The following is a 56,703-nucleotide window of genomic DNA, read 5'->3' as shown; positions in this document are numbered from 1 at the left end:
GCAGACGACATGGTCGGGGTTCATCACCTTGATGTCGCCAGACACCATGATGTCGCCCGCCTTGACGACGGCGGGGCCGGTCGCCGAAAGCTGCAGCCGCTTCGGGCCTTCGCCTTCCATCCTGAGCGCGATCTGCTTCACGTTGAGGACGATGTCGGTGACGTCCTCGCGCACGCCGGCAAGGCTCGAGAATTCGTGCAGGACGTTCTCGATCTTGATCGACGTGATCGCCGCGCCCTGGAGCGACGACAGCAGCACGCGGCGCAGCGCGTTGCCCAGCGTCAGGCCGAAGCCGCGCTCGAGCGGCTCGGCGACGAAGGTCGCCTTGCTCTTGCCGTCGCTGCCGGCCTTGATTTCCAGGTTGCTGGGCTTCTTCAATTCCTGCCAGTTCCGGATATTGACAGTCATGGACTTCCCTTTGCTTTTGCGGGACGGGTCGGGGTCGCGGCCTGCCCTCGCGTGAATGGTGTGACGGCGCGGCGGCGGGGGTGCCGCCGATCCGGAAGCGTCAGACGCGGCGGCGCTTGGCCGGGCGCACGCCGTTGTGCGGGATCGGCGTCACGTCGCGGATCGACGTGATGTGGAAACCGACCGCCTGCAACGCGCGCAGCGCCGATTCGCGACCGGCGCCGGGGCCCTTCACTTCGACTTCCAGCGTGCGCACGCCGTGTTCGGCGGCCTTCTTGCCGGCATCCTCGGCGCAGACCTGCGCGGCGTAGGGGGTCGACTTGCGGCTGCCCTTGAAACCCATCATGCCGGCGCTCGACCAGGCAATGGCGTTGCCCTGCGCGTCGGTGATGGTGATCATCGTGTTGTTGAAGGTCGCGTTGACGTGGGCGACCCCCGAAGAGATATTCTTGCGTTCGCGCCGACGAAGGCGCTGCGGTTCACGAGCCATGATGAAATCCTGTCCTAGATCCTGAAGCTGGCCGGCGAGGGACGGGTGGTCCCGGTCGCGGCCGCGAAGCAGGGAAGCGCGCCCGGTGGACGCGCCGCGACCTTACTTCTTCTTGCCGGCGATCGGCTTCGCCTTGCCCTTGCGGGTGCGCGCATTGGTGTGCGTGCGCTGGCCGCGGACCGGCAGGCCCTTGCGGTGGCGCAGACCACGGTAGCAGGCGAGGTCCATCAGTCGCTTGATGTTCATCGCCGTCTCGCGGCGCAGGTCGCCCTCGACCGTCAGGTCGGCGTCGATCGCTTCGCGGATCTGCAGCACCTCGGCGTCGCTGAGGTCCTGGATGCGGCGGCTGTGGTCGATCCCCAGCTTGTCGGCGATGCCGACGGCGGTCTTGCGGCCGATGCCGTGGATATAGGTGAGCGCGATGATCACGCGCTTGTTGGTGGGCAGGTTGACGCCCGCGATACGTGCCATGTAATCTTTCTCCTGCTCCACAGGGCACGCTGGCAAACGAGCCCTATCTCAAAGCGTCTGATTTCCAACGCAAAAAGCGGACCACGAAGCCGCGTCCCGCGTTTCGCCGTCCGGTCGGTATGTTGGAATAGGCCGCAACTAGGGCGAGTCGCCCCGATTGTCAAGCAAAGCGCCGGTCCGGCGGCTCGCCGATCCGTACCTCTCTGCCGTCTAGGACGTTGCCGCCACCGCCCGGTCGTGCAGCCGGTCGACGACGGCCGCGTGGATGCCCGGGGCACAGGCGATGACGCCGAAGGCCTGCGCGCTCGGCGTGTTGAAGGCGAGCGGCTGGCCGAAGGCGTCGGTCACGGTCGCGCCCGCCTCCGCCGCGATCAGCGCCGCCGCGGCGACGTCCCATTCGAACCCCCAGCGCAGCGTCGCGACCAGGTCGGCGCGGTCGTCGGCGACCAGCGCCATGCGCAGCGCGATGCTGTTCGGCTTGGTCACCATCACCAGATCGCGGTCGACCTTCGGCAGGCTGTCGGCGGGGACGCGCGCGCCGTCGAAGGCGACGCGGCGGCTGGCGCGCAGCGTTTCGCCGTTCAGCGTCGCGCCCTGCCCCTTGCGCGCGACCCACAGTTCGTCGAGTGCCGGGGCATAAAGGACCCCGACCTGTGGGGCGCCGTCGATGACGAGCGCGACCGAGACCGCCCAGCCGGGGCGGCCGCGGATGAAATCGCGCGTGCCGTCGATCGGATCGACGCACCACAGCGCGCGCCGCGACAGCCGGTCGGCATTGTCGGCGGTCTCTTCCGACAGCCAGCCGGCCTCGGGAACCATCGCGCCGAGCACCGCCTTGAGCCGCGCATCGACCGCGAGATCGACGTCGCTGACCGGATTGTCGTGCGACTTGTGCCAGACGTCGATCGCCTTTCCCTCGCCGCGCCAGCGCGCCATCGCCATGTCGCCGACCTCGCGCGTGGCGGCGATCACGGCTTCGATGTTGCGGGCGGGCATCGGGTAGCGAGGCTTAGCTGCTGGCCACCGTCATGCCGTCGATGCGGAGCGTCGGCACATTGGTTGCGTGGCGGAAGACGAGGTCGCTGGCGGGAACCAGCGCCGCGAACATGTCGATCAGGTTCCCGGCGATGGTGAATTCGGCGATCGGCCCCGCGATCGCGCCGTCGCGGATCGCGAAGCCCGACGCGCCGCGACTGTAGTCGCCGGTCACGGCGTTGACGCCCTGGCCGATCAGCTCGGTCACATAGACGCCTTCGCCGATATCGGCGATCAGCGCTTCGGGGGACAGCGCGCCGGGGGCGAGGTGCAGGTTGCTGGCGGTCACGCCCGCCGCGCCGCCGCCGCGACTGGCATGGCCGGTCGGCGCCAGGCCGAGCTGGCGCGCCGATGCGGTATCGAGCAGCCAGCCGGTGATCCGCCCGTTCGCCACGATGTCGCGCGCGCCGGTCGGCAGGCCTTCGCCGTCGAAGGCGCGGCTGCGCAGGCCGCGCGGCCGGTGCGGTTCGTCGCGGACGACGATGCCGCTGTCGAACAGCGCCCGGTCCTCCTTGCCGAGCAGGAAGCTGGTGCCGCGCGCGACGGCGGGGCCGGCCATCGCGCCGAGCAGATGGCCGAGGATGCTGCCGCCGACGCGCGGATCGAGCACCACCGGGACCTTGCCGACCGGCGCCTTGCCCGGATTCAGCCGCGCGACGGCGCGGGTGCCCGCGCGCGCGCCGATCTCCGCCGCGCTTTCGAGGTCCGACAGATGGTGCGCGCTGTGCCAGCCGTAATCGCGCTGCATCGCGGCGCCTTCGCCGGCGATCACGCTCGCCGACAGGCTGTGCCCGCTCGATCCGTAGCCGCCGGCGAAGCCGTGGCTGGTGGCGAGGGCAAAGCGGGTGCGGCTGTGGCTCGCGGTGCCGCCCTCGCTGTTGGTCACGCCCGCGACGGCGCGCGCGGCTTCCTCGACCGCCAGCGCCGCGGCGCGTAGCGCCTGCGGATCGGCCTCGCTGCCGTCGTCGAGATCGAGGTCGGGCACCGGGCCCTTGTAGAGCAGTTCTTCCGGCGCGAGGCCCGCATAGGGGTCCTCGGGCGCTTCGCGCGCCATCGCGACGCAGCGCTCGACCAGCTTCGCCAGTTCGCCCGCGTCCATGTCGGCGGTCGAAACGCTCGCGCTGCGTCGCCCGACGAAGACGCGCAGCGAGATATCCTGCCCCTCGGACCGCTCGACATCCTCGAGCTGGCCGAGCCGCATCGACACTCCGGTCGCGGCGTTGCAGTAATAAAGGGCGTCGGCGGCGTCGGCGCCCGCCTTGGTCGCGGCGTCGCAGAGCATCTGCGCGCGGTCGAGGGCTTCGGAAACACTCAGCATGGCCGCGCCCTATACGGCGCGGGACCGGTCGTCAAAATCAAAGTCGGCAGCGCCGTCCTAGAGGGTGATGGCGGCGAAACCCTGCGTTGCCGCCATCGCGCCGCTGACCCACAGGAAGGGCAGGGCGAGCGCGGCGGCCCACAGACGGCGGACGTCGCGGCGGAAGCGCGCGTGCAGTCCCCAGCTCGCGAGGGCCTGGCGGCTCAGATGATACCAGCGCCGCTCGGTCAGCCGCGCGGCGGGAAGGGCGAGCGCGACCAGCATGACGAGCGCGACGATGATGAAGGCGGACGGCGCGCCGGCGGCGATCGCGCTCGACACCAGCCAGATCTGCAGCGCGGCGAAAACGAGCAGCGCGGCGGCCGCGTGCAGGGTCATCCGGCGGCCGAGGCTGCGTGCCGCGGGCACGCTCGGCGGCAAGCGCTTCCACAGGCGCGGTCCGAATGCTGATGCCATGTTTTCAGCCTCCCCGGCTGGCGATTCCCAGAAACCCCAGGTTTTCAGCCGTTAATCCCCAAGTCAAGCCACGATGCCAGCGATTCGTTAATTTTTTCGTCATTTCATCGCAGATTCCGAACGATTTCGCGGCGCGCCGTTGCTCCATGGCGACCATCGAGCCGCAGAGGCCGTTGGTCGAAACCCGGCACCGGCGAAAGCGCGCGTCGGGCATCGGGCCCGAAACGCGGCCCTCTCTTCCGCTCGACACGAACGGCGAGATGGGCCAGATTTAGGGCGCGATGCCTTCATCGGGCGACCGCCATCCATCGCGCAACATGGGGAAATCATCATGCGTCATCTGTCTTTTCTGGCCGCGCTGGCCCTGCCGCTGGCGTCCGTTCGGGCTGCCGGGCAGGAGGCGCCCGCCGACGTGCAGCCGAAGCCCGCGGCGCTGGTCGCCGACGGCATGCCCGACGTCCCCGCGGCGCTCGCGGCGGCGACGCGGCCCTATATGGAATATCGCGGCGCGTCCTTCGTCGGCTGGAACCCCGGCGACAAGACGATGCTGATCGCTACGCGCTTCGGCAACACGACCCAGCTTCACCGCGTCGCGGCACCGATGGGCGCGCGCGAGCAGCTGACTTTCGAGGCGGAGCCTGTCGGCCGGGGCGTGTGGGCGCCCGCGACCGGCGACCTGATGCTGGTCCAGAAGGATATCGGCGGCAACGAATTCTATCAGATCTACACGATGAAGGATGGGCGCCTGACGCTGCTGACCGACGGCAAGAGCCGCAACGCGCTCAATGCCTGGAGCAAGGACGGCAGCCTCATCGCCTTCACCTCGACGCGGCGGAACGGCCGCGACAGCGACATCTATGTCATGAACCCGCGCGACCCCGCGTCAGCGCGCCTCGTCGCGCAGGTCGACAGCAACGGCTGGGCGGTCGCCGGCTTCGCGCCCGACAAGAGCTGGGCGCTCGTCGCCAGATATGCCTCGGTCGAAAAGACCGACCTGTTCCGCCTCGATCTGAGCAGCGGCGCGATGACGCCGATCGGCGACCATGGCAAGACGGTGGCCTATGGCGAGGCGGCCTTCGCGCCCGACGGAACCATCTGGGTGACGAGCGACGAGGGCAGCGACTTTCAGCGTCTCGGCACGCTCGACCCCGCGACCGGCGTCTTTACGCCACGCGGGCCGGCGGAATCGTGGGACGTCGAGGCATTCGACCTGTCGGATGACGGGCGCTTCGTCGCCTATGCGATCAACGAGGCGGGGGCGAGCCGCCTGCGCGTGCTCGACGTCGCGAGCGGCCGGGCGCGCACGGTCGACGGCCTGCCCGCGGGCGTGATCGGCCATGTCGAGGTCGCGCCGTGGGGCGCGATCGGCATCGGCTTCACCTCGGCGCGCAGCGCCGCCGACGCCTATAGCGTCGATCCCGAAACGCTCGCGGTAACGCGCTGGACCAAAAGCGAGACCGGCGGGCTCGACGCGGCGCGCAACATCGAACCCGAACTGGTCAGGGTGAAGAGCTTCGACGGGCTGGAGATGTCGGGCTTCCTCTATCGTCCCGACCCCGCGAAATTCCCGGGCAAGCGACCGCTGATCATGCACGTCCACGGCGGGCCCGAAAGCCAGTGGCGCCCCGAATTCCTGGGCAGCACCAATTATCTGATCAACGAACTGGGCGTCGCCTATTTCTATCCCAACGTCCGCGGTTCGACCGGCTATGGCAAGCGCTTCGTCGGGCTCGACAACGGGCCGTTCAAGCGCGAGGACAGCGTTCGCGACATGGGCGTCTTCCTCGACGCGCTGGCGAAGGACAAGGGACTCGACGCGGCGCGCTTCGGCCTGACCGGGCGCAGCTACGGCGGCTATATGTGCTACGCCGCCGCGACCCATTTCGCCGACAAGCTGCGCGCGAACCTGTGTGTCGTCGCGATCTCGAACTTCGTGACCTTTCTCGAGAACACGCAGGAATATCGGCGCGACCTGCGCCGTGTCGAATATGGCGACGAGCGCGATCCGGCGCAGCGCAAGAAGCTGATGGAAATCTCTCCGCTGACGCGCGTTTCCGACATCCGCAAACCGCTGTTCGTCGTCACCGGCGCCAACGATCCGCGCGTGCCGGCGTCGGAGGCGGACCAGATCGTCGCCGCGGTGCGCGGCAACGGCGGTACGGCCTGGAGCCTTGTGGCGACCAACGAGGGGCACCAGTGGGGTAAGAAGGAGAATGTCGATTACACCTTCTGGACCTCGCTGCTGTTCTGGCAGCATTATCTGCTGAACTGATCAGCTCGGGTCGAAATCGGCGATCAGGTCGTGGCGGTCGCCGGGAAAGAGCTGGCGGACATAGGTGACATAGTCGCGCGCCCGCCACGTCCAGCGTTCGAGGCTCAGGCAGGCGGTTCCCGGCCGGATCGCCAGCCGCCGCGCCTCGGTCGCCGACGCGGCGACCGCGCGGATGCGGTGGCGCGCGTGGGTCCAGGGGACATGGCCGAGTAGCCAGGTGCCGGGTGCCGTGTCGGCGAAATCCTCGTCCGCGCATCCGGGCACGGCGGCGAGCGAGATCCAGCGCTCCTCGATCGCGAACGGCAGGTCGTCGGCGAAATGCACCCCCTCGACCGCCAGCGCCGCGCCGGCGATCCCGGCGATGTCCGGCGCTTCGCCCGCGGCGAGCGTCGCGCGTCGGTTCCGCTGCCAGCGATAGGTCTCGCCCTTGGCGGCGGCGACGCTGGCGAGGTCGGGGACTTCGAGCACGGCCGACTGGCTGTGCGGGCGCGCGACGAAGCTTCCCGCCTTGCGCCGCCGTTCGATCAGGCCGGCGCGCGCCAGCGTCTCCATCGCCTTGCTCACCGTCGCGCGCGCGCAGCCGTAATGCGCGGCAAGCTCGGTCTCATAGGGAATGCGGGTCCCCGGCGGCCATTCGCCCGAATGAATCCGCGCGCTGATGTCGCCGCGAATCCGCTGGTCGAGCGTCGCGGTCATGCGAGCAGGCGTTCCAGCGTCGCGGTATAGCGCGCCGCGATCGCCGGGGCGGCGACGTGGCGGCCGCCTTCGACGCACAGCCGGCCCCCGCGCCACACGCGGTCGATCGGGCCGGTGCGGCCCGCGAAGATCCAGCGGTCGAGCAGGGTGGCCGGATCGGCGCCGGCGAGCGTCGGGTGCGTCATGTCGAGGCTGACCATGTCCGCGGGCGCGCCGGCCGACAAGCCCCCCGTGACGCCGAGCGCCTGCGCGCCGCCCGCGAGCGCCGCGTCGAACAGCGTGCGTCCGACCGAATCCTGGCCGTTTCCGGCGAGCAGCACGCGCCGCCGGTCGCGCAGCCGCTGCGAATATTCGAGCGCGCGCAATTCGGAGGCGAGGTCGATCGCGATGTTCGAATCGGTGCCGACCCCGAAACGCCCGCCCGCCCGCAAATAGCGCGTCGCGGGAAAGATGCCGTCACCGAGGTTGGCCTCTGTCACCGGACACAGGCCCGCGACGGCGCCGCGCGCCGCGAGCGCGTCGCATTCGGCGTCGGTCAGATGGGTGGCGTGGATCAGGCACCAGCGCGCGTCGATCCCCGCTTCGTCGAGCAGCCATTCGACGGGGCGCCTGCCGCTCCATGCGAGGCAGTCGTCGACCTCGCGCTGCTGTTCGGCGGCGTGGATATGAATCGGACCGTCGGTGGCGAGCGCGGTCACCTCGGCCAGTTCGGCGGGCGTCACCGCGCGCAGCGAGTGCGGCGCGACCCCCAGCGTCGCGTCGGCGGGAAGCAGGGCGCGGCTCGCCTCGACCAGCCGCGCGAAGCCGTCGCGCGACGACAGGAAACGCTTTTGCCCCGGACTGGGCTCGGCGCCGCCGAAATTGCCGTGCGCGTAGAAGACGGGCAGCAGCGTCAGGCCGATGCCGGTCGCGTCGCACGCCGCGACGATCGCGCCCGCCATCGCGGCGGCATCGGCATAGGGCCGCCCGTCTGGATCGTGGTGAAGGTAATGGAATTCGCCGACGCGGGTGAAGCCCGACTCCAGCATCTCGGCATAGGCCTGCGCAGCGACGGCGGCGACGTCGTCGGGAGTCATCCGCGCGAGGAAGCGGTACATGACCTCGCGCCAGCTCCAGAAATCGTCGTCGCGCCCGGCGCCGCGCTCGGACAGGCCCGCCATGCCGCGCTGGAAGGCGTGGCTGTGGACGTTGCACAGGCCGGGCAGGGCGACGGCGTGGACCTCGGCCGACCCCGCCGCGCGATCGGGCTCGACCCGGGTGATCCGGCCCGCGTCGTGGGTGATCAGGACGGCGTTCCGCCATCCGTCGGGCAGCAGCGCCTGCCGGAACCAAAGCTGTTGCATTCCGATCCTCCCTTGTTATGACTAGACATAATAACGGATCAGGCGGAGGGCAATGGCCGATCGACTGTGGATCAATGCGCGGGTCGCGACGATGGGTGACGATGGTCTCGGCATCATCGAGCGCGGCGCCGTCGCGGCCGAGGGCGGGCGGATAGGCTTCGTCGGGCCGCAGGCGGACGCGCCGACAGGCGCGTGCGAGACGATGGACTGCGAGGGGCGCTGGATCACCCCCGGCCTGATCGATTGCCACACCCACCTTGTCCACGCCGGGACGCGCGCCGCCGAATGGCGGATGCGGCTGGCGGGCGCGCGTTACGAGGAGATTGCGGCGGCGGGCGGCGGCATCGTCTCGACCGTGCAGGCGGTGCGTGCGGCGAGCGAGGCCGATCTGGTCGCGGCGTCGCTGCCGCGGCTCGACGCGATGCTCGCCGACGGGGTGACGACGGTCGAGGTCAAGTCGGGCTATGGCCTGTCGCTCGACGACGAACTGCGGATGCTGCGTGCGGCGAAGGCGCTGGCGGCGGCGCGGCCGGTGCGCGTCGCGGCGACCTTCCTCGGCGCGCACAGCGTTCCGCCGGAGTATAAGGGGCGCGCCGACGACTATGTCGCGCTCGTCTGCGACGCGATGATCCCGGCGGTGGCGGGGCTTGCCGACGCGGTCGACGTCTATTGCGACACGGTCGGTTTCACCCCCGCGCAGACCGAGCGCGTGCTGGTCGCGGCGAAGGCGGCCGGGCTGCCGGTCAAGATTCACGCGGAACAGCTTTCGGACCAGCATGGCGCGGCGCTCGCGGCGCGATACGGGGCGCTGTCGGCCGACCATCTCGAACATCTGGGCGCCGACGGGATCGCCGCGATGGCGGCGGCGGGCAGCGTCGCGGTGCTGCTGCCCGGCGCCTATTATTTCCTGCGCGACGAAACGAAGCCGCCGGTCGCGGCGCTCGTGGCCGCGGGAGTGCCGCTGGCGGTCGCGACCGACTGCAATCCGGGCACGTCGCCACTCACCTCGCTACGCCTGGCGATGAACATGGCGGCGACTTTGTTCGGACTGACGGTCGAGCAATGCTGGCTCGGCGTCACGCGCCACGCGGCGCGCGCGCTGGGGCTGAGCGGGCGGGTGGGGACGCTGGAAGTCGGCAAGGATTGCGACCTCGCGATCTGGTCGGTCGAGACGCTGGCCGAGGTTCCCTATCACATGGGGATGAGCCCGCTGCACGCCCGCGTCTTTCAGGGGCATATGTTTCAGGGGAACGGGCGATGACGACGATGCTGACGCCGGGCGCGGTGACGCTTTCGCAATGGCACGCCATCTATCGCGGCGACGCGCCGCCGCTCGACCCGTCGTGCATGGCGCGCGTCGACGCGGGGGCGGCGGCGGTCGCGCGCATCCTCGCGCGCCAGCGGCCGGTCTATGGCATCAACACCGGCTTCGGAAAGCTGGCGAGCGTGCGCATCGCCGATGACGAACTGAACGCGCTTCAGCGCAACATCATTCTCAGCCATTCGGCCGGGGTGGGCGACCCCGCGCCCGCAGCCGTCGTGCGGCTGATGCTGGCGCTCAAGCTCGCCAGCCTTGCGCAGGGCGCCTCGGGCGTGCGGCGCGAGACGGTGCAGATGCTCGATGCGATGCTCGCGCGCGACTGCCTGCCCGTGGTGCCGTGCCAGGGGTCGGTCGGCGCGAGCGGTGACCTCGCGCCGCTGGCGCACATGGCGGCGGCGATGATGGGGGTGGGCGAGATCGACTGGCAAGGCCGGCGGATGCCCGCCGCCGACGCGCTGCGCGCCGCCGACCTGCCGATCCTGACACCGGGACCGAAGGAAGGGTTGGCGCTGCTCAACGGGACGCAATTCTCGTGCGCCTATGCGCTCGCCGGGCTGTTCGAGGCCGACCGGCTGTTCCGCGCAGCGCTACTCACCGGCGCGCTGTCGACCGAAGCGGCGAAGGGCACCGACGCGCCTTTCGACCCGCGCATCCACGCCCTGCGCCGCCATCGCGGGCAGGTTGAGGTCGCGGCGGCGCTGCGCGCGCTGATGACCGATTCGGGGATCCGCGCCTCGCACCGCGACGACGATCCGCGCGTGCAGGACCCCTATTGCCTGCGTTGCCAGCCGCAGGTGATGGGCGCCGCGCTCGACGTGCTGCGGCAGGCGGCGGCGACGCTGGAGGACGAGGCGAACGGCGTCTCCGACAATCCGCTGATCTTCCCCGACACCGACGAGGCGCTGTCGGGCGGCAATTTCCACGCCGAGCCCGTCGCCTTCGCCGCCGACATGATCGCGCTCGCGATCTGCGAGATCGGCTCGATCGCCGAACGCCGCGTCGCGATGCTCGTCGATCCGGCGCTGTCGGGGCTTCCCGCCTTCCTGACCGCGCATCCGGGGCTCAACTCGGGCTTCATGATCCCGCAGGTCACGGCGGCGGCGCTCGTTTCGGAGAACAAGCAGTGCGCCTATCCGGCGAGCGTCGATTCGATCCCGACCTCGGCGAACCAGGAGGATCATGTGTCGATGGCGGCGCACGGCGCGCGGCGGCTGCTCGCGATGGCGGCGAACGCGCAGAACGTTATCGGTATCGAACTGCTCGCTGCGGCGCAGGGCTGCGACTTTCATGTCGGGCTGCGCGCGTCGGAGGCGCTCGAACGGGTGCGCGCGCGGCTGCGCCGCGACGTGCCGGGGCTCGGCGAGGATCGCTATTTCGCCAGCGACATGGCGGCCGCGACGGCGCTGGTCAGGGGCGATGCGCTGGCGGAGGCGGCGGGTGTCGCCCTGCCGGGCGTGATGCGATGAGCGGCGACTGGCTTCGCATCGCGCGCGGGGAGGCGCCACTGATCCTGTGCTTTCCGCACGGCGGCACGGCGATCCCCGAAGCGCTGGCGGCGCGGTTCGTGTCGCCGTGGCTCGCGCGCAAGGACGCCGACTGGTGGATCGAGGCGCTCTACGGTTTCGGCGCGGAACTCGGCGCGACGACGATCGCGACCGATATCTCGCGCAGCGTCATCGACATGAACCGCGACCCGAGCGGCGCCTCGCTCTATCCGGGGCAGGCGACGACCGAGCTGTGCCCGACGACGAGTTTCGACGGCGAGCCGCTCTATCGTGGCGATCCGCCCGGCGCGGACGAGATCGAGCGGCGCACGGCGACATGGTTCGCGCCCTATCACGCGGCGATCGAGGCGGAGATCGCGCGGCTGCGCGCCGTCCATCCGGCGGTCGTCGTCTATGACTGCCATTCGATCCGCAGCCATGTGCCGCGGCTGTTCGACGGCGAGCTGCCGCAGTTCAACATCGGCACCAACAGCGGGCGAAGCTGCGCGCGCGCCCTCGCCGACGCGGTCGAGGCGGTGTGCGCGGCGAGCGGCTTCGGCCATGTCCGCGACGGCCGCTTCAAGGGCGGCTGGACGACGCGGCATTACGGCCGCCCCGAAGCGGGCGTGCACGCGATCCAGATGGAGCTCGCCTGCCGCGGCTACATGACCGAGCCCGCTTCGCCCGACGAGAGCAATTGGCCCAGCCCGCTCGACGCCGATCCCGCGATCCTGCCGACGCTGCGGCAGGCGATCGCCGCCGTGCTCGATTTCGCGAAAGGATGCCCATGAACCGCCTCGACAACAGCCGCATCATCCGCCCCGCCACCGGTACCGGCCTGTCCGCGAAAAGCTGGCTGACCGAAGCGCCGCTGCGGATGCTGATGAACAATCTGCACCCCGACGTCGCCGAGCGGCCCGAGGAGCTGGTCGTCTATGGCGGCATCGGCCGCGCGGCGCGCGACTGGGAAAGCTATGACCGCATCGTCGCGGCACTGCGCCGGCTCGAGGACGACCAGACCTTGCTCGTCCAGTCGGGCAAGCCGGTCGGCATCTTCCGCACCCACGCCGACGCGCCGCGCGTGCTGATCGCGAACAGCAACCTCGTCCCGCACTGGGCGACGTGGGAGCATTTCAACGAACTCGACCGGCGCGGGCTCGCCATGTACGGACAGATGACCGCCGGGTCGTGGATCTACATCGGCAGCCAGGGCATCGTGCAGGGCACCTACGAGACGTTCGTCGAGATGGGGCGCCAGCATTATGGCGGCGACCTGTCGGGCCGCTGGCTGCTCACCGCCGGGCTCGGCGGCATGGGCGGCGCGCAGCCGCTCGCCGCGGTGATGGCGGGCGCCTCGTGCCTCGCGATCGAATGCCAGCCGAGCCGGATCGAGATGCGGCTGCGCACCGGCTATCTCGACCACCGCGCCGACACGATCGAAGAGGCGCTGGCGATCATCGAAGCAAGCTGCGCGGACCGGAAGCCGGTTTCGGTCGGCCTGCTCGGCAATGCCGCCGAAATCCTGCCCGACCTGTTCGCGCGCGGCGTGCGCCCCGACCTGCTCACCGACCAGACCTCGGCGCACGATCCGGTGAACGGCTATTGCCCCGCCGGCTGGAGCGTCGCCGAGTGGGCCAGTAAGCGCGATAGCGACCCGCAGGCGGTGGCGCGGGCGGCCAAGGCGTCGATGGCGACGCACGTCCGCGCGATGCTCGATTTCCACGCCGCGGGGGTGCCGACCACCGACTATGGCAACAATATCCGGCAGATGGCGAAGGACGAGGGCGTCGACAATGCCTTCGATTTCCCGGGCTTCGTCCCCGCCTATATCCGCCCGCTCTTCTGCCGCGGCGTCGGCCCGTTCCGCTGGGCGGCGCTGTCGGGCGATCCCGAGGACATCTATCGCACCGACGCCAGGGTGAAGGAACTGCTGCCGGACGACGCGCATCTTCACACCTGGCTCGACATGGCGCGCGAGCGGATCCAGTTTCAGGGTCTGCCGGCGCGCATCTGCTGGGTCGGACTCGGCGACCGCCACCGGCTCGGCCTCGCGTTCAACGAGATGGTCGCGAGGGGCGAGCTCAAGGCGCCGGTGGTGATCGGCCGCGATCACCTCGATTCGGGGTCGGTGGCGAGTCCCAACCGCGAGACCGAGGCGATGAATGACGGCACCGACGCGGTGTCCGACTGGCCGCTGCTCAACGCGCTGCTCAACACCGCGAGCGGGGCGACCTGGGTGTCGCTGCACCATGGCGGCGGCGTCGGCATGGGCTATTCGCAGCACGCGGGCATGGTGATCGTCGCCGACGGCAGCGAGGCGGCGGCGAAGCGGCTCGAACGCGTGCTGTGGAACGATCCCGCGACCGGCGTGATGCGCCATGCCGATGCGGGATACGAAATCGCGATCGACTGCGCGCGCGAAAAGGGCCTCGACCTGCCGTCGCTGGCCTGAGGCGACGCTTGCGCATCTGCCGATCTCTGCTGGCTTTGGTTAGAGCGACGCGCGTGAAATCTGCACCACCCTTTCTGCCGTTCGTGCTGAGCTTGTCGAAGCACCGTCCTTCTTCTTGCGGCGCCTGACAGAAAGAACGGCCCTTCGACAAGCTCAGGGCAAACGGTGCATATTTAAGGCACGATGCACTAATCCATGCCGTCCTTGCGAGCGGCGAAGCCGCGCGGCAACCCAGAGCAGGCGTAAACCGCCCTGGATTACTTCCCCCGGATCATGTCCGGGGTCGCAGTGACGCGGTCCAACTGCATCACCATGGCTAACGCGCTTCAGGCCGGGCCGCGCACGTCCCCTCCGGCGCCGCTGCGGAACCAGTCGGTCAACCGGCGGCACGCCTCTTCGACCAGTTCGGCGCTCAGCGCGTAGCTGAAGCGGATGAAGCGATGGCCGTTCACGGGGTCGAAATCGATCCCCGGCGCGGTGGCGAGCGCGGTGTCGGCGAGCAGCCGCTTGCAGAAGGCCATGCTGTCGTCGGTCAGGTGCGCGATCGACGCATAGACATAGAAGGCGCCGTCCGACGGCGCGATATCGGTGATGCCGAGACCGGCGAGGGTGGCGAGCAGCCGCTCGCGATTGCGGCGATAGACGTCGACGCGCGCGTCGAGTTCGGGCTCGCAGTCGAACGCCGCGAGCGCGGCGTGCTGGCTGAGCGCAGGGGGCGACAGGAAGAGGTTGCCGGCGCGCGCCCGCGCGGCGTCGACCAGTGCCTCGGGACAGATCACCCAGCCGAGCCGCCACCCCGGCATGCCATAATATTTGGAGAAGCTGTTGATGACGAAGGCGTCGTCGTCATGGTTCAGGATCGACTGGGTCTCGATCCCGTAGCTCAGGCGATGATAGATTTCGTCGGAGATGATGCGGACGCCGCGCTCGCGGCACGCCGCCGCGATCTCCGCCAGTTCGTGCGGCGGGATGATCGTGCCCGTCGGATTGGCGGGGCTGGCGACGATCAGCCCGTCCGGCGCGGGCGCCGCCTCGCGGATGTGGCGCGCCGCGATCTGGAAGCGGTCGTTGGCGCCGCAGGCGATCTCGATCGGCGTCATCTCCAGCGCGCGCAGCGAATTGCGATAGGCGACATAGCCGGGCCGCGCGGTCATCACCCGGCTCCCCGCGCGAAAGCCGGTGAGCAGCGCGAGGACGAGCGCGGGCGACGCGCCGCAGGTCAGGACGATGCGCCGCGGCGCGACATCGACGCCATAGGCGGCGCGATAATGGCGCGAAATGCGTTCGCGCAGCGCCGCGCTTTCCCAATAGCCGAGCATGTCGCCGCTGCTCAGCACCTGCTGCGCGGCGGCGACCGCGCCCGCCGGCGCGCCCTCCGACGGCTGGCCGAATTCCATATGGATTACGGGGGCGCCGGCGGCGCGCATCTTCTGCGCGAGTTGGCTCAGCTCGATGGCGTGGAACGGTTCGATGGCGTCGGCGGTGCGCGGCTGGGTCATGGCGAAGGCTTGTGCCGCCTTGCCGGGCGAATGGCCAGCCCCTTGTGGCGTGGACGAGCAGGGGTGGATGGCAGGGAAATGCATGTTCCCCGGCGAATGCCGGGGTCCAGATGGCGTAGCGCTACCCAGTGTGGACCCCGGCGTTCGCCGGGGAGCGGTTCCTTTCCGGAAAAAGGGTACTGCCAAACTATCTCAGGAAGACGGATGCGGATTACGGCCTGTGGGGATTCGGGATTCGGCGTGCTGCACATCCTTCGTCATGCTGAACTCGTTTCAGCATCCATGGCCGGACTTCTCCTTTTTGCGCCGTCTTTCATTCGAGGGCAGACCATGATCCGCGTCCTATTCAGCCATCGCCGCTGCGGGGCTCGATCGCATAGTGGATCGGTTTGAAGCTACCGCCGCAACTGTCGTAGGCCGAGCAGGCGGTGAGCCCGACGATCAGGTCCGCGAGCGCCCGCAGGCGGATGAAGTCGCCCGGCCGGGTCGTCGGGGGCTCGACCCGGATCCTGCCGTCGGGGGCGACCGGCACGTTCATGAAGATATTGAAGGCGGTCGGAATCGCGTCGGCCGCGACGGCAAAGGGCGCGAGCGCCTCGGCGAGATTGCCGAAACAGCCGCGATGTACCGGCTTGTCCGGATAGAAATGGCGGAAGGTCGCCTCGCTGCACGGCGTCAGCAGGAAATCATGCGTGCCGACGCTGTCCTCGACGATCTCCAGCATCGGCCGCGACCGGTTCGACCACAGGCGATGGCCGGTGGTCAGCCGGATCGTCTCCTCATAATCGAACGTCCGGCCGTTCGACAGCGCCTCGCGCGGATCGTCGGCCATGAAGGCGAGCATGTCGCTGACCTGCCCGCCCTCCGGGTCGATGACCCGAAGGCTGTCGCCGCGGGCGAGCCGGAAGGCGGTGCCGCTGCGCGGCGGGATTTCGGTTATCATGCGCCGGCCCTCGGGTCGTGGAACGGGCAGGCCCAGTCTTCCTCGACGGCGCGGCCGCTGTACTGCGCCGCTTCGCTCGCCTCGCCGTGGCGGGCGAGCATCGGGTTGATGCTGCCCGCAAGCTGCTCGTCGCGCGCGAGGATGCGCTCGCGCATCCGTTCGTAGCGCCCTTCGGCGCGCAGCCGTTCGAACTGGTCGTGGAGGTTGAAGACGAGCACCGGCCGGCGGAAGCGGCGCGCGGGGCGCGAAGCGCGCGGATGGAGGCCGATGACGAAAAAGGCCTCGCCGCCGAAGCTCAGCGAAAAATGGGGATGGTCGGGGTCGGCATGGACGCGCGGGTCGTAAGGCAGGCCTTTCCAGGCGTCCTTGTCGGCGAGCGACTGGATGCGCTCCCACAGCGCCGTCTCGAACGCCGGCTCGTCGAGATCGCCGGGGCCGTGGAAGATCACCGCGAGGCTGCGGAAACCCGCCGGGTCGTCCTTGTAGGCGCGCGCCCATTCGAGCAGCTCGCGGTGAATCTGCAGGTCGTTCCAGCCGCTGGTCAGGTCGTGCGCCTCGACGATCCGCAGCATGTCGTTCGCCAGCGCGGATTTCGCGCCGACGCAGGGGAAATCGGGGGCGCCGACGAAAGTCCGGAATCGGCGGGAAAGATCGGTTTCGGGGGGCGCCGCAATGATACTGGTTTCCATGGTGCGGAAAACGCGGCAGAAAAGAATAAGCTGCATCGGCCGATCGGCGAATCTAGGGTCAGGACCCACTAATTTCGCGATCGAGGTTTGAAGCGATTTTGCACAGGGCGAGGAGGAAAGGCGTAGGAATATGAATATATTTCAAGACTTTTCGACGAAGCCATGGGCAAAATCGGTCAAATCGCGAAGCGACGCCGAAATGGCTTCGATCTCGGGCCCGCGCGGCCTTGCGGGTAGCGATGCTACCCGCTGCATCCGCCCGAACCTGATATCTTCGCCATTTCGACGCCTCGAACGCGAAATTAGTGGGTCCTGACCCTATATCTGGATTGTCATCCGGCCGTCTGCCGCATCGCGGCGGCGGCCGTGGTTTGAACTTGATCTGCGCCCCGCGATTGGGACACCATCGGCTATGCGCCCATCCTTCATCCTCGACCGCGACGGCGACGTCACGCTGCAGGATCAGATCCGCAAGGGCGTGATCGAACTGATGCGGTCGCAGGCGTGGCCGGCGGGGCATCGCCTGCCGTCCTCGCGTACCATGGCCCGGCTGCTCGGCGTCGCCCGCAACACGGTGACGATCGCCTATCAGCAGCTGGTCGCCGACGGGCATGTGGTGGCGCGCGAGCGAAGCGGCCTGTTCGTTTCGGGCGACCTGACCGCCGGGCGCAGCGGCTTCGGCGAGATCGCGGGCATCGCCGAGCGCGCGACCCCGAACGGATTGCCCTGGTCCGAGCGTCTGCCGCGCCTGCCGGCGCTGCCCAGGCCGCGCCCCGCCAACTGGCAGCAATATCGCTATCCCTTCCTCGACGGCTGTTTCGACGACAGCCTGTTCCCCGCCGACGAGTGGCGCGAGGCGGCCAGCCTGTCGCTGAAGCGGCGGCAGATCGCTTCCTGGTCGGGAATCGCCGACGACGATGCCGCGCTGGTCGAGGAAATCCGTACCAAGATTCTGCCGCGACGCGGCATCTATGCCCGGCCCGACGAGATATTGCTCACGCTGGGAACGCAGCATGCGCGCCTGCTGGCGCTCGAACTCTTCTGCGCCGAGGGAAGCCGCGTCGCGGTCGAGGACCCCGGTCCGTTCGAACTGCGCGCGCTGATCGAGGCGCGTCGCGGCGAGGTGGTGCTCCAGCCGGTCGACGCCGACGGCATCGTCACCGACGCGCGGCTTGCAAGCTGCGACCTGGCGGTGGTGACGCCCAGCCATCAGTTGCCGACCGGCGCTACGCTGTCGCTCGACCGGCGCCGCGAGTTGCTCGCCGCCGCGGAGGCGCACGACCTGATCGTCGTCGAGGATGATTTCGAATGCGAGACCAATTATCTCGACCAGGATTTTCCCGCGATGCGCAGCATGGACGGCGGCAGCCGCGTCGTCTATATCGCCGGGCTTGCCAAGGTGCTCGATCCCGGCCTGCGGCTCGGCTTCATGGTCGCCGATCGCGAGGTCGTGGCGCATCTGCGCGAATTGCGTCGGCTGTCGGTCAAACAGCCGCCGCCGAACAATCAGCGCGCCGCCGCGCAGTTCCTGTCGCTCGGTCATTATGATTCGATGATGCGGCGCATCGGGCGCGAGTTCCGGGTGCGCCAGATGGCGCTGCGCGATGCGCTCAACCACTATCTGCCGCGCTCGATCGCGATCCAGCCGGTGCGTGGCGGGACGACGATGTGGGTGCGCGGTCCCGACGGCCTCGACGTCGCCGAGCTGGCCGCGGCGGCCGAACGCCGCGGGGTGCTGTTCGAGCGGGTCGATCCCTATTATGCCGGCAGTCCGCCGCCGGCGCTGTTCCGGCTCGGCGTCACCAGCCTGCCGGCCGACCGCATCCGGCCCGGCGTCGCGGCGCTGACCGCGGCGCTCAACGACGTGCTGGAGAAGAAGGCCGATCCGCTGCCGATCCTGACCGGCCGGGCGCTGCGCCGCAAAATGAGCGGCGCGCGGCTCGATTGCCGGACCATCTATGGCGATCCCTGCACCATATTGCTGCTGCCCGACGGCACGATGACCGGGTGCGCCGGCCATGCCGACGAAGACGTCGACACGGGGCGCTGGTGGATCGAGGGCGACCGCTGGCATCGCCAATGGCAGAGCTGGTCCTATGGCGAGGCGGCCGCCTTCCACGTCGCGGTCGAGGGCGACGTCATCCAGTGGCTGGACCCCGGCCACCGCGTTGTCGACTGGGCGGTGATCGGACGCATCGGCAATCTGGCACCATCCTGATTTCCAAACTGGACCTATCGTAAGGCGGGCCCGGGAGGCACCATGATAACCGGACGCGCCCCGATCGGCGCGCCGGGGAGGATCATGACTCATTTCGCGATCGCCGGACTGCAACTGGCCCTGCCGCGCGGCGACAATCTGGACCGCATTGCCGAGGAAATCCGCCTCGTCCGCCGCCGTTTCGGCTGGGTCGACATGGTGGTGCTGGGCGAACTGTCCTGCTTCGGCCCGGCCACCGCGCACGCGCAGCCGCTGCCCGGCCCGGCCGAGGACGCCTTCGCCGCGATGGCGCGCGAGCATGGGCTGTGGCTGGTCAACGGATCGCTGTTCGAACGCGACGGCGATGCGATCTACAACACGACCAGCGTCTTCGCCCCCGACGGCAGCATCGCGGCGCGGCACCGCAAAATCTATCCCTTCTATCCCTATGAAGAAGGGGTGACGGGCGGCGGCGAGCCGACCGTATTCGACGTTCCGGGCGTCGGGCGCTTCGGGCTCGCCATCTGCTACGACATCTGGTTTCCCGAGGTCGTGCGCTCGCTGATCTGGCGCGGGGCGGAGGTGATCCTCAACCCGGTGATGACCAACACGATCGACCGCGACGTCGAACTGTCGATCGTCCGCGCCGCCGCGGCGACCAACCAGGCCTATGTCGTGTCGGTCAACGTCGCGGGCGACCTCGGCTATGGGCGCTCGTGCGTCGCGGGGCCGGGCGGCGAGATGATCCACGAGGCGGGGCAGGGGCGCGAGGTCATCGCCGTCGACCTCGACCTCGATCATGTCCGCCGCTGTCGCGAGCGCGGCTGGCACGGTCTCGGCCAGCCGCTCAAGAGCCTTCGCGACGGCCCGCAGCATTTCGAGGCCTATGACCGCGGCCCCGCCGCTTCGCCGGCTCTCCAGGCACTCGGTCCGCTCGTCCAGCCCATGTCTTCGACCGGCAAGGATGGCGCCGGCGCGTCCATAATGACACACAAGGGGGTAAAGTCATGACCAACCATATGCGACTATTGGCGACGACATCGCTCGCCTGCACGGGATTGCTGGCGGTGCTGCCGGCGCCAGCCTTCGCTCAGGAGGCAGGAGCCGCGAGCGACGACACCGACATCGTCGTCACCGCGACGCGCCGCGAGGCGCGGACGATCGACATTCCGTACAATATCTCGGCGGTCGGCGGCGAGAGGATCGACGCGAACCAGACGCGCGACCAAGCCGAACTCCTCCGCTCGATCCCCGGCGTCGCGGTCGTCGATCGCGGCCGGCGCAACGCGGGCGTCATCAACACGGTGACGATCCGCGGCGTCAACGTCGATAGCGCCGCGCTCGGCGATTATGCCGTCTCGGGCATCTCGCCGGTGTCGACCTATGTCAACGACACGCCGCTGTTCGCCGCCTATCTGCTCAAGGACCTCGACCGGGTCGAGGTGCTGCGCGGACCGCAGGGCACGCTCTATGGGTCGGGTGCGCTCGGCGGCACGGTGCGCTACATCCTGAAGAAGCCGGTGCTCGGCCGCTTCGAAGGGCGCGTCACCGGCGGCGTCAGCAGCGTCAAGGGATCGGACGGCATCGGCTACGAGGCGGACGTCGTGCTCAACGTGCCGCTGGGCGAGACCTTCGCGATCCGTGCGGTCGGCAGCCGCCAGCATTATCCGGGGCTTACCGACTATGTGAACGTCTACAAGCTCGATGGCGACGGCATCCCGACCGCGCCGGCGGGCGTGCTGGCGCCCGACGCCGAATATCGCCGCGTCAAGGATGCCGACTTCGTCCATGTCTGGTACGGCCGCATCGCCGCGCTGTGGCAGCCGAGCGACGCCGTCGACGTGACGCTGACCTATAACCATCAGGAAGACAAGGTCGGCGGTCGCCGCCAGATCACGCGCGGCCTCGACGGCTATGGCGAGGCGTATCGGGGGTATCAGAACGGTTCGGTCCAGCTCGAACCGTCGAACCGCAACGTCGATTCGGTCGCGCTCGAGGCGAATGTCGACCTGGGCTTCGCGACGCTGACCTCCAGTTCCTCATGGTACGAGCATGAGGGCGACAGTGTCAGCGAGAATACCGGCTTCTATGCCAAGGCGGGTTTCCTCGCTTTCTATTACAACTATCCGCGCCCGATGGCGTCGGCGGTGCGCGGCTATCGCGACAAGAGCTTCGTGCAGGAACTGCGGCTGGTGTCGAAGGGCGGCGGGCCGCTCGATTATGTGGTCGGCGCCTATTACCAGGACCAGAAGCTCTTTTCGTCGCAGGACAGCTATCTGCGCGGTTTCAAGCGCTGGTGGGACGCCGCGACGGGCCTGACTGCCGCGGTCGCGGGCGATCAGGATTTCTTCTATCGCCGGCACGAGAATTTCAAGGATCGCGCCCTGTTCGGCGAGCTGACCTGGCATGTCACCGATACGGTCGATCTGACCGGCGGGGTGCGCTATTTCTGGAACAAGGCGCGCAACGACACCTCGATCGACATTCCGATCTTTCCCTCGCTGTCGCAGCCGACCGACGCGACCTTCCGCACCAGCGAGGACAAGGCGCTGTTCAAGGGCAATCTGTCATGGAAATTCGCCGACCGCGGTCTGCTCTATGCCACGGTGTCGCAGGGCTATCGCCGAGGCGGGTCGAACGCCGTGCCGACGATCGGCCGCTATGCCGAGGACCCGTCGTGGCAGCAGTACAAGTCGGACACGCTGATCAACTACGAGGTCGGCGTGAAGGGCGGCGTCGGCGGGCTCACCTACAACCTCGACGCCTTCTATATCGACTGGAAGGACATCCAGCTCAACACAGCGACGCCGGTCTGGGGTTTCTACGTCGTCCAGAACGGCGGCAAGGCGCGCTCGCAGGGCATCGAGGCGCAGGTCGAGGGCCGGTCGGGCGGCTTCCACTATGCGCTCGGCTACACCTATGTCGACGCGAAGCTGACGCGCGACTTCTTCTCCCCCGACCCCAGCCGCACATTGATCGGGCGCGACGGCGACCGGTTGCCCGGTTCGGCGCGCCACATCCTGACCGGCAGTGCCGATTACAGCTTCGACCTGGGCGACGACACCAGCCTGACGCTGCGCGGCGACGGCTTCTATCAGTCGTCGACGCGCAACGCGATCAGCACCTCGCCCAAGTTCAACGTGCGTCTGCCGGGCTTCTCGATCTGGAACGCCTCGGCGACTTTGCGCAAGGGCCCTTATGGGCTGACGCTGTTCGTCAAGAATCTGTTCAATGCGGACGGCGTCACGGGCATCTTCACCGAAGCCTATATGGGGACGTCGCCGGGGCAGGGCTATTACGGCAACGGATCGAAGGATATGATCACGCTACCGCGCACCGTCGGCCTGTCGGCGGACGTGCGTTTCTGACGCTCATGGCGCCGCCCGCCGCTCCTCCTTCCCGCGCTCGTCCCGGCGATTTCGACGCCGGGCTGGCGCGGGCGAGGGAGGCGGCGCTGGGCGGACGCTACCGCGAGGCGCGCACGATCCTCGCCGCCATCGAGGAACGCGCGTGGGACAACCCCCGCGACCTGCGCCGTCTTGCCGAATATCACGGTCATATGAACCGGCCGGTCGAGGCCGAGCGCTGTTGCGCCCGTGCGGTCGAACTGGCGCCGGACGATGCGCGGGCGCACTACGATCTCGCCGCGGCGTCGATCGCGATCGGCCGGATCGATGCGGCGGAGGCACATTTCGACCGGGTGATCGCGGCCGATCCGCGCGACTGGGACGCATGGGCCAACCGCTCGACGCTGCGCCGCGCGACGGCGGAGCGCAACCATGTCGCGGCGCTGGATCGCGCGATGGCGGCGGCGGGGCGCGACGCGGAAGCGCGCATCGCGCTCGGCCATGCGCTGGCGAAGGAACTCGAGGACCTTGGCGACCATGACCGGGCGTTCTCGGTTCTGAAGGCGGCCGCCGATGCGCGGCGCGCGCGCCTGTCCTATCGCGTTGCAGACGATGTCGCGACGATGGCGGGAATCGCCGACGCCTTTTCGGCCGAACGCCTGCGCGGCGCACCGCCACCGGCCGCCGAGCCGGGGCCGATCTTCATTCTCGGCCTGCCGCGCAGCGGGACGACGCTGGTCGACCGCATCCTCTCGTCGCACAGCCGCGTCGCAAGCCTCGGCGAAATTCAGGATTTCGCGCTCGCGCTGGTCGAGGGGGCGGGAACGGCGCAGGGCAAGGCCGACCTCATTCGCCGCAGCGCCGCGATGGACCATGCCGCGCTCGGCCGCGCCTATCGCGCGCGCATCGCCGAGCGCGATCCGGACGCGCCGTTCGCGATCGACAAGACGCCGCTCAATTGCCTCTATATCGGGCTGATCGCGCTCGCGCTGCCCGACGCGCGCATCGTCCATGTCCGGCGCGGAGCGATGGACGGCTGCTATGCGATGTACAAGACCCTGTTCCGCATGGGCTATCCGTTCAGCTACGACCTTGGCGACCTCGCCGCCTATCGCATCGCCCACGAACGGCTGATGAACCATTGGCGGGCCGCGCTGCCCGGCCGGATGATCGAGATCGACTATGAGGCGCTGATCGCCGACCAGGAAGGCGAAAGCCGGCGTCTCGTCGCGGCGTGCGGGCTCGACTGGGAGGATGGCTGCCTCGATTTTCACCGCAATCCCGCGCCCGTCGCGACCGCGAGCGCGGTGCAGGTGCGCGCGCCGATCCACGACCGTTCGGTCGGCCTCTGGCGGCGCTATGAGGCCGGGCTCACGCCCCTCGCCGACGCATTGCGCGGCGCCGGTATTCCGCTGGATTACGGACGATGAGATATTGGCCGCTGATCCTCGTCGCGCTCGCGGCGCCCGGCAGCGCGGCGGCCGAGGAACTGCTGCGCAGCGACTTCCAGCAGGGCAGCGCCGACCCGTGGCGCGCGGCGGGCGCGGGCGACGTGCGGCTGACGAGTTTCGAGGGCAATGTCTCGATGCGCCTCACCGCCGGCGCGAGCGCGCAGGTCGCGGTGCCGGTCGAGGGCAAACGCCGCCTGTATGTGAATGCGAAGATCGCCGCCGACGCGCTCGACGACACCGCCGCCTGCATGGCCGAAGCCTCGCGCGATGATGGCGCGACATGGACGCCGATCCTTTCGGTCGGCAAGGCGCGTGCCGATGCGGTGACGCTGTGGCCGGGCGGACAAGCGCTCGCCGACGGCGGGGAAGGGCTTGGTGGCGGCCTGCTGCTTCGCCTGTCGGCGCAGGGGAAGCGCGCGACCTGCTGGTTCGACGATGTGGTGGTGACGGGCGTTGCCCGGGCCGAAACCTCCGACACGCGGCAGGCGCTGGGCCGCGACGTGTTGTTCGCAGGCACGGGGTTCGACCGTCTGGTTGATCTGTCGGCCTTTGCGCCCACCGCCGATGCCGCGCCGCCGCAGGCGAATTTTACCGGCCGCCTGCATCTGACGGGCGCGGCGATGGCGGGCTTTCGCCTGATCGCCGAGAAAAAGGGCTATGAACGCGGCGATACGATCCGCTCGCTGCCCGACCTTGCCCTCGATCTCGTCCAGCACGGCGATGCGCTGATCCCCGCGCAGCGCGGACTGATCGCCTCGAACCATCCTGACTGGAACTGGATCGTCGAGCCCGGCCGCGTCTGGTCCGAGCCCGGTGACGGCGGGCTGGCCCGCGCCGCGCTGCCCTTTGCATTGCAGGAGCGCAATGCCAACTGCACGCACAACGGGATGCTGACCTTCCTGTTCGGCGCGGACGGAACGGTGAGCAAGGCCGCCTTTGAGATCGCGAGCGAGACCTGCCGCTACCGCAAGTTCGACGCCTGGGGCTTCGTCGCGGCGCGCGCTGCGCCGGGCGCGGTCGCCGATGCCGAGGCGATCGTCCGGCGGCACGAAGCGGTCGTCGCGGCGCGGCTTCCGGTGCGGCCGGTCGAGGCACTGCCCGACGCGCTGGCGCTCGCCACCGCCGCGGGATCGGAGCCGACCGTCTATGGCGCGGTGGTGGACGGCATCCATTACCGCAGCGCCTGCGTGACGCGTCATGGCGACTATCCGGCGTGCGAGGTCATCGACCTGCCGTCCTATTCGACCGCCAAGTCGCTGTTCGGCGGCGTGGCGCTGATGCGGCTCGAAAAACTCTATCCGGGTAGCGCCGGGGCGAGTATCGCCGCCTATGTCCCCGCCTGCGCGCGCGGCTGGGCGGGCGTGACGCTCGAGCAGGCGCTCGACATGACGACCGGCCGTTATCGCTCGGCCGCCTATATGGTCGACGAAGACGACCCGTCGATCGCCGGTTTCTTCGAGCCCGCCGACCATGCGGCGAAGATCGCCTTCGCCTGTACCCATTATCCGCGCAAGGCGCCGCCGGGCGGCAAATGGGTCTATCATACCTCGGACACCTATCTGCTCGGTACCGCGATGGCCGCGATCCTGCGCGAGAAGCGCGGCGCGCAGGCCGATCTCTACGACGATCTCGTCCGGCCGCTGTGGGATGACCTCGAGCTCAGCCCGACGCTGTCGACGACGCGGCGGACCGAGGATGCGGCGGCGCAGCCCTTCGTCGGCTGGGGGCTGACCTATCAGCCCGACGACATCGCGCGGCTGTCGCGCTGGCTGATGCAGGGGGCGGGCGGGCTGCTCGATCGGCGCCTGCTCGACGCGGCGATGCAGCGCGCGCCGAAGGGCGGCGGGCTTCCGGCGGGTTTTCCCGGCTTCCGCTACCGCGCCGGCTTCTGGGCGCGCGAGATGGGCGCGAAGCAAGGTTGCGCCGCGCCGCTCTGGGTTCCCGCCATGTCGGGGTTCGGCGGCATTTCGGTCGCGATGCTGCCTGGCCGTGACGCGCTCTTCTACAGCTTCGGCGACAGCGATCATTGGGACTGGGGTCCCGCCGCCGTGGCGCTGGCCGGAAAGGATGCGCCATGCGGCTGACCGATACGCTGCCGAAGGTGGCGCCCGACGGCCTGCCCGCCGCTGTGCTGCTGTCCTTCCTCGCCACCGCCGGGCTTTTCTACGTCAACATCATGGCGGCGCTCGTCACCGGCCTGTCGGACGGGCTGGGGATCAAGCCCGCGAGCGCGGGGCTGATCGCATCGGCCAATGTCTATGGGGCTGCGGTCGGGGCGCTGGCGGCGGTGTTCCTGATCCGGCGCATCCCGTGGCGTGTTGCCGCAACGGCGGCGCTGCTCGGCCTGATCGCCATCGACCTCGTCTCGACCCGCGTCGTGTCGGTGCCGTGGCTCACAGCCTTGCGCGCCTGTCATGGGATCGTCGGCGGGCTGCTCGTCGGGGTCGCCTTCGCGGTGATCGCGCGCACCCGTTCGCCCGACCGTGTGTTCGGGATGCTGCTTGTCGTGCAGTTCGGGATTGGCGGCATCGGCCTGTGGGCATTGCCGTCGCTGGTTCCGCATTATGGCACCGCGATCCTGTTCCTCGCACTCGCCGCCTTCAGCCTCGCGACGCTGGCTATGCTGCCCTTCCTGCCCGCCTATCCCGTTGCGACGGAGAGCGGCGTGACCGCCGCGCCCGCGCCGATCGCACGGCGCCCGCTCGCCGCGACGCTCGCCGCCATCTTTCTGTTCCAGGCGGGCAATATGGGTCTCGCCGCCTTCATCATTGGGCTGGGGCGCAACGCGGGCCTGTCGCAGGATTTCATCGGGCCGACGCTTGCCGCCGCCAACTGGCTCGGCGCGCTGGGGTCGATCCTCGTTGTTGCGATGGGCGCGCGCTTCGGGCGGGCGAAGCCGATCCTCGGCTCGATCGCGGTGACCTTGCTGTTCACCGCCGCCTTCTGGCGCTCCGATCTCGCCGTCGTCTATGTCGCCGCCAACATCGGCTCGGCGATCGTGTGGGCCTTCACCATCCCCTATCTGCTCGGCCTTGCCGCCGCTTTCGACAAGGTCGGGCGGACCGCCGCGCTCGGCGGCTTCTGTTCGAAGCTCGGCCTGGCGAGCGGGCCGCTGCTGACCGGCCTGCTGCTCGATCGCGGCGGCTATCCGCTGACGATCGGGGCCGCGGTGCTGCTGTTGCTGCTGAGCGGACTTGCGGCGGCCTGGCCCGCCCGGCTGCTCGACCGCGCCGCCCCTTCCCAAGATTGATCCCAAACCAACGAGGTCCAACGATGAGCCAGAATGCCCTTCTTTTGTCGCGCCGTGTCGCCGCCGTCCCGCAGGGGGTCGCCACCGCGACGCCGCTGTTCGCGGAGCGTGCCGAAAATGCCGAGCTGTGGGATGCCGACGGCGCGCGCTACATCGACTTTGCCGGCGGCATCGCGGTGCTCAACGTCGGCCATTGCCATCCGCGCGTGATCGCGGCGGTGCGCGACCAGCTCGACCTTTATACTCACACCGCCTTTCAGGTCGTCGCCTATGAACCCTATGTCGCGCTGTGCGAGCGGCTGAACGCCCTGGCGCCCATCGCGGGGCCCGCCAAGACGATCCTGTTCACGACCGGGGCCGAAGCGGTCGAGAATGCGGTGAAGATCGCGCGCGCCGCGACCGGGCGGCCGGGCGTGATCGCCTTCGGCGGGGGCTTCCACGGCCGCACGCTGCTCACCATGGCGATGACGGGCAAGGTGCTGCCCTACAAGCGCAGCTTCGGCCCGCTGCCGGGCGAGGTGTTCCACCTGCCGTTTCCGATCGCGCACTACGGTGTCGGCGTCGAGGATAGCCTGCGCGCGCTGTCGCTGCTGTTCGCCGCCGACATCGAGCCGTCGCGCGTCGCCGCGATCATCGTCGAGCCGGTGCAGGGCGAGGGCGGCTTCCACATGGCACCGCCCGAATTGCTTCAGGCGCTGCGCCGTATCTGCGACGAGCATGGCATCCTGCTGATCGCCGACGAGGTGCAGACCGGCTTCGCGCGCACCGGGCGGATGTTCGGGATCGAGCATGGTGGGGTCGAGCCCGACCTGATGACCGTCGCCAAGTCGCTCGCCGGCGGCTTCCCACTGTCGGGCGTGATCGGCCGCGCCGACATCATGGACGCGGCGCAGCCCGGCGGGCTCGGCGGCACCTATGCGGGGTCGCCCGTCGCCTGCGCGGCGGCGCTCGCGGTGCTCGACGTGATCGAGGAGGAAGGGCTGATCGCGCGGGCGAACGCCATCGGCGACCGGTTGCGGACGACTCTGGCGGCCTTCGCGGCGCGCAACGACCTTCTGCCCATCGGCCATGTCCGCGGCCCCGGCGCGATGGTCGCCTTCGACCTGCTCGCGGCGCGCGGCGGCGACGAACCCGACGGCGCGGCGGCGAAGCGCGTGACGGCGCGCGCCCTGGAGCGGGGGCTTGTACTGCTGAGCTGCGGTATCCATGGCGAAACCATCCGCCTGCTGATGCCGCTCACCGCGTCCGACGCGGTGATCGACGAGGGCATGGCGATATTGGAAGAGGCCTTGAGCGCATTATGAGCAACGCATGGACATTGACGCGCGGCGACCTGCTGCGGACCGAGGCTTTCGTCGGCGGCCGCTGGGTGGCGGGCGAACGCCGGCTGGCCGTCACCAACCCCGCGACCGGGGCGCTGATCGCCGAGGTCGCCGATACGACCGCCGCCGACACGCGCACCGCGATCGATGCGGCGGCGGCGGCGATGCCCGCCTGGGCGGCGATGCCGGCCAAGGCGCGCGCCGCGATCCTGCGCCGCTGGTTCGATCTGATCATGGCGAATCAGGAGGATCTCGCGCGGCTGATGACCGCCGAACAGGGCAAGCCGCTCGCCGAAAGCCGGGGCGAGATCGCCTATGCGGCCTCCTTCATCGAATGGTTCGCGGAGGAAGCGAAGCGTGTCTATGGCGATGTTATCCCCGCGACCCAGAACGGCCAGCGCATCCTCGTGCTCAAGCAACCGGTCGGCGTCGTCGCGGCGATCACGCCGTGGAACTTCCCCGCCGCGATGATCACCCGCAAGGTCGGTCCGGCGCTCGCCGCGGGCTGCGGCATCGTCGTCAAGCCGGCGGCGCAGACGCCGCTGTCGGCGCTCGCGCTCGCGGTGCTGGCGGAGGAAGCCGGGCTGCCCACCGGCCTGCTGTCGATCGTCCCGACCAGCGATGCGCGCGGTGTCGGCGAAGAGATGACCGGCAACCCGCTGGTCCGCAAGCTCTCCTTCACCGGCTCGACCGAGATCGGCAAGCTGCTTTATCGCCAGTCAGCCGACACGGTGAAGAAGCTTGGTCTCGAACTCGGCGGCAACGCCCCTTTCATCGTCTTCGACGACGCCGATGTGGACGAAGCGGTGAAGGGCGCGATCGCCTCCAAATACCGCAACGCCGGGCAGACCTGCGTCTGCGCCAACCGTCTCTATGTGCAGGCGGGCATCCATGACGCATTCGTCGCGCGCCTCGCCGACGCGGTGCGGGCGCTGAAGGTCGGCGATGGCGCGGTGCCGGGGATCGAGGTCGGCCCGCTGATCGAGGAAGCGGCGGTCGAAAAGGTCGAACGGCATATCGCCGACGCGACTGCAAAGGGAGCCCGGGTCGTCTGCGGCGGCGCGCGCTCGGCGCTCGGCGGCACCTTTTTCGAACCGACGCTGCTTGTCGAGGTCACGGCGGCGATGGCGGTGGCGCAGGAGGAAACCTTCGGCCCGCTGGCGCCGGTTTTCCGTTTCGAGGACGAGGCTGACGTCGTCGCGCAGGCAAACGACACGCGCTTCGGCCTTGCCGCCTATTTCTATGCGCGCGACCTCGCGCGCGTCTGGCGCGTTGCGGAGGCGCTCGAATATGGGATCGTCGGGGTCAACACCGGTCTGATCTCCACCGAGGTCGCGCCGTTCGGCGGGATCAAGGAATCGGGCGTCGGGCGCGAGGGGTCACGCTATGGGATCGACGATTATCTCGAGATCAAATATGTCTGCATGGGCCTGAATCCGGTCTGACCCTGGGGGACGATCGGTTCCGGTAAACGGAACGGCGGTTCGCGCTCAGTCGACCTTGGCGGCGTTGCGCGCGGCTTCGATCTGCCGTTCCTTTTCCACACGCGCCGTTTCGGCGCGGATCAGCTTGTCCGCCATCGCGCGCCAGGCGGCGGCTGCGCGCAGGCTGCGGTCGCGAACCTGCACCAGCTTGGTGCCGGCCGCATCGACATCGCATTTCTCGGCCTGTGTCAGGTAGAAATCGATCGTTGCGGACATCATCTGCTCCCTTGTTCGTGTGTCAATCAACCATGTCGGCGATCAGTCGCCGCAACTCGCGGCGCGACAGCGTCGGCGAACGGCGCGGGGCCGGACGCGGTGCGATCGCCTTGCCGGCGAGGGACAGACCCGCGAGGCGCGGGAAAATATTGTTATAAATCATTCTTTACTCTTGTTTATTCTGTAAGTCAGCGGCGCTTGCGCGCGCCGCCGCCGGGACCGCCGGGGCCGCGCTCGCGATAGACGATGCGGCCCTTGGTCAGGTCGTAGGGCGTCATTTCGACGCGGACCGAGTCGCCGACCACCGACCGGATGCGAAAGCGTCGCATCCGGCCAGCGGTATAGGCGATAAGGCGGTGATCATTTTCGAGCACGACGCCGAAACGGCCGTCGGGCAGGATTTCGTCGATCACGCCTTCGAAGGTCAGAAGCTCTTCTTTCGCCAAGGATCAGGCCTGCTGAAGGTTGATGGCCGATACCTTGCCGTTGCGGCCGGTTTCCAGTTCGTAGGAAAGGCGCTGGTCCTTGTTCAGGGTCGCCATTCCGGCGCGCTCGACGGCGGTGATATGGACGAAGCTGTCGCCCGAGCCGTCTTCATTCGAAATGAAGCCGTAACCCTTGTCGGTGTTGAAGAATTTGACGGTGCCGATCGGCATGGGTGTTTTCCTTTCACGAAAACAAGATACCCACCGGCAAAAGCACCGGCGGAGCTGGTAGCGTGAGAAGGGAAGTTCAGCGCCTGGGGCGTAAATTTTCCGTCGCAGGCGACGTTAGCGCGAACAATATGGGTAGATGGGGAGAAAAAGTCAAGTTTCGCGGAAAATCCCCGCAGGATCGACGCTCGGAATTCGCTTTCTTTTCTAATGTCCGATCGCCGGATTCGTCCGGATTTTTTCATATGACGATGCGTTTGAGAATCGCGATTTCATCGATTCAGGCCGACATCCGGTTTCCGGCCCGTATCGCTTCGTCGGCGTGCGAAGGATCGGCAAACCCGGACGCGGCAACTGCCGTCTTTGCCGTGCGTTCGTCTGGAACAGGCTCGCCAGCAAAGCTGGTGCGCGACAGGATGATCCGCGACAGGAGATGACATCATGACCGACCGCCGCGACGCGTTGCTCGATGCAGCCGAAACCGCCCCTGTCGAACGGATCGCGCGCGTGCTCGCGGGCCATGCGCTCAGCCGCAATGCCGAAGGGGACATGTCGTCGGCCGGAGCGGCGGTCGACGAAAGCTGGCCCGAATACACCGATGCCGCGCTTGCAGTGCTCCGCACGCTTCGCGAACCGAGCGGGCGCATGGTCGCCGCCGGCGACGCCGCCATATGGGATCGGATGATTACCGCGGCGATTGAGGATGAGACCATTTCGGACGGCTGAAATGCCCCGAAGCCTGTCGCTGCCATCGTGGAAAGAAGATGGCTCCCCGGGCAGGATTCGAACCTGCGACCAATCGATTAACAGTCGATTGCTCTACCGCTGAGCTACCGAGGAGCAGCCCGCCAAGGCGGGCAAGGCGGCCCCTTTGCCGTTGCCCGCGCCATTTTGCAAGGGGGATTCGGTATATTTTGTACCGCTGGCCCTGCGCTGGAGCCAGCGTGCCTCAAACGATGAATTGTTCCATCGCGATCCGCTCGTCGAGCCCCTGATCGGGATCGAACAGCAGCGTCAGCGGCCGGCTGCGGTCGGTGGTGACGAGGACGGTCTTCACGTCGCGGATCTCGCGCTGGTCGGCGACGGCGCTGACCGGGCGTTTGGCTGCTTCGCGGACATTGAAGCGGATGCTTGCCGATTCGGGCAATAATGCGCCGCGCCAACGCCGCGGGCGGAAGGGGCTGATCGGGGTCAGCGCGAGCATTTCCGATTCGAGCGGCAGGATCGGTCCGTTGGCGGACAGATTATAGGCGGTCGAACCCGCGGGGGTCGCGACGAGGACGCCGTCGCACGCCAGTTCCTCCAGCATCGTGCGCTCGTTGATCACTACCTCCAGCTTCGCCGCCTGGCGCGTTTCGCGCAGCAGCGAAATTTCGTTAATCGCGGGCAGGATATGCCGTTCGCCGCTGATCGTCGTGATGTCGCCCGACAGGGGGTGGATCAGGAAGGGGCGCGCGGCGGCGATGCGTTCGAGCAGGCCTTCGACGCGGAACTCGTTCATCAGGAAGCCGATCGTCCCGCGGTTCATTCCGAAGACGGGCAGGCTACGCCGCTGGTCGAGAAGCTGGTGCAGCATGTGGAGCAGGAAGCCGTCGCCGCCGAGCGCGATCAGCAGGTCGGCCTCGGCGAGATCGACGAAGTCGTAGAGCGGACGCAGTTCGGCCTCGGCCTCCTGTCCCGCGGGCGCATTCGACGCGACGAGCGCGATCTTGCGTTGCATAACTACCCCCAGAAGGGCGCCGCGTCAGCCGCCCGTTGCACTCATGTGACGCGCGACCGCCGGCGCCGATTTCCGTTCGATACGAAAATCGTGCGCGCGCGGTTTGCCAGCCAATGCCGTGTCGATCAACCCATCGACGTCCCCGCCGTCGCGCAGCGCCGCGCGCAGGTCGACATGGTCGTCGCGTCCCAGGCACATGTAGATGCGCCCTTCGACGGTCAGGCGGATGCGGTTGCAGGTCGCACAGAAATTGTCGCTCAGCGGCGTGATCAGGCCGAGCGTCACCGGGCTGTCCTCGACCGCGAAATAGCGCGCCGGGCCGCCAGTGCGTTTGTCGACCGGCCAGATCGCGCGCTCGGCGCGCAGCGGCGCGACGAAGCGGTGGAGCGGAATGAAATGGGCGCTGCGGTCCGCCTCGACCTCGCCGAGCGGCATCGTTTCGATCAGCGTCAGGTCGCAGCCGTTCGCGGCGCAGAAATCGAGCATCGGGAGGAGCTGGTCCTCGTTGAGCCCGGCGAGCGCGACCATGTTGATCTTGACCGACAGTCCCGCCGCGCGCGCCGCCGCGATGCCGCGCAGCGCGACGGCGAGGTCGCCGACGCGGGTGATATGGCGAAAGGCCGCCGCATCGAGCGTGTCGAGGCTGACGTTGACGCGGCGCACGCCCGCCGCCGCGAGCATCGCCGCATGTTCGGCGAGCCGTATGCCGTTGGTGGTGAGGGTCAGTTCGTCGAGGCCGTCGCCGACCAGTGCGCCGAGCCGCCCAGCGAGCATGTCGATGCCGCGCCGCACCAGCGGTTCGCCGCCGGTCAGGCGGATGCGGCGGATGCCGCGCGCGACGAATCGTTCCGCGAGATCGCCCATTTCCTCGATCGTCAGCACCGCCGAGCGCGGAAGGAAGGTCATCGTCTCCGCCATGCAATAACGGCAGCGCAGATCGCAGCGGTCGGTCACCGACAGGCGCAGATAGCTGATCCGGCGGCCATGGCCGTCGGCCAGCGACGCGGCAGATGGGGCGGAATTTGCGGTCATCGTGATTATTGTGGTGCAAATGGGAAGAGATTGGCAAGCAAAGCCTGCTAGGGGGCCGGCATGAATCGATTGAACGACACGAACGCGGCAAGCGTTCGGCATCTTGAAGACCTGCATGCGCGGCACGGCGCCGACCTGGGCGTGATCCTGATCCAGCTCGACCAGCTGGCGCGAATCAATCACAGCGCGGGCACCGAAACGGGCGACGCCCTGCTCGAAGAGGTGGCGCGGCGGCTCGACACCTTCGCCAGCGATGAATTCGGCCATGGCTCGCTGGTCGCGCGGCTCGAAGGGCCGCGCTTCCTGATCGTACCGGCGGTGCCGCTGTCGCTCGGCGCGCTGCATGCGCAGGAACGGGCCCTTCACGTCGCGCTCGCCGAGCCGATGGTCGGCGACCCCAACGGGCGGCTGGCGATCCGCATCGCCGCGGCGCTGATCACGCGCGACGAGCCGATCGACGATCAGCTACGCATGGCGGCCGAGCAGCTCGCGCGGCCGGCGTCGGCGCGCGACGGCGCGATGGTCAAGGCCGCGCTGTCGCGCGGCGAGGTGGCGATCTTCTATCAGCCGCAATATGACGTCGCGAGCGGCGCGATGGTCGGGGTCGAAGCGCTGCTGCGCTGGCGGCATCCCGACCTCGGCCTGCTCGGCGCCGGGCCGCTCATCACCGCGGCGCGCGCGGCGCGGCTCGAGTGCGAGTTGACCGAACATGCGCACCGCGTCGCGCTGGCCGAGGTCGCGCGCTGGCCGAAGCCGCTCGGCAAGCTGCGCGTCTCGCTCAACATCACCGCCGCCGACCTCGGCGACCCGGCGTTTGCCGACCGGCTGGCGGCGATGATCAAGGCGGCGCGCGTCGATCCCGACCGGCTGACGCTCGAACTCACCGAACAGGCGATGCTTAGCGATCCGACGAGCGCGGCGGCACAGCTCGCGCAGATCCGCTCGCTCGGCTGCGCGATCGCGATCGACGATTTCGGCACCGGCTATTCCAGCCTGTCGCTGCTCGCGCGGCTGCCGATCGACTATCTGAAGATCGACGCCGGCTTCACGCGCACCATCGACGGCAGTGACCGCGACCGCATCGTCGTGCGCGCGATCGTCGACCTTGCCCGCGCGCTCGGCCTGTTGGTGGTTGCCGAGGGGATCGAGAGCGAGAGCCAGCTCGCGCGGCTGAAGGAGATCGGCGTGGCGACGTGGCAGGGCTTCCTGAAATCGGGGCCGGTCCCGGGCGACGAACTGCTGGCGTTGATGGAATAGGGCATCGAGCCCTAAATCCACATCCACCCGTTTCCACGAACGGGACGGTGGTCAGATCAGATACGCCACTCTATCTTCGCCGCTCGCAATGACGACGGTTTTTACGTCGCCTGCTTCGCCAGCTTTCCCAAACCTTTCGACAATTGCAGCGCGCCGTTGAGCCGGGCGCCGGCGCTGCCCCATTCGCCGCTGACCGACAGGCGGTTGTCGGGGCGGATGCGCGCGCGGCCCTTCAGCCGTTCGACATAGGCGATCAGGCCCGGCACATTCGCGAACTCGTCGCCGTGGAAGGCGACCAGCGCGCCCTTGGTGCCGACGTCGAGCTTGGCGATGCCCGCCGCCCTGGCGTTCGCCTTGATCTCCATCAGCTGGATCAGGTTCGCCGTTTCGGGCGGCAGCGGGCCGAAGCGGTCGATCATCTCGGCCGCGAACGCGTCGAGTGCCGCGCGGTCCCCGGCTTCGTTGAGGCGGCGGTAGAGCGCCATGCGCAGCGGCAGGTCGGGGACATAATCCTCGGGAATCAGAATCGGCGCGTCGATGGTGATGACTGGCGACAGCGCCTCGCGCGGCGGCGCGACGCCGGCGCCCTCCGCCTTGGCGACGAGGATCGCCTCCTCCAGCATCGACTGATAAAGTTCGAAGCCGACCTCGCGGATATGTCCCGACTGCTCATCGCCGACCAGATTGCCCGCGCCGCGGATGTCGAGATCGTGGCTCGCGAGCTGAAAGCCCGCGCCCAGCGTGTCGAGGTCACCGAGCAGCTTGAGCCGCTTTTCGGCGGTGTCGGTGATCGCGCCATGCTCGGGCGTCGTCAGATAGGCATAGGCGCGCGTCTTCGACCGCCCGACCCGCCCGCGAAGCTGATAGAGCTGCGCGAGGCCGAAGCGGTCGGCGCGGTGGACGACTAGCGTGTTGGCGCTCGGAATGTCGAGCCCGCTCTCGACGATGGTGGTCGAGACGAGCACGTCATATTTGCGGTCATAGAAGGCGCTCATCCGCTCCTCGACCTCTCCGGGCGCCATCTGGCCGTGCGCGACGACATATTTGACCTCGGGCACCCGCGTGCGCAGGAATTCCTCGATGTCGGGAAGGTCCTTGATGCGCGGGGTGACGAAGAAGCTCTGCCCGCCGCGGTCGTGCTCGCGCAGCAGCGCCTCGCGGATCACCACCGGGTCCCACGGCGCGACATAGGTCCGCACGGCGAGACGATCGACCGGCGGCGTCTGGATGACGCTCAGTTCGCGCAGCCCCGACATCGCCATCTGCAGCGTGCGCGGGATCGGCGTCGCGGTCAGCGTCAGCACATGGACGTCGGTCTTCAACTGCTTCAGCCGCTCCTTGTGGACGACGCCGAAGCGCTGTTCCTCGTCGACGACGACGAGGCCGAGGCGCTGGAACTCGACCGCTTTCGCAAAGACCGCGTGCGTGCCGACCACGATGTCGATCTGCCCGCTCGCCAGCCCGTCGCGCGTCTTCGCAGCCTCGGCCGCCGGAACCAGCCGCGACAGCCGCCCGATGTTGATCGGGAAGCCTTTGAAGCGCTCGACGAAATTGCTGTAGTGCTGCCGCGCGAGCAGCGTGGTGGGACAGACGACCGCGACCTGCACCCCCGCCATCGCCGCGACGAAGGCGGCGCGCAGCGCCACTTCGGTCTTGCCGAAGCCGACGTCGCCGCACACCAGCCGGTCCATCGGCCGCCCCGATGCCATGTCGGCGAGCACGTCGCCGATCGCGCGGTCCTGGTCGTCGGTTTCCTGATAGGGGAAGCGGTCGGCGAAGGCGGGATAGGCGGCATCCTGCGCCAGCATTTCGCCGGCGCGCAGCGCGCGCTGCGCCGCGGTGGCAAGCAGTTCGCCCGCGATCTCGCGGATGCGCTCCTTCATCCGCGCCTTGCGCCGCTGCCACGCCTCGCCGCCCAGCCTGTCGAGCGCGACCCCCTCGCTCTCGCCGCCGTAGCGCGACAGCACGTCGAGATTCTCGACCGGCACGTAAAGCTTGTCGCCGCCGGCGTAAGTGAGTGCGACGCAGTCGTGCGGGCTGTCGCCGACCGGGATCGAGGTCAGCCCCTCGTAGCGGCCGATACCATGGTCGAGGTGGACGACGAGATCGCCGACACTGAGCGTCGCCAGTTCGGCGAGGAAGGCGTCGGCGCTCTTGCGCCGCTTCTGCCGCCGGACCAGCCGTTCGCCGAGGATGTCCTGTTCGGTCAGCAGGCTGATCGCGTCGGTCGCGAAGCCGTGGTCGAGGGGGAGGACGATCAGGGCGACGGTGTCTGTCCCCGGATTATTCGCTCCCAACCCGTTCGCGTCGGGCGAAGTCGAGACGCCCCTCGGCGTGGCGCTATCCCGCGGGGTGTCTCGACTTCGCTCGACACGAACGGACGTTGAACCCAGCGCTTCCTGCCACGTATCGACCTGCGCCAGCCCGCTGACGCCATGCTCTTTGAGCAGCCCCGCCAGCCGATCCCGCGCGCCTGCCGAATAGCTGGCGATAATCGTCCGCCGCCCTCTGCGCCGTTCGTCGGACAGATGGTCGGCCACCTTGTCGTAGACATTGAGGTCGGCGGTGCGCTCGGGCGTGAAATCGCGCGCCGCGAAGCTTTCGAGGTCGAGAACCGTCGGCGCCTCGGGAACGTCGAACGGGGTGACGACATGGATAGGGCGCGCCGTCTCCGCCTCGCTCCACTCGGCCTCGGTCAGGTAGAGCGCTTCGGGCGCGAGCGGGCGATAGCTGCCCGCCTGCTCCTGCTCGGCGGCGACGCGGTTGGCATGATAGTCGCGGATCGCGTCGAAGCGCGTCTCGGCGGTCGCGTCGGTGCGGTGGCCGCGCAGCACCGGGGTCGCCGGGTCGATATGGTCGAACAAGGTCGCCAGCCGCTCCTCGAACAGCGGCAGCCAATGGTCCATTCCCGCCTGCCGCCGCCCCTCGCTCACCGCCTGATAGAGCGGGTCGCCGGTCGCCTGCGCCCCGAACATCTCGCGATAGCGGGTGCGGAAGCGCTTGATCGTCGCCTCATCGAGCAGGGTTTCAGCGGCCGGGAGCAGTTGCAGCGCCTTGGCGGGGCCCAGGCTGCGCTGGTCGGCGGGGTCGAAGCGACGGATGCTCTCGATCTCATCGCCGAAGAAATCGACGCGCAATCCGGCGTCCTCGCCCGCGGGGAACAGGTCGACGATGCCGCCGCGCACCGCGAACTCGCCCTGGTCGGTGACGGTATCGACGCGGTTGAAGCCGCTGGCGACCAGCAATTCGGCGAGCGCGTCGCGATCGATCCGCTGTCCGGCCGCGAGTGTCGTCGCGAGCTGGCGGATGCGAAACGGGGTCAGCGTGCGCTGGGTGATCGCGGCGACGGTGGTCAGGATCAGCTCGCCGCGCCTAGGGGGCGCCTGCAACGCCGACAGCGTCGCCAGCCGGTCGGCGCTGACCCGCATCGACGGCCCGGCGCGGTCATAAGGCAGGCAGTCCCACGCCGGAAAGCGGTGGACGACCAGGTCGGGCGCGAAGAAGGGTGCGGCGTCGGCGATCGCCTGCATCGCCGCATCGTCGGTCGCGACATACAGCAGCCTCTTGTCGCTCGCCCGCGCCAGATCGGCGAGCAGCAGCGGCAGGAATCCGTCGGCGGCGCGCGCCAGCGTCAGGGGCGCCGACGCCGACCCGATGGCGGCGAAGATGTCGGCGGCGGTCCGGGTCATGGCAGCGGGATATAATCCAGCCGGCGCATCGCGGCGATCCATTCGGGACGGTCGAGGTGCGCGGGCGGATGCCCGGTCCCCAGCGCCCACGCCATGATATCGACGTCGTCCTCTTCGACGACGGCCTCGAACCATTCGACCTCCGCCTCGGCCCAGCCGGGCGAATAGCGGTCGAAGAAGCCGCCGATCATATAGTCGGCCTCGCGCGTGCCGCGGTGCCAGGCGCGGAATCTCAGGCGTTTCAGGCGGTCTTGCATGGCGGGCCTTTTAATCGCGCGAGCGATGAAGCGGAAACGGGCATCGTATCCGCTCACCGTTCGCCCTGAGCTTGTCGAGGGGCTGTTCTTTCTTTGCGCCGCCGAAAAATAAGGACGGTGCTTCGACAAGCTCAGCACAAACGGAAGAGGGGCCGGCTTTCCTTCGCTCGACACGAACGGAAAGACGAGGCTAGACACGCTCTAGCCATGCGACCCGAAATCCTCAACCCGCTCTTTGCCGCGCTGACCGACCTCAAGGGCGTCGGGCCGCAGCTTGCCAAGCCGCTGGCGCGGCTCGGGCTGGAGCGCGTCGTCGATGTGCTGTTCCACCTGCCGACCGGCCTCATCTCGCGTATTCCGGTCGAACGGCTCGATCAGGCACAGGCGGGGCAGACGATCATCGTCGATCTGACCGCGCAGGACTATCGCTCCGGCCGCTCCCCGCGCGCGCCCTTCGGTGTCGAGGCCGTCGATGGCGCGGGCGATCATGTGCGGCTCGTCTATTTCGGGCGCACCTCCGGCCTCGCGCGCAAGCTGTTCCCGCTGGGGGAAAAGCGCCGCGTGTCGGGCCGGCTCGACCTCTATGGCGACATGCGCCAGATCGTGCACCCTGATCATGTCGCCGAGCTGGGGGACGAAACCGCCATCGCGGAGCATGAGCCCGTCTATCCGCTCACCGAGGGGCTGACCAACGCGCGGCTGTCGCAGCTTGCCGAGGTCGCGATCGACCGGCGGCCCGACCTCGCCGAATGGATCGACGCACCGCTGCTGGCCGGCCGGGGCTGGCCGGCATGGCGTGAGGCGCTGGCGCGCGCGCATGCCGGCCCGCGCGACGATGCGGCGCGCGACCGGCTGGCCTATGACGAGATTTTCGCGAGCCAGGTCGCGCTGATGCTGATCCGGCAGGGGCTGCGCAACCGCAAGGGCCGGTCGATTGCCGGCGACGGGCGGCTGACCGGGGCGCTGAAGCTGCCCTTCGGTCTGACCGGCGCGCAGGAGCGAGTCGGGCGCGAGATTGCGGGCGACATGGCGCAGGACGTGCCGATGCTGCGGATGCTGCAGGGCGACGTCGGGTCGGGCAAGACGCTGGTGGCGCTGCGCGCGATGCTGACGGCAGTCGAGGCGGGGACGCAGGCGGCGTTGCTCGCGCCGACCGAGATATTGGCTCGCCAGCATCATGCGACCTTGCAACAGATGCTCGCGGGCCTGCCGGTCAACCTCGCGATCCTGACCGGGCGCGACAAGGGCAAGGTGCGCGAATCGACGCTGATGGGGCTGGCGGACGGCAGCATCGATATCCTTGTCGGCACGCACGCCATTTTTCAGCAGCATGTCGCATACAAGGATCTGGCGCTGGTCGTCGTCGACGAACAGCATCGCTTCGGCGTCGCACAGCGGCTGATGCTGACCGACAAGGGCGCGCGGCCGCCGCACCTGCTGGTGATGACTGCGACGCCGATCCCGCGCACGCTGCTGCTCGCCAATCATGGCGAGATGGACGTGTCGCGGCTCGACGAGATGCCCCCGGGGCGCACGCCCGTCGACACGCGCGTTGTCTCGGTCGACCGGCTGGACGAGGTGATCGACGGGCTCGGGCGCCATCTGGCGAGCGGGGCGCAGGCCTATTGGGTCTGCCCGTTGGTTGCGGAGAGCGAGGCGAGCGAACTCGCGGCGGCAGAGGATCGCGCGGCGCTGCTGCGCGAACGCTTCGGCGCCGCCGCGGTCGGCCTCGTCCACGGACGGATGAAGGGGCCCGACAAGGATGCGGTGATGGCGCGCTTCGAAGCGGGCGAGATCGGCGTCCTCGTTGCGACGACGGTGATCGAGGTCGGCGTCAACGTCCCCGCGGCGAGCCTGATGATCGTCGAGCACGCCGACCGCTTCGGCCTCGCACAGCTCCATCAGCTTCGCGGGCGCGTCGGGCGCGGGACGGCGAAATCGGTCTGCCTGCTGCTGCGTTCGCAGAATCTGTCGGAGACGGCGCGTGAGCGGCTCGCGTTGATGCGCGAGACGAACGACGGCTTCGTGATCGCCGAGCGCGATCTGGAACTGCGCGGCGGGGGCGAACTGCTCGGGCTCAAGCAGTCGGGCGACGCCGACTATCGCCTTGCGACACCCGAGCAACTGGTGCGCCTGCTCCCCGTCGCGCACGACGATGCGCGCCTGTTCGTCGAACGCGACGGCGGCATGGACGGCCCGCGCGGCGAGGCGGTGCGCCTGTGCCTCTATCTGTTCGAGCGCGACGCGGCGGTGCCGCTCCTGCGCAGCGGCTGATCGACTCCCCGCCCATTGGCTGGAGCGGAAATACTTTGTATCCTAACCATCTGATGAGCGAAGATGGAGGAACTGCAGTGCAACTGTCGTCGGGCGAAGTGACCTTCACCGAAACGAAGCGCATCGTTTTCGGGCGACCGGCGGGAGAAGCGCTCCGCGAGCAGGCGGAGGCGATGGGCGCGCGGCGGGTGCTGCTGATCGCCTCGACCTCGCTTCGCAAACAGACCGACGCCGTGGCGCGGATCGAGAGCGCGCTCGGCGACCGGCATGCGGCGACCTTCGACGGCATCGCACCGCACGCACCGCGCTCGGACGTGCTGCGCGCGGTCGAAGCGGCGCGCGCAGCACGGGCCGACCTGATCGTGTCGGTCGGCGGCGGATCGGTGACCGACGCGACCAAGATCGTCGCGCTGGCGCTCAGGCATGGGGTGCGGCGTGTCGAGGATTTCGAGCCGCTGCGCACGCGCGTCGACGACCAGGGCCGCGCGGTGAATCCGCTCACCGAAGGGCCCGACGTTCGCGTCATCTGCGTGCCGACGACGCTGTCGGGCGGCGAATTCAACCCGCGTTCGGGCGCCACCGACGAGGCGACGCGGCACAAGCAGGGCTATGGCCATCCGGCGATGGTCCCGGTCGCGATCGTCCTCGACCCGGCGCTGACCGTCCACACGCCCGAGTGGGTCTGGCTTTCGACTGGGGTGCGCGCGGTCGACCATTGTGTCGAGACGCTCGCCTCCTTCCAGTCGAACGATTATGCCGACGGGCTCGCCGACAGCGCGCTGCGGCTGCTCGTCGAGGGGCTGCGCCGGGCCAAGGCCGACGCGCGCGATCTCGAAGGGCGGCTGAAGTGCCAGATCGGCGCGTGGCAGGCGATGATGCCGGTGCTCGCCGGTGTCCCGATGGGGGCGAGCCATGCGATCGGTCATGTCCTCGGCGGGACCTGCGGGGTGCCGCACGGCTATACCTCGTGCATCCTGTCGCCTGTCGTGTTGGCCTGGAACGCCCAGGATGACGCGAGCAGGCAGCGCCGCATCCTGCAATGCCTGGGCGGCGGCCATGCCACGGCTTCGGCGGCGCTCGACGCCTTCGTCCGCGGGCTCGGCATGCCGCGCACGCTGGCGGAGGTGGGCGTCGGCGAGGACCAGTTCGGCGCCGTCGCCCGCTATGCGATGCATGACCTTTGGCTGCGGTCGAACCCGCGGCCGATCGAATCGCAGGACGATGTGCTGGAGATATTGCGGATGGCGGCGTAACGTCGCGCGTGTCGACCTTAGTTGACGTCGCCGCGGGCACCCATGGCGCGCAGCATCGGCAGATAATCCTCCGCCACGATCGACTTTTCGAACTGGACGCCGGTCTTGCCGCCCAGCGACCAGATGACCTTGGCGGCGGTGCGACCGATGATCGGCATGCGGAACACGACGAGGTCGCCGGGCTCGAGCCCGCGCTCATAGCGCATCAGCAGGCCGTCGGCGCTGATGTTGACGCAGGTGCACATTTCCTGCCGCCCGTCGGGCAGCACGAAGGGCAGGCGGCAATAGACGTCGCTGCGCGGCGCGATCCGCTGGTCGAGCCCGACATAATGGGCCTTGTTCGTGTCGATCTTGCGCATACCAAAAAGCCTTGCTGGTCTGACCGAATAGAATCGGTCCGATTGCTGAAGAAACGGTAAACGCTGTTGCTTCGTTCCCGGCAACCCCGTTCAGCGGGTCACCAGCCCGTGCTTCTTGCTGCCGAGGCTCACCGGAACCTCCGCATCGCCCGGCACGATCAGGTGATGGGGGTCGCGGATCACCGCGCCGTCGACCTTCACAGCGCCTTCCTCCAGCTTGCGGCGCGCTTCCTTGTTCGATGCGGTAAAGCCCAGATCGCGCAGCGCATTGAGGATGCCGATTCCCTCCGCCGGGGCCGCGACGCGCGGCAGATCGCCGCCGATATGCCCTTTTTCAAAGGTCTGCGCGGCGGTCTCGGCCGCGGTCCTTGCCGCGTCGGCGCCGCGGCACAGCGCGGTCGCCTCGTTCGCCAATATCTTCTTCGCCTCGTTGATGTCGGCGCCTTCGAGTGCTTCGAGTCGCGCGATCTCGTCCAGCGGCAGGTCGGTGAACAGGCGCAGGAAGCGGCCGACGTCGCGGTCGTCGCAGTTGCGCCAATATTGCCAATAGTCGAAATGGGACAATTGCGCGGGATTGAGCCACACCGCGCCGGCGGCAGTCTTGCCCATCTTCGCGCCCGCCGCGGTGGTCAGCAGCGGCGTCGTCAGCCCGAACAATTCAGTGCCGTCCATACGGCGGCCCAGTTCCATGCCGTTGACGATGTTGCCCCACTGGTCGGACCCGCCCATCTGGAGCCGCACGCCCATCTCGCGCGACAGATAGCGGAAATCATAGCCCTGCAGGATCATGTAGTTGAATTCGAGGAAGGTCATCGGCTGTTCGCGTTCGAGCCGCAGCTTCACCGAATCGAAGGTCAGCATGCGGTTGATCGTGAAATGGGTGCCGACCTCTTGCAGCAACTCGATATAACCGAGCTTGCCGAGCCAGTCGGCGTTGTTGACCATCACCGCGTCGGTCGGACCGTCGCCAAAGGTCAGATATTGCTGGAAGATGCTGAAGATCGAGGCGATATTCGCCTCGATCGTCGCGTCGGACAGCATCTTGCGGCTCTCGTCGCGCCCGGTCGGGTCGCCGATCCGCGTCGTTCCGCCGCCCATCAGCACGATCGGCTTGTGCCCCGTCTGTTGCAGACGGCGCAGCATCATGATCTGGACGAGGCTGCCGACATGGAGCGAGGGCGCGGTCGCGTCGAAACCGATATAGGCCGGGACGACCTGCTTCGCCGCGAGGGCGTCGAGCCCTTCCGCGTCGGTCATCTGGTGGATATAGCCTCGCTCGTCGAGCAGGCGCAGCAGGTCGGATTTGTAGGTGGTCATAGCGCGGGCGCGCTTAGCATGGGGTTTGCGGTTTGGATAGCATCCGGAAGGACCTGATCTGTCATCCCGACACGCCGGCGCGCGCCGCGCGCGCCGTGTGGGTGGAGGTGTCGCTGTCTTTCGACGAAGGCTTCGCGCTGCGCTTCGGGATCGAAGGCGATGTCGACGCGCTGGCGCTGCCGCAGGGCGACGGACAACTCGTCATCGCCGATACCGCGACCGACGGCCTTTGGCAGAGCAGCTGTTTCGAGGCCTTTCTGAGCGAGGAAGGGCAGCCCGACTATACCGAGTTCAACTATGCCCCCGACGGTCGCTGGGCCTGCTATCAGTTCGACGACTATCGCTCGCTGTTCAAATCCGACGACCTGGCCCCCTGGGACATGACGAGCGAGCGGGGGCATGCGCTCTATGCGCTGCGCGTCGAACCCGGCATCTATCCCGAGCGCGGCAGCCGGCTGGGCCTGTCCGCCGTCGTCGAGGAACTGGACGGCACCCGAAGCTATTGGGCGCTCGCGCATCCGCCGGGGAAACCCGACTTCCATCATCCCGATTGCTTTCGCCTGACGCTTGGGGCACCCGAACGGCCATGACCATCCAGTTCGGCATCGACCGCCTGCTCGCCGACCCCCAACTGCGCAGGCCGCTCGAAGGGCGGCGCGTCGCGCTGCTCGCCCATCCTGCCTCGGCGACGGCCGACCTCGTCCACAGCCTCGACGCGCTGGTCGCGGCGGGGGTGACCATCAGCGCGGTGTTCGGGCCGCAGCACGGCGTGCGCGGCGACCTGCAGGACAATATGATGGAGTCGCCCGACTTCACCGATCCGGTCCATGGCGTGCCCTGCTTCAGCCTCTATGGCGAGGTGCGACGACCGACCGGCCAGTCGATGCAGACCTTCGACGTGCTGCTGGTCGACCTGCAGGACCTCGGCTGCCGGATCTACACCTTCATCACGACGCTGCTCTATGTGCTGGAGGCCGCGGCCGCGCACGGCAAGGCCGTCTGGGTGCTCGACCGACCGAACCCGGCGGGCCGCCCGGTCGAGGGCACGCTGCTGCGCAGCGGTTGGGAAAGCTTCGTCGGCGCCGGCCCGATGGCGATGCGGCACGGGCTGACGATGGGCGAGATGGGGCATTGGTTCATCCGCCACTTCGGGCTCGACGTCGATTATCGCGTGATCGGGATGGAGGGCTGGGAACCCGAGGGCCCAGGCTTCGGCTGGCCCGCGGAGCGCGTCTGGATCAACCCCAGCCCCAATGCGCCCAACGTCAATATGGCGCGCGCCTATGCGGGCACGGTGATGGTCGAGGGCGCGACGCTGAGCGAGGGGCGCGGGACGACGCGGCCGCTCGAACTGTTCGGCGCCCCCGACATCGACGCGCGGGCGCTGATCGCCGAGATGCGGCGGCTGGCGCCGCAATGGCTGGGCGGGTGCAAGCTGCGCGATATCTGGTTCCAGCCGACCTTTCACAAGCATGTCGGCGCCCTGTGCGGCGGCGTGCATATCCATGCCGATGGGCCGTGGTACGATCCTGCGGCCTTCCGCCCGTGGCGCGTGCAGGCGCTGGCGTTCAAGGCGATCCGTTCGCTGTGGCCGGACTATCCGATCTGGCGCGGCAAGGATTTCCGATATGAATATACCGACGACGTGCTGGCGATCGACGTGATCAACGGGTCGCCGTTGCTGCGCGAATGGGTCGATGATGCAGGCGCGGCGCCGGGCGACCTCGACGCGCTGACGCTGCCCGACGAGACGGCGTGGCGCGAGGAGATCGCGGGCCTGCTTCTTTACTGAAAGGCGAGGGGGAATGACGATGCAGCGACGGCAATTTCTGGGCACCGCGGCGCTCGGCGGGCTGGCGGCGACCTTGCCCGCCCCTGTCATCGCCGCCGACACGGCGGGCCTTCCCGATCTGGCGGCGAAGGCGGTGCCGATCGGCGCCGAAGAGCGCAAGGCGCGAATCGCCAAGGCGGCCGGACTGCTGCGGGCGCACGACATGGATGCGCTGCTGATCGAGCCGGGATCGAGCCTCATCTATTTCACCGGCGTCGAATGGTGGCGCAGCGAGCGGCTGACCGCCGCCGTGCTGACGCGCGAAGGCGAGGTGGCGATCGTCACCCCCTTCTTCGAGGAGCCGTCGGTGCGCGAGAGCCTAGGCGTCGCGGCCGAGGTGCTGACGTGGAACGAGGACGAGAATCCGCTCGCCGCGGTGGCGAACTGGCTCGGCAAGCGCGGTCTGGCGAAGGGGCGGGTCGGCGTCGAGGAAACGGTGCGCTTCTTCGCGGTCGACGGGCTTCAGAAAGCGATGCCGGACGTTACGGTGGTCAACGGCGCGCCCGTCGTGCGGGGCTGCCGCATGATCAAGTCGGCGGCCGAGATCGCGCTGATGCGACTCGCGTCCGACATCACCATCGCCGCCTATCGCCACACCGCGCCGCGCATCGAGGCGGGGATGACGCCCGCCGACATCGACGCGATCATGGGCGCGGCGACGAAAGCGCTGGGCGGACGCGGCGAGTTCAACCTGATCCTGCTCGGCGAGGCGAGCGCCTATCCGCACGGCAGCGGCAAGCCGCAGGCGGTGCGGCCGGGCGAGGTGGTGCTGATGGACTGCGGCGCGACCGTTCACGGCTATCAGTCCGACATTTCGCGCAGCTTCGTTTTCGGCAAGGCGAGCCCGCACCAGCGGCAGGTGTGGGACCAGATGCGCAAGGGGCAGGACGTCGCTTTTGCCGCCGCGCGGATCGGCGCGCCGGCGGGCGCGGTCGACGATGCGGTGCGCGCCTATTACGAAAGCCTGGGCTATGGACCCGGCTACAAGCTGCCCGGCACCTCGCACCGCACCGGGCACGGCATCGGGCTCGACGGGCACGAGCCGGTCAATCTGGTGCGCGGCGAGACGACACCGCTCGCCGCCGGCATGTGCTTCTCGAACGAGCCGGGCATCTACATCCCCGGCGAGTTCGGCATCCGGCTGGAAGATTGCTTCCACATGACCGAGGGTGGACCGGAATGGTTCAGCGAACCGCCGCCTTCGATCGATAGGCCGTTCGGCTGAACAAGCTCAGGGTGAACGGGTCAGGATGATGGCATCGGGCTTCTTCGGCCGCTGCACCAGACTCACCAGCACGAAGCTGATGATCATCAGCAGGTACCAGCTCCCCAGCTTTTCGACCCCGACCATGTGCCAGCCGTCCTTCTGGCTGGGATAGGTCCAGGCGCGCGCGAAGGTGCCGATATTCTCGGCGAACCAGATGAAGAGCGCGACGAGGCCCCAGCCGACGAGCAGCGGCATGCGGCGATGGACGTGCAGCGGGCGGAACCACACCTGACAGCGCCAGAAGAGCAGTCCGGTCGCCGCGAACAGCAGCCAACGGATGTCGGGCAGCCAATGGTGCGCGAAGAAATTGGCGTAGATCGCCGCGGCGAGCGCCCATGTCGCCCCTGCGGGCGGATAGCGCGTGTAGCGGAAATCGAAGATGCGCCAGACGCGCGCGATATAGCTGCCGACCGCCGCATACATGAAGCCCGAGAAGAGCGGCACCGCGCCGATATGGAGCAGGCTCGCTTCGGGATATTGCCACGAACCGGCGGCGGTCTTGAACAATTCCATTACCGTGCCGACGATGTGGAAGAGCAGGATGACCACGGCCTCGCGCGGCGTTTCGAGCCGGAAGGCGAACATCGAGAGCTGGATCAGCACCGCACCGACGGTGATCGCGTCATAGCGGTGGACCGGCGCGCCTTCGGGCCAGAACAGATGCGTGCCGAGCAGCAGCGCCAGCATCAGGCCGCCGAACAGGCAGGCCCAGCCCTGCTTGAAACCGAAGACGAGAAATTCGAGGAACCAGCCGCGCGGCCCTGGCACGACCGCCATCGCCTCGAGGCGGAGGCGGACCCGGTGGAAACGGCTGTGCGCGCGGCGCGGTTCAGACATGGACGGCGACGAGCGCGATCAGCAGCGCGGCGGGCAGCAACAGCGCCTGTGCCAGCACCGTTCCTGCCAGCCGGCTGAGCGAGATGAGCGCGATGGCGCGGCGGAAGTCGGCCTCTCCGACGCTGCCCTCGACGGCGTCGTCGGTCATCACCGAAAGCTGCGGGTCGATGAAGGCGAAGAGCAGGATCGTCGCGAAACCGTTGATCAGCGCCGACAGTTGCGAGGCCGTGACGCGAAATTCGGGGGCGAGATAGCCGGCATAGAGCGAGGCGACGACGCCGACGGCGAGCAGCGACTGCGCGAGGCAATTGGCGATCAGTACGCCCCAGCCGATCCCCTGCGGCATGTGCCAGCCCTTGAGATGCACAAGGCCCGGAAGGCGAAACGACCGGCGGAGCGTGCGCAGCCCGGCGGGACTGGCGGCCTTGAGCGCGAGCTTTGTCGTCGAGCGGTTGTCCTGATACCAGCCGATCGCCGCGGCGAACAGGCGCTGGCCGGTGGGGACGAGCAGGATGCCGACCAGCGTCGCGATGCTCGCCGCGGCGAGGACGAACTGCATGTCGAGGAAGAGCGGCGCGCCGGTGCCGTCGTGGATGCGCGTCTCGATCCGCTTGGCGAGGAAGGGGCCGAGAAAGCTGTTCGAGGTTCGCGAGAAGAGCAGGAGGATGTTGAACAGCGCGAAGGACATGGCGATCCGCCCCGTCCGCACCCCCGCGATCCGCGCCGCATAGGCGAGCGCGCCGATCAGGTTGATGAAGCCGGTGAGGAGGAGGATGACGATGAGGGGGAGGTCGAGCATGGAGGCGTCCGGGACAGGGACTCAGGGAATCCGTTCGCATCGAGCGAAGTCGAGATGCCCATCGGCAGCGCGCGCCCGCGGGGTGTCTCGACTTCGCTCAACACGAACGGGATTAGGGGATCGGCCCGGCCGCGTCACGGCGAAACCGCTCGGGCGCTCCGTCAATGCTTGCGTGTCAACTCGCGCATCGCATCGTCGAGGCCGGCCAGCGTCAGCGGATACATGCGGTCGTTCATCAGCTGTTTGATCATCTTGATCGACTGGGTGTAGCCCCAGTGCGCCTCGGGCACCGGGTTCAGCCATACCGCGGCGGGATAGACGTTCGTCATCCGCTGCAGCCACACCGCGCCCGCTTCCTCGTTGAAATGTTCGACGCTGCCGCCCGGATGGCTGATTTCATAGGCGCTCATCGACGCGTCGCCGACGAACACCAGCTTGTAGTCATGGCCGTATTTGTGGAGGATGTCCCACATCTGGGTGCGTTCGGACCAGCGGCGCTTGTTGTCCTTCCACACGCCCTCATAGGGGCAGTTGTGGAAATAGAAGAATTCGAGATTCTTGAATTCGCTCGTCGCCGCGCTGAACAATTCCTCGCACAGCTTGATGAACGGGTCCATCGACCCGCCGATGTCGAGGAACAGCAGCAGCTTGACCGCGTTGCGCCGTTCCGGCCGCATCTTGATGTCGAGCCAGCCCTGCCGCGCGGTGCCGTCGATCGTGCCCGGAATGTCGAGTTCGTCCGCCGCGCCCTCGCGCGCGAATTTGCGCAGGCGGCGAAGCGCGATCTTGATGTTGCGGGTGCCGAGTTCCTTGGTGTTGTCGAGATTCTGGAACTCGCGCTTTTCCCAGACCTTCAGCGCGCGCTTGTGCTTGCTCTCGCCGCCGATCCGCACACCTTCCGGGTTGTAGCCCGAATTGCCATAGGGCGATGTGCCGCCGGTGCCGATCCACTTGTTGCCGCCCTGGTGGCGCTTCTGCTGTTCCTCGAGCCGCTTCTTCAGCGTCTCCATGATCTCGTCCCACGAGCCGAGCGACTTGATCGCCTCCATCTCCTCGGGCGTCAGATATTTCTCGGCGACCGCTTTCAGCCAGTCCTCGGGAACGTCGACGGGGGTCTGGCCGTAGTCGGTGAGCAGGCCCTTGAAGACCTTGTTGAACACCTGGTCGAAGCGGTCGAGCAGCCCCTCGTCCTTCACGTAGATGGCGCGCGAGAGATAATAGAATTGCTCGGGGGTGCGGTCGATCACCTCGCGGTCGAGCGCCTCCAGCAGCAACAGATGCTCTTTCAGGCTGGCGGGAATGCCCGCGGCGCGAAGCTCGTCGAGAAAGCCGAAAAACATGAGGCAGGATTATCCTGTCGGGGCGGCGGGCGCAATCACTTTACGTTTACGGAAAGCAAGGGCGGGAGCGGGAGGAAAGCGGCGGAAAATCGCGCAACTTCACGCGCGATGCGCGGCGGTGCGTCGATGGCCGGTCGCTTGAAGCCACAATAGCCCCGCATGTCGGGTGCGAAATCGACTCTTGTGGCTTCAAGGAGGCAGCGGATGTCCGAACCCGATGTTCGCGGTCGTTCCGCTTCCGATCCATTGACGCCGCGTTAACCAATGTCCGGCATGGTCGTGCGATCATTCAGGGACGTGAGTGCGCAATGAAATTCGATCCGATCAATCCGGCCCGGCCGATCCTCGACCAGTCGGTCGCGAGCGATTGCGGCGAGCTGGCCGTCGGATGCAGCGAAGCGGCCGGGCGCATCAAGCGTACCACCGACCAGATGGATCGCCAGATCGCCGAACTGGGCCGGCTCGAACAATATGTCGTCAGCCTCGAGGCCGATCAGCGCCAGATCGCCGATTCGACCGACGAGGCGAAGCTGCTGTCGGCGCGGGCGTGCGAACAGCTCGATGCCGGGGCCGAACGGGTCAATTCGGCGGTGACCGAGTTTCGCGCCGTGATCGACCTCGTCGCGCGGCTCGGCACGCATGTCACCAATTTCGCGGCGGTGATGGAACAGGTCCAGCAGGTCAGCCAGTCGATCGAATCGATCGCCAAGACCACCAACATGCTCGCGCTCAACGCGGCGATCGAGGCCGAGCGCGCGGGCGATGCCGGGCGCACCTTCGCGGTCGTCGCCGCCGAGGTGAAGAAGCTGGCGCAGAACACGCGCGGCGCGACCGACGAGATCCGCCGCTCGATCGGCAGCCTCGCGGCCGAGGCGGGCGGCCTCGTCGCCGAAATCCAGTCGGGGGTCGAACAGTCGAGCCGCGCCGAGGCGCAGTTCGAGACGATCACCGACGCGCTGCACGACGCGACGCATCTCGTCGCGCTGCTCGACGATCAGAGCGACCGTATCGCGCAGTCGAGCGCGATGGTGCATGCCAACGGCGCCAAGGTGCGCGAGGCGCTCGACGGCGTCGTCGCGTCGGTGCGCGAGAATGGCGCGACGCTGGGCGCGACGCGCGATTCGATCCTGACGATGGAGCAGGTGTCGAACCGCATGTTCAACGCGGTGATATCGGCCGGCGTGTCCCCCCGCGATTCCGCGGTGGTCGAACTGGCGGCGCGGGTGCGCGACGAGTTCGTCGCCATCGCCGAACGCGGGCTGGCGACCGGGACGCTGACGATGGAGCAGCTTTTCGACGCCGACTATGTGCGGGTGCCGCATTCCAATCCCGAACGCTTTCGCACGACGCTGAGCGACTGGGCCGACGCCAACTGGCGGCCGCTGTTCGACCGCATCGTCGCCGAGCATCCCGAGGTGAAGATGTCGTCGGCGGGTGACATGAACGGATTTCTGCCGACACACATCAGCGACTGTTCGCGCGCGCCGACCGGCGACCTCGAACATGACACCGCGCATTGCCGCAACGGGCGCATCCTGCTCGACGCGATCGACGCCGCGGCGAAGCGCAGCGACGCGCCCTTCTTCATGGCGGTCTATCGGCAGGAGGGCGACGGCACCAATTATGTGACCGTGCGCAACGTCTATATGCCGGTGGTGATCGGCGGGCGCCGCTGGGGCGACGTCGAGGTCGCGTATCAGCTGTAGATTTCGTCAACCCGGCGAAAGCCGGGGTCCCCACAGGCGCGGCTCCGGAGAGCGAGCGATCCCGGCTTTCGCCGGGATGAGGTTCAGCTACCCTGGCGGCGTGCCATGAAGGCGAGCTTTTCGAACAGCATCACGTCCTGCTCGTTCTTGAGCAGCGCACCGTGCAGCGGTGGGATCGCCTTGCCGACGTCGCGGTTCTGCAGGACCTCCAGCGGCATGTCCTCGGCCAGCAGCAGCTTGAGCCAGTCGATGAGTTCGCTCGTCGACGGCTTTTTCTTGAGGCCCGGCACGTCGCGCACGTCGTAGAAGATGTCCATCGCGCGGCTGACCAGCGTCTTCTGGATGCCGGGAAAGTGGACCTCGACGATCTCCGCCATCGTGTCGCGGTCGGGGAATTTGATGTAGTGGAAGAAGCAGCGGCGCAGGAAGGCGTCGGGCAGTTCCTTCTCGTTGTTCGAGGTGATGACGACGATCGGGCGTTCCCGGGCGGTGATCGTCTCGTCGGTCTCGTAGACGTGGAAGGCCATGCGATCGAGTTCCTGAAGCAGGTCGTTCGGGAATTCGATGTCGGCCTTGTCGATCTCGTCGATCAGCAGCACGGGCAGTTTCGGGGAGGTGAAAGCCTCCCACAATTTGCCCTTGCGGATATAGTTGCGGATGTCGTGGACGCGCTCTTCGCCGAGCTGGCCGTCGCGCAGGCGCGCGACCGCGTCATATTCGTAGAGGCCCTGCTGCGCCTTCGTCGTCGACTTGACGTTCCAGGTGATCAGCGGGGCGTCGAAGGCCTTGGCGATCTCTTCCGCGAGCACGGTCTTGCCGGTGCCCGGCTCGCCCTTCACGAGCAGCGGACGGCGCAGCATCGTCGCGGCGTTGACCGCGATCTTCAGATCCTGGGTCGCGATATAGGCGCTGGTACCTTCGAAACGCATCGGCTCGCTGCCTTTCCCTTAACGTGAACGTCAACTCGGGTCGGGCATAGCGGGGGCGGGGGAGGGGTGCAAGCAGGCACGTCGCCGCTCGGCCATGGGGCGATACCGTGCGCGGCTGCCGGTGGCCCCGGCCTTTGCAGCGGCGCCGTCATGGGGGGCTTTGGGTTGCCCCGCTTTGCCGCTCGCAATGACGAGTCCGGATATCCCGTTTCAGGAATGTGTGCGCGCGGCAGCGCGGGCGGCGAGCAGGTCCCACAGCCCGCTATGCTGCGCGAGCAGCTGCTGGGCGCCGAAGGTGAGCGCGCGCTCTATTGCCGGGGTCTGGGCGATCGCGCCCGCGAGGCGCGCGGTGCCCGGCAGGTCGGGCAGCGCGCAGCCTGGCGGCGACAGGTCGAGCCGCTGCGCGCTGATGTCGAGCAGGACGCGGATCGTGCGCCAGTCGAGCGCCAGCGCGATCGCGGCGCCGACCGCGCAGCCGTGGCGGTCCGATTCGGCGAGCATATCGAGCGCCTTGCACTGGGCCGCGACCGCGGCCTCGCACTGGTCCTGCCCCGGCGTGCTCGGCACCGGGCCGGCGGCGGCGGCGACCTGCGACAGGAAGGCGCGCTCGTCGGCGAAGGCCTGCGCGGCCTCCTCCATCCAGGCGCGCGATGCCGGATCGACCGCCTTGCGCGCCGCGCTGTCGACCACCCCGGGGTGGCGCCCGTGAAGCAGGCACAGGAAATGGACCGCATCGGCCAGGTTGCGCATCGCGTCGCCGCCCTGGCTGAGGCGGCCGGACCGGACATGCGGATGCGCGCCCGTTCCCTCGCTCGCGACCAGCGAATCGAGCAGTTCGGCGATACCGCGCGTCGGCAGCTTTTGCTGGGGCGACTGGCTCAACGTCTCATCCTCTCTGGGGCGCGATGGTCGGGTCGCGCCGTTGGATATGCGAAGGCCAGTCCTAGAGCATCGTCGTAAACGTCGCGTTTATGAGGCGCCGGCAAAGTGCCGCGCGCCTGTCCCCGCACGGGACAGAATCAAGGGGACCGGCAGGCAAGGGAACTGCCGGTCCCCAGGGACCGCGGCGCCAGTGGAACGCCGCGGGATCGGGGAAGCGGGGCGGGGCCAGAGAGGGGCGGCCCCGCCCCGCAAGCCCTCAAGCCGCGAGGGCCATCTCTTCGGTCTGCGGCGTGCGCGTTTCCGTTTCCGCCTCTGTCTCCGCGGGCGCGGTCCTGGCGGGGAAGATCAGGCGCGAGGCGAGCACGATGCCCCCCAGCGCGAAATAGGCGGCGAAGGTCTGCACCGGGAAGAAGAAGAGCGGCGCGATGAAGGCGAGCCGCAGGTACAGCGGGTTGAAGCCGAAGTCCTGGCCCACGGCCTCGCAGATGCCGAAGAAGGTATCGCGGCGGCGGAAGAGATTGGTGGTTTCCTGTTCCATCTTGTTCGTCTTTCGTCCTGGCGGTGGGCCGTTCCCCATCCATGTCCGTTCCAAAGCAACGGGCGTGCCAATTCGGGCTTTCTCTCCGTTTTCGGACGTTTTCGGGCTGGCATGCGCCATCCGGTGCCTTTTTTGATGCATCGATTCCCAACGAATGGGAAGGATCGCCATTTGATGGGTGCAGAATGAATGGCGAATGAAGCCCGATCCATCCGGCGGGTCGCTATCTGGGGTGCGAAGATGAAAATTTGAAGACCGTGGCGGCAAAATATTTGTGCGGTGCAGCATGGCGGTAGGGCGAAACTTTATGCAGCGTGGGGGATTCGGGTTTGCCGGACGCTTTCCGCCAATGGCCATCTTGAATGGGTTGGGAATCGTCCGTTTCCGGCAAGGAAGCGTTCCTCGGCGAAAGCCGGGGGCCACGCGAGGCAATATTACGCCATCTGGACCCCGGCTTTCGCCGGGGAACAGGCCTGATGGAGTATTTTGCGGGGCGGCGAAAACGTGCAGCCCATGGCTATGGTCTGTGGGGATTTGGCGTTCTGCGCGGTTTCTCCCTTTCGTCACCCTGAACTCGTTTCAGAGCCTGCCCCGGACCCGATCCGGGGGTCCATGGTCTGCGCTCGAATGAAAGGTGGCACAAAAGGGAAGGTCCGGCCATGGATGCTGAAACGAGTTCAGCATGACGAACGGATGAGGCAGCGTGCCGAAATCCGAATCCCCACAGGCCATGGATCGGACGGAATCGTCATTGCGAGCGGCGAGGTCGCGCGGCGATCCGGAGCGGGCGGTAACCGCCCCGGGTTGCTTCGCTCCGCTCGCAACGACGCGAGTGGGGGCATCCGAATTCGGGTCCGGATCGAGCAGCCGAGTGCTCCCGCGCAGGCAGGGGCCCCGGAGCGGATAGCAACAAGGTGGCGTCGGGCCGCTCTGGGTCCCCGCCTGCGCGGGGACACGATATGATGTGTCACCCCCTGAAGAGGAGAGGGCTTGGGCGGTTCAGCCCGGGCCCCGCACCGGAACGCGCGCGCTTACTGGTCGAGGAAGCTGCGCATCTTGCGGCTGCGCGACGGGTGCTTGAGCTTGCGTAGCGCCTTCGCCTCGATCTGGCGGATGCGTTCGCGGGTGACGCTGAACTGCTGGCCGACCTCCTCCAGCGTGTGGTCGGTGTTCATGCCGATGCCGAAGCGCATGCGCAGAACCCGCTCCTCACGCGGGGTCAGCGAAGCCAGGACTCGCGTGACCGTTTCCTTGAGGTTCGACTGCACCGCGGCGTCGACCGGGATCACGGCGTTCTTGTCCTCGATGAAATCGCCGAGGTGCGAATCCTCCTCGTCGCCGATCGGCGTTTCGAGGCTGATCGGCTCCTTGGCGATCTTCATCACCTTGCGGACCTTTTCGAGCGGCATCGACAGCCGTTCGGCCATTTCCTCCGGCGTCGGCTCGCGGCCGCTTTCGTGCAGGAACTGGCGGCTGCACCGCACCAGCTTGTTGATCGTCTCGATCATGTGGACCGGGATGCGGATCGTGCGTGCCTGGTCGGCGATGCTGCGGGTGATCGCCTGGCGGATCCACCAGGTCGCATAAGTGCTGAACTTGTAGCCGCGGCGATATTCAAACTTGTCGACCGCCTTCATCAGCCCGATGTTGCCTTCCTGGATCAGGTCGAGGAACTGCAACCCGCGGTTGGTGTATTTCTTGGCGATCGAGATGACGAGGCGCAGGTTCGCCTCGACCATCTCCTTCTTGGCGATGCGCGCCTCGCGCTCGCCCTTCTGGACCATGTTCACGACGCGGCGGAATTCGACGAGGCTCATCCCCGCCGCCTGCGCGATCTCTGAAATCTCGGTGCGGATACGATCGACCGCGACCGCCTCATTCTCGGCGAAGGCGGCCCATTTCTTGTCGAGCTTGCCGACCTCGTCAAGCCAATTCTCTTCGAGCTCGCGCCCGACATAATGGTCGAGGAACGACTTGCGCGCCACCTTGTGGCGCTCGGCCAGGCGCAGCATCTGGCCGCCGAGCGCGGTCAGGCGCCGGTTGTAGCTATAGAGCTGGTCGACCAGATATTCGATCTTGGTGCCGTGGAATTGCACGCTTTCGACCTGCGCGGTCAGTTCCTCGCGCAGCTTGTGATATTTCTTCTCCGACGCTGCCGGGAAGTCACCGCCCGCCGACAGCGCGTCGAGCCGCGCTTCCTGAAGCTTCTGAAACGCCTTGAAGCTCTTGGTGATCGCCGCGAACTTTTCGAGCGCGTCTGGCTTGAGCAATTCCTCCATCGCGGCGAGGCTCAGCGTATTGTCCTCGTCGTCGTCGTCATAGCCTTCGCGTTTCTTGGCCGCGCCGCCCTCTTCGTCGTCGCCGTCGGCCTCGGGCTCCTCCTCGACCTCGTCCTCGTCCTTGAACGAGACGCCGGCGTTCTTCTCGCTGATCTCGCCGTCGACCTCTTCCTCGTCCTCGAGATTCTCGGGCGCCGGGTCCTTGGTCAGCATCGCTTCGAGGTCGACGATCTCGCGAAGCTGCATGTCGCCGTTGTTGAGCGCGTTCGACCATTCGATGATCGCGTTGAAGGTCAGCGGGCTTTCGCACAGGCCGAGGATCATCGTGTCGCGGCCCGCC

The 56,703-nt window shown here is 68.0% G+C and carries 50 protein-coding genes and 1 tRNA gene (1 of these 51 only partly in view); 22 read left to right on the top strand and 29 right to left on the bottom strand.

Features of this window, described 5'->3' with window-relative positions; genetic code table 11:
* The 6 genes from ABS88_RS12670 to ABS88_RS12645 all read right to left on the bottom strand — a co-directional run.
* Positions 1-408: part of a DNA-directed RNA polymerase subunit alpha coding region (locus tag ABS88_RS12670; protein ID WP_286749891.1), annotated on the bottom strand (this coding region is incomplete at its 3' end). The annotated region extends 528 nt beyond the left edge of the window; the window shows 408 of its 936 annotated nt.
* Positions 409-508: 100 nt separating this feature from the next.
* On the bottom strand, positions 509-898 hold the full coding sequence (gene rpsK / locus ABS88_RS12665; RefSeq protein WP_003040416.1) for a 30S ribosomal protein S11: 390 nt from the start codon (positions 896-898) through the stop codon (positions 509-511).
* Positions 899-1,000: 102 nt separating this feature from the next.
* Positions 1,001-1,369: a 30S ribosomal protein S13 gene (gene rpsM, locus ABS88_RS12660; protein WP_067105457.1), complete on the bottom strand. Its 369-nt coding sequence runs from the start codon at positions 1,367-1,369 to the stop codon at positions 1,001-1,003.
* A gap of 210 nt (positions 1,370-1,579) precedes the next feature.
* Positions 1,580-2,365, bottom strand: coding sequence for an inositol monophosphatase family protein (locus tag ABS88_RS12655; RefSeq protein WP_286749889.1), 786 nt, complete (start codon positions 2,363-2,365; stop codon positions 1,580-1,582).
* Positions 2,366-2,378: 13 nt separating this feature from the next.
* A complete protein-coding gene (locus ABS88_RS12650; protein WP_076076419.1) occupies positions 2,379-3,722 on the bottom strand; it encodes a TldD/PmbA family protein in 1,344 nt (447 codons plus the stop codon).
* A 57-nt stretch (positions 3,723-3,779) separates the two neighbouring features.
* Complete coding sequence (locus ABS88_RS12645) at positions 3,780-4,178, bottom strand: hypothetical protein (protein ID WP_067105454.1); 399 nt, start codon at positions 4,176-4,178, stop codon at positions 3,780-3,782.
* Positions 4,179-4,509: 331 nt separating this feature from the next.
* Between ABS88_RS12645 and ABS88_RS12640 the strand changes: the two genes are divergently transcribed.
* The gene (locus ABS88_RS12640; protein ID WP_286749888.1) at positions 4,510-6,450 is read left to right on the top strand and encodes a S9 family peptidase; all 1,941 of its coding nucleotides are present in this window, start codon (positions 4,510-4,512) and stop codon (positions 6,448-6,450) included.
* Here ABS88_RS12640 and hutC read toward each other — a convergent pair whose 3' ends face one another.
* The gene (gene hutC, locus ABS88_RS12635) at positions 6,451-7,146 is read right to left on the bottom strand and encodes a histidine utilization transcriptional repressor HutC (RefSeq protein WP_076076414.1); all 696 of its coding nucleotides are present in this window, start codon (positions 7,144-7,146) and stop codon (positions 6,451-6,453) included.
* Positions 7,143-8,489 (bottom strand): formimidoylglutamate deiminase, encoded by a 1,347-nt coding sequence (locus tag ABS88_RS12630; protein ID WP_076076411.1) that lies wholly within the window; start codon positions 8,487-8,489, stop codon positions 7,143-7,145. The genes hutC and ABS88_RS12630 overlap by 4 nt, the downstream gene beginning before the upstream one ends.
* A gap of 52 nt (positions 8,490-8,541) precedes the next feature.
* Here ABS88_RS12630 and hutI point away from each other — a divergent pair, with 52 nt between their 5' ends.
* From hutI to hutU, 4 genes are read left to right on the top strand one after another with little or no spacing between them, the layout of a single operon-like run.
* Positions 8,542-9,750, top strand: a complete 1,209-nt coding sequence (gene hutI / locus ABS88_RS12625) for an imidazolonepropionase (protein WP_104959795.1) — start codon at positions 8,542-8,544, stop codon at positions 9,748-9,750.
* Complete coding sequence (hutH, locus tag ABS88_RS12620; RefSeq protein ID WP_286749887.1) at positions 9,747-11,276, top strand: histidine ammonia-lyase; 1,530 nt, start codon at positions 9,747-9,749, stop codon at positions 11,274-11,276. The genes hutI and hutH overlap by 4 nt, the downstream gene beginning before the upstream one ends.
* Positions 11,273-12,085, top strand: a complete 813-nt coding sequence (gene hutG / locus ABS88_RS12615; protein WP_076076403.1) for an N-formylglutamate deformylase — start codon at positions 11,273-11,275, stop codon at positions 12,083-12,085. The genes hutH and hutG overlap by 4 nt, the downstream gene beginning before the upstream one ends.
* The gene (hutU, locus tag ABS88_RS12610) at positions 12,082-13,746 is read left to right on the top strand and encodes a urocanate hydratase (protein WP_076076401.1); all 1,665 of its coding nucleotides are present in this window, start codon (positions 12,082-12,084) and stop codon (positions 13,744-13,746) included. The genes hutG and hutU overlap by 4 nt, the downstream gene beginning before the upstream one ends.
* Before the next feature lie 326 nt (positions 13,747-14,072).
* Here the strand turns inward: hutU and ABS88_RS12605 are convergent, their stop codons facing one another.
* The 3 genes from ABS88_RS12605 to gntA all read right to left on the bottom strand — a co-directional run bounded on the left by ABS88_RS12605 (position 14,073) and on the right by gntA (position 16,877).
* Positions 14,073-15,245, bottom strand: coding sequence for a pyridoxal phosphate-dependent aminotransferase (locus tag ABS88_RS12605; RefSeq protein ID WP_076076398.1), 1,173 nt, complete (start codon positions 15,243-15,245; stop codon positions 14,073-14,075).
* Between the two features lie 346 nt (positions 15,246-15,591).
* Complete coding sequence (locus ABS88_RS12600) at positions 15,592-16,188, bottom strand: DUF1989 domain-containing protein (protein WP_076076396.1); 597 nt, start codon at positions 16,186-16,188, stop codon at positions 15,592-15,594.
* Entirely contained in the window at positions 16,185-16,877 is a 693-nt protein-coding gene (gene gntA / locus ABS88_RS12595) for a guanitoxin biosynthesis heme-dependent pre-guanitoxin N-hydroxylase GntA (protein WP_076076393.1), read from the bottom strand. Before gntA ends, ABS88_RS12600 begins: the two co-directional genes overlap by 4 nt.
* Positions 16,878-17,289: 412 nt before the next feature.
* Here gntA and ABS88_RS12590 point away from each other — a divergent pair, with 412 nt between their 5' ends.
* From ABS88_RS12590 to ABS88_RS12555, 8 genes are all read left to right on the top strand, one after another.
* The gene (locus tag ABS88_RS12590; protein WP_083675135.1) at positions 17,290-19,095 is read left to right on the top strand and encodes an aminotransferase-like domain-containing protein; all 1,806 of its coding nucleotides are present in this window, start codon (positions 17,290-17,292) and stop codon (positions 19,093-19,095) included.
* Between the two features lie 84 nt (positions 19,096-19,179).
* On the top strand, positions 19,180-20,085 hold the full coding sequence (locus ABS88_RS12585; RefSeq protein ID WP_104959794.1) for a carbon-nitrogen hydrolase family protein: 906 nt from the start codon (positions 19,180-19,182) through the stop codon (positions 20,083-20,085).
* Positions 20,082-22,442 carry a TonB-dependent receptor gene (locus ABS88_RS12580; protein ID WP_076076388.1) on the top strand — a complete coding sequence of 787 codons (2,361 nt, stop codon included), beginning with the start codon at positions 20,082-20,084 and terminating at the stop codon, positions 22,440-22,442. The genes ABS88_RS12585 and ABS88_RS12580 overlap by 4 nt, the downstream gene beginning before the upstream one ends.
* 5 nt (positions 22,443-22,447) lie before the next feature.
* Complete coding sequence (locus ABS88_RS12575; protein WP_083675134.1) at positions 22,448-23,851, top strand: tetratricopeptide repeat-containing sulfotransferase family protein; 1,404 nt, start codon at positions 22,448-22,450, stop codon at positions 23,849-23,851.
* Complete coding sequence (locus ABS88_RS12570; protein ID WP_286749886.1) at positions 23,848-25,956, top strand: serine hydrolase; 2,109 nt, start codon at positions 23,848-23,850, stop codon at positions 25,954-25,956. Before ABS88_RS12575 ends, ABS88_RS12570 begins: the two co-directional genes overlap by 4 nt.
* A complete protein-coding gene (locus tag ABS88_RS12565) occupies positions 25,947-27,122 on the top strand; it encodes an MFS transporter (RefSeq protein WP_076076382.1) in 1,176 nt (391 codons plus the stop codon). Before ABS88_RS12570 ends, ABS88_RS12565 begins: the two co-directional genes overlap by 10 nt.
* Before the next feature lie 23 nt (positions 27,123-27,145).
* The gene (gene gabT / locus ABS88_RS12560) at positions 27,146-28,426 is read left to right on the top strand and encodes a 4-aminobutyrate--2-oxoglutarate transaminase (RefSeq protein WP_104959793.1); all 1,281 of its coding nucleotides are present in this window, start codon (positions 27,146-27,148) and stop codon (positions 28,424-28,426) included.
* The gene (locus ABS88_RS12555) at positions 28,423-29,889 is read left to right on the top strand and encodes an NAD-dependent succinate-semialdehyde dehydrogenase (RefSeq protein ID WP_076076377.1); all 1,467 of its coding nucleotides are present in this window, start codon (positions 28,423-28,425) and stop codon (positions 29,887-29,889) included. The genes gabT and ABS88_RS12555 overlap by 4 nt, the downstream gene beginning before the upstream one ends.
* A 45-nt stretch (positions 29,890-29,934) precedes the next feature.
* On the opposite strand, the gene ABS88_RS12550 is transcribed toward ABS88_RS12555, so the two are convergent.
* Genes ABS88_RS12550 through ABS88_RS12535 form a run of 4 tightly spaced genes read right to left on the bottom strand, consistent with a single transcriptional unit; the run spans position 29,935 to position 30,800 of the window.
* Positions 29,935-30,144 (bottom strand): hypothetical protein, encoded by a 210-nt coding sequence (locus ABS88_RS12550; protein ID WP_076078051.1) that lies wholly within the window; start codon positions 30,142-30,144, stop codon positions 29,935-29,937.
* A 22-nt stretch (positions 30,145-30,166) separates the two neighbouring features.
* On the bottom strand, positions 30,167-30,307 hold the full coding sequence (locus tag ABS88_RS12545) for a hypothetical protein (RefSeq protein ID WP_156482933.1): 141 nt from the start codon (positions 30,305-30,307) through the stop codon (positions 30,167-30,169).
* Positions 30,308-30,332: 25 nt separating this feature from the next.
* Positions 30,333-30,590 (bottom strand): translation initiation factor IF-1, encoded by a 258-nt coding sequence (gene infA, locus ABS88_RS12540; protein ID WP_067105436.1) that lies wholly within the window; start codon positions 30,588-30,590, stop codon positions 30,333-30,335.
* 3 nt (positions 30,591-30,593) lie between these two features.
* Positions 30,594-30,800, bottom strand: coding sequence for a cold-shock protein (locus ABS88_RS12535; RefSeq protein WP_067105435.1), 207 nt, complete (start codon positions 30,798-30,800; stop codon positions 30,594-30,596).
* A 2-nt stretch (positions 30,801-30,802) separates the two neighbouring features.
* Between ABS88_RS12535 and ABS88_RS12530 the strand changes: the two genes are divergently transcribed.
* Positions 30,803-31,234: a hypothetical protein gene (locus ABS88_RS12530; protein ID WP_158682257.1), complete on the top strand. Its 432-nt coding sequence runs from the start codon at positions 30,803-30,805 to the stop codon at positions 31,232-31,234.
* 4 nt (positions 31,235-31,238) lie between these two features.
* On the top strand, positions 31,239-31,523 hold the full coding sequence (locus ABS88_RS12525; RefSeq protein WP_104959792.1) for a hypothetical protein: 285 nt from the start codon (positions 31,239-31,241) through the stop codon (positions 31,521-31,523).
* A gap of 39 nt (positions 31,524-31,562) precedes the next feature.
* On the opposite strand, the gene ABS88_RS12520 is transcribed toward ABS88_RS12525, so the two are convergent.
* The 3 genes from ABS88_RS12520 to moaA form a co-directional block, all read right to left on the bottom strand.
* Positions 31,563-31,637: transfer RNA gene (locus ABS88_RS12520), tRNA-Asn, on the bottom strand.
* Between the two features lie 109 nt (positions 31,638-31,746).
* Positions 31,747-32,517 carry an NAD kinase gene (locus ABS88_RS12515; protein ID WP_076076367.1) on the bottom strand — a complete coding sequence of 257 codons (771 nt, stop codon included), beginning with the start codon at positions 32,515-32,517 and terminating at the stop codon, positions 31,747-31,749.
* A gap of 24 nt (positions 32,518-32,541) precedes the next feature.
* Positions 32,542-33,549, bottom strand: coding sequence for a GTP 3',8-cyclase MoaA (gene moaA, locus ABS88_RS12510; RefSeq protein WP_286749885.1), 1,008 nt, complete (start codon positions 33,547-33,549; stop codon positions 32,542-32,544).
* 60 nt (positions 33,550-33,609) lie between these two features.
* Here moaA and ABS88_RS12505 point away from each other — a divergent pair, with 60 nt between their 5' ends.
* The gene (locus tag ABS88_RS12505) at positions 33,610-34,806 is read left to right on the top strand and encodes a GGDEF domain-containing phosphodiesterase (RefSeq protein WP_076076361.1); all 1,197 of its coding nucleotides are present in this window, start codon (positions 33,610-33,612) and stop codon (positions 34,804-34,806) included.
* Positions 34,807-34,907: 101 nt separating this feature from the next.
* Here the strand turns inward: ABS88_RS12505 and mfd are convergent, their stop codons facing one another.
* Together mfd and ABS88_RS12495 are read right to left on the bottom strand one after the other, a co-directional pair.
* A complete protein-coding gene (gene mfd / locus ABS88_RS12500; protein ID WP_104959791.1) occupies positions 34,908-38,495 on the bottom strand; it encodes a transcription-repair coupling factor in 3,588 nt (1,195 codons plus the stop codon).
* Positions 38,492-38,752, bottom strand: a complete 261-nt coding sequence (locus ABS88_RS12495) for a succinate dehydrogenase assembly factor 2 (RefSeq protein ID WP_076076359.1) — start codon at positions 38,750-38,752, stop codon at positions 38,492-38,494. Before ABS88_RS12495 ends, mfd begins: the two co-directional genes overlap by 4 nt.
* A 207-nt stretch (positions 38,753-38,959) precedes the next feature.
* Between ABS88_RS12495 and recG the strand changes: the two genes are divergently transcribed.
* Positions 38,960-41,026 (top strand): ATP-dependent DNA helicase RecG, encoded by a 2,067-nt coding sequence (gene recG / locus ABS88_RS12490; RefSeq protein ID WP_076076356.1) that lies wholly within the window; start codon positions 38,960-38,962, stop codon positions 41,024-41,026.
* A 77-nt stretch (positions 41,027-41,103) separates the two neighbouring features.
* Positions 41,104-42,279 (top strand): iron-containing alcohol dehydrogenase, encoded by a 1,176-nt coding sequence (locus ABS88_RS12485; protein WP_234002455.1) that lies wholly within the window; start codon positions 41,104-41,106, stop codon positions 42,277-42,279.
* Positions 42,280-42,296: 17 nt separating this feature from the next.
* On the opposite strand, the gene ABS88_RS12480 is transcribed toward ABS88_RS12485, so the two are convergent.
* On the bottom strand, positions 42,297-42,638 hold the full coding sequence (locus ABS88_RS12480; protein ID WP_067185286.1) for a PilZ domain-containing protein: 342 nt from the start codon (positions 42,636-42,638) through the stop codon (positions 42,297-42,299).
* A 90-nt stretch (positions 42,639-42,728) separates the two neighbouring features.
* On the bottom strand, positions 42,729-43,955 hold the full coding sequence (tyrS, locus tag ABS88_RS12475) for a tyrosine--tRNA ligase (RefSeq protein WP_067105425.1): 1,227 nt from the start codon (positions 43,953-43,955) through the stop codon (positions 42,729-42,731).
* A gap of 32 nt (positions 43,956-43,987) precedes the next feature.
* On the opposite strand from tyrS, the gene ABS88_RS12470 reads away from it, so the two are divergent.
* From ABS88_RS12470 to ABS88_RS12460, 3 genes are read left to right on the top strand one after another with little or no spacing between them, the layout of a single operon-like run.
* On the top strand, positions 43,988-44,545 hold the full coding sequence (locus ABS88_RS12470; protein WP_083675133.1) for a DOMON-like domain-containing protein: 558 nt from the start codon (positions 43,988-43,990) through the stop codon (positions 44,543-44,545).
* Positions 44,542-45,747, top strand: coding sequence for an exo-beta-N-acetylmuramidase NamZ family protein (locus tag ABS88_RS12465; protein ID WP_076076352.1), 1,206 nt, complete (start codon positions 44,542-44,544; stop codon positions 45,745-45,747). Before ABS88_RS12470 ends, ABS88_RS12465 begins: the two co-directional genes overlap by 4 nt.
* Positions 45,748-45,760: 13 nt before the next feature.
* Complete coding sequence (locus ABS88_RS12460) at positions 45,761-47,011, top strand: M24 family metallopeptidase (RefSeq protein WP_199775005.1); 1,251 nt, start codon at positions 45,761-45,763, stop codon at positions 47,009-47,011.
* A gap of 6 nt (positions 47,012-47,017) precedes the next feature.
* Here the strand turns inward: ABS88_RS12460 and ABS88_RS12455 are convergent, their stop codons facing one another.
* The 3 genes from ABS88_RS12455 to ABS88_RS12445 form a co-directional block, all read right to left on the bottom strand.
* The gene (locus tag ABS88_RS12455; RefSeq protein WP_104959790.1) at positions 47,018-47,890 is read right to left on the bottom strand and encodes a DUF817 domain-containing protein; all 873 of its coding nucleotides are present in this window, start codon (positions 47,888-47,890) and stop codon (positions 47,018-47,020) included.
* Complete coding sequence (locus ABS88_RS12450) at positions 47,883-48,689, bottom strand: lipid II flippase Amj family protein (RefSeq protein ID WP_076078043.1); 807 nt, start codon at positions 48,687-48,689, stop codon at positions 47,883-47,885. Before ABS88_RS12450 ends, ABS88_RS12455 begins: the two co-directional genes overlap by 8 nt.
* 161 nt (positions 48,690-48,850) lie before the next feature.
* Positions 48,851-50,029, bottom strand: a complete 1,179-nt coding sequence (locus ABS88_RS12445) for a vWA domain-containing protein (protein WP_067105420.1) — start codon at positions 50,027-50,029, stop codon at positions 48,851-48,853.
* 308 nt (positions 50,030-50,337) lie between these two features.
* Between ABS88_RS12445 and ABS88_RS12440 the strand changes: the two genes are divergently transcribed.
* Positions 50,338-51,735: a methyl-accepting chemotaxis protein gene (locus ABS88_RS12440; RefSeq protein WP_076076347.1), complete on the top strand. Its 1,398-nt coding sequence runs from the start codon at positions 50,338-50,340 to the stop codon at positions 51,733-51,735.
* 83 nt (positions 51,736-51,818) lie between these two features.
* On the opposite strand, the gene ABS88_RS12435 is transcribed toward ABS88_RS12440, so the two are convergent.
* The 4 genes from ABS88_RS12435 to rpoD form a co-directional block, all read right to left on the bottom strand.
* Positions 51,819-52,664, bottom strand: coding sequence for an AAA family ATPase (locus ABS88_RS12435; protein ID WP_067185272.1), 846 nt, complete (start codon positions 52,662-52,664; stop codon positions 51,819-51,821).
* A gap of 210 nt (positions 52,665-52,874) precedes the next feature.
* Positions 52,875-53,546, bottom strand: a complete 672-nt coding sequence (locus tag ABS88_RS12430) for a DUF6975 family protein (RefSeq protein WP_082796907.1) — start codon at positions 53,544-53,546, stop codon at positions 52,875-52,877.
* A gap of 256 nt (positions 53,547-53,802) precedes the next feature.
* Positions 53,803-54,084 (bottom strand): PspC domain-containing protein, encoded by a 282-nt coding sequence (locus ABS88_RS12425; RefSeq protein ID WP_076076345.1) that lies wholly within the window; start codon positions 54,082-54,084, stop codon positions 53,803-53,805.
* A 1,031-nt stretch (positions 54,085-55,115) separates the two neighbouring features.
* Positions 55,116-56,703 (bottom strand): RNA polymerase sigma factor RpoD (gene rpoD, locus ABS88_RS12420; RefSeq protein ID WP_286749884.1); only part of this gene is annotated, 1,588 nt, incomplete at its 5' end.

The sequence above is a fragment of the Sphingopyxis sp. SCN 67-31 genome, assembly GCF_001725095.1.
The sequence above is the reverse complement of the archived record's forward strand: the minus strand, read 5'-3'. Positions and strand labels throughout refer to the sequence as shown.

What these genes read in the sequence shown, in the direction of transcription:
- rpsK (WP_003040416.1), bottom strand. Translation starts at nt 898, where the DNA reads ATGGCTCGTGAACCGCAGCGCCTTCGTCGGCGCGAACGCAAGAATATC.
- rpsM (WP_067105457.1), bottom strand. Translation starts at nt 1,369, where the DNA reads ATGGCACGTATCGCGGGCGTCAACCTGCCCACCAACAAGCGCGTGATC.
- ABS88_RS12655 (WP_286749889.1), bottom strand. Translation starts at nt 2,365, where the DNA reads ATGCCCGCCCGCAACATCGAAGCCGTGATCGCCGCCACGCGCGAGGTC.
- ABS88_RS12650 (WP_076076419.1), bottom strand. Translation starts at nt 3,722, where the DNA reads ATGCTGAGTGTTTCCGAAGCCCTCGACCGCGCGCAGATGCTCTGCGAC.
- ABS88_RS12645 (WP_067105454.1), bottom strand. Translation starts at nt 4,178, where the DNA reads ATGGCATCAGCATTCGGACCGCGCCTGTGGAAGCGCTTGCCGCCGAGC.
- ABS88_RS12640 (WP_286749888.1), top strand. Translation starts at nt 4,510, where the DNA reads ATGCGTCATCTGTCTTTTCTGGCCGCGCTGGCCCTGCCGCTGGCGTCC.
- hutC (WP_076076414.1), bottom strand. Translation starts at nt 7,146, where the DNA reads ATGACCGCGACGCTCGACCAGCGGATTCGCGGCGACATCAGCGCGCGG.
- ABS88_RS12630 (WP_076076411.1), bottom strand. Translation starts at nt 8,489, where the DNA reads ATGCAACAGCTTTGGTTCCGGCAGGCGCTGCTGCCCGACGGATGGCGG.
- hutI (WP_104959795.1), top strand. Translation starts at nt 8,542, where the DNA reads ATGGCCGATCGACTGTGGATCAATGCGCGGGTCGCGACGATGGGTGAC.
- hutH (WP_286749887.1), top strand. Translation starts at nt 9,747, where the DNA reads ATGACGACGATGCTGACGCCGGGCGCGGTGACGCTTTCGCAATGGCAC.
- hutG (WP_076076403.1), top strand. Translation starts at nt 11,273, where the DNA reads ATGAGCGGCGACTGGCTTCGCATCGCGCGCGGGGAGGCGCCACTGATC.
- hutU (WP_076076401.1), top strand. Translation starts at nt 12,082, where the DNA reads ATGAACCGCCTCGACAACAGCCGCATCATCCGCCCCGCCACCGGTACC.
- ABS88_RS12605 (WP_076076398.1), bottom strand. Translation starts at nt 15,245, where the DNA reads ATGACCCAGCCGCGCACCGCCGACGCCATCGAACCGTTCCACGCCATC.
- ABS88_RS12600 (WP_076076396.1), bottom strand. Translation starts at nt 16,188, where the DNA reads ATGATAACCGAAATCCCGCCGCGCAGCGGCACCGCCTTCCGGCTCGCC.
- gntA (WP_076076393.1), bottom strand. Translation starts at nt 16,877, where the DNA reads ATGGAAACCAGTATCATTGCGGCGCCCCCCGAAACCGATCTTTCCCGC.
- ABS88_RS12590 (WP_083675135.1), top strand. Translation starts at nt 17,290, where the DNA reads ATGCGCCCATCCTTCATCCTCGACCGCGACGGCGACGTCACGCTGCAG.
- ABS88_RS12585 (WP_104959794.1), top strand. Translation starts at nt 19,180, where the DNA reads ATGACTCATTTCGCGATCGCCGGACTGCAACTGGCCCTGCCGCGCGGC.
- ABS88_RS12580 (WP_076076388.1), top strand. Translation starts at nt 20,082, where the DNA reads ATGACCAACCATATGCGACTATTGGCGACGACATCGCTCGCCTGCACG.
- ABS88_RS12575 (WP_083675134.1), top strand. Translation starts at nt 22,448, where the DNA reads ATGGCGCCGCCCGCCGCTCCTCCTTCCCGCGCTCGTCCCGGCGATTTC.
- ABS88_RS12570 (WP_286749886.1), top strand. Translation starts at nt 23,848, where the DNA reads ATGAGATATTGGCCGCTGATCCTCGTCGCGCTCGCGGCGCCCGGCAGC.
- ABS88_RS12565 (WP_076076382.1), top strand. Translation starts at nt 25,947, where the DNA reads ATGCGGCTGACCGATACGCTGCCGAAGGTGGCGCCCGACGGCCTGCCC.
- gabT (WP_104959793.1), top strand. Translation starts at nt 27,146, where the DNA reads ATGAGCCAGAATGCCCTTCTTTTGTCGCGCCGTGTCGCCGCCGTCCCG.
- ABS88_RS12555 (WP_076076377.1), top strand. Translation starts at nt 28,423, where the DNA reads ATGAGCAACGCATGGACATTGACGCGCGGCGACCTGCTGCGGACCGAG.
- ABS88_RS12550 (WP_076078051.1), bottom strand. Translation starts at nt 30,144, where the DNA reads ATGTCCGCAACGATCGATTTCTACCTGACACAGGCCGAGAAATGCGAT.
- ABS88_RS12545 (WP_156482933.1), bottom strand. Translation starts at nt 30,307, where the DNA reads ATGATTTATAACAATATTTTCCCGCGCCTCGCGGGTCTGTCCCTCGCC.
- ABS88_RS12535 (WP_067105435.1), bottom strand. Translation starts at nt 30,800, where the DNA reads ATGCCGATCGGCACCGTCAAATTCTTCAACACCGACAAGGGTTACGGC.
- ABS88_RS12525 (WP_104959792.1), top strand. Translation starts at nt 31,239, where the DNA reads ATGACCGACCGCCGCGACGCGTTGCTCGATGCAGCCGAAACCGCCCCT.
- ABS88_RS12515 (WP_076076367.1), bottom strand. Translation starts at nt 32,517, where the DNA reads ATGCAACGCAAGATCGCGCTCGTCGCGTCGAATGCGCCCGCGGGACAG.
- moaA (WP_286749885.1), bottom strand. Translation starts at nt 33,549, where the DNA reads ATGACCGCAAATTCCGCCCCATCTGCCGCGTCGCTGGCCGACGGCCAT.
- ABS88_RS12505 (WP_076076361.1), top strand. Translation starts at nt 33,610, where the DNA reads ATGAATCGATTGAACGACACGAACGCGGCAAGCGTTCGGCATCTTGAA.
- mfd (WP_104959791.1), bottom strand. Translation starts at nt 38,495, where the DNA reads ATGACCCGGACCGCCGCCGACATCTTCGCCGCCATCGGGTCGGCGTCG.
- ABS88_RS12495 (WP_076076359.1), bottom strand. Translation starts at nt 38,752, where the DNA reads ATGCAAGACCGCCTGAAACGCCTGAGATTCCGCGCCTGGCACCGCGGC.
- recG (WP_076076356.1), top strand. Translation starts at nt 38,960, where the DNA reads ATGCGACCCGAAATCCTCAACCCGCTCTTTGCCGCGCTGACCGACCTC.
- ABS88_RS12480 (WP_067185286.1), bottom strand. Translation starts at nt 42,638, where the DNA reads ATGCGCAAGATCGACACGAACAAGGCCCATTATGTCGGGCTCGACCAG.
- tyrS (WP_067105425.1), bottom strand. Translation starts at nt 43,955, where the DNA reads ATGACCACCTACAAATCCGACCTGCTGCGCCTGCTCGACGAGCGAGGC.
- ABS88_RS12465 (WP_076076352.1), top strand. Translation starts at nt 44,542, where the DNA reads ATGACCATCCAGTTCGGCATCGACCGCCTGCTCGCCGACCCCCAACTG.
- ABS88_RS12460 (WP_199775005.1), top strand. Translation starts at nt 45,761, where the DNA reads ATGACGATGCAGCGACGGCAATTTCTGGGCACCGCGGCGCTCGGCGGG.
- ABS88_RS12455 (WP_104959790.1), bottom strand. Translation starts at nt 47,890, where the DNA reads ATGTCTGAACCGCGCCGCGCGCACAGCCGTTTCCACCGGGTCCGCCTC.
- ABS88_RS12450 (WP_076078043.1), bottom strand. Translation starts at nt 48,689, where the DNA reads ATGCTCGACCTCCCCCTCATCGTCATCCTCCTCCTCACCGGCTTCATC.
- ABS88_RS12445 (WP_067105420.1), bottom strand. Translation starts at nt 50,029, where the DNA reads ATGTTTTTCGGCTTTCTCGACGAGCTTCGCGCCGCGGGCATTCCCGCC.
- ABS88_RS12440 (WP_076076347.1), top strand. Translation starts at nt 50,338, where the DNA reads ATGAAATTCGATCCGATCAATCCGGCCCGGCCGATCCTCGACCAGTCG.
- ABS88_RS12435 (WP_067185272.1), bottom strand. Translation starts at nt 52,664, where the DNA reads ATGCGTTTCGAAGGTACCAGCGCCTATATCGCGACCCAGGATCTGAAG.
- ABS88_RS12425 (WP_076076345.1), bottom strand. Translation starts at nt 54,084, where the DNA reads ATGGAACAGGAAACCACCAATCTCTTCCGCCGCCGCGATACCTTCTTC.